General features: G+C 54.0%; 57 protein-coding genes and 1 pseudogene (1 of these 58 running past the window's edge). 18 read left to right on the top strand and 40 right to left on the bottom strand.

Annotated elements, in window-relative coordinates:
* Positions 1 to 39: 39 nt before the first annotated feature.
* From DY250_RS10760 to DY250_RS10750, 3 genes are all read right to left on the bottom strand, one after another.
* Entirely contained in the window at positions 40 to 1,608 is a 1,569-nt protein-coding gene (locus DY250_RS10760; RefSeq protein ID WP_115612285.1) for an SLC13 family permease, read from the bottom strand.
* 69 nt (positions 1,609 to 1,677) lie between these two features.
* Positions 1,678 to 2,313, bottom strand: coding sequence for a hypothetical protein (locus DY250_RS10755; RefSeq protein WP_115612284.1), 636 nt, complete (start codon positions 2,311 to 2,313; stop codon positions 1,678 to 1,680).
* A gap of 10 nt (positions 2,314 to 2,323) precedes the next feature.
* On the bottom strand, positions 2,324 to 2,794 hold the full coding sequence (locus DY250_RS10750; RefSeq protein WP_115612283.1) for a CYTH domain-containing protein: 471 nt from the start codon (positions 2,792 to 2,794) through the stop codon (positions 2,324 to 2,326).
* Positions 2,795 to 3,008: 214 nt separating this feature from the next.
* Here DY250_RS10750 and DY250_RS10745 point away from each other — a divergent pair, with 214 nt between their 5' ends.
* From DY250_RS10745 to parC, 3 genes and pseudogenes are all read left to right on the top strand, one after another.
* Positions 3,009 to 3,308 carry a type II toxin-antitoxin system RelB/DinJ family antitoxin gene (locus tag DY250_RS10745; protein WP_006986971.1) on the top strand — a complete coding sequence of 100 codons (300 nt, stop codon included), beginning with the start codon at positions 3,009 to 3,011 and terminating at the stop codon, positions 3,306 to 3,308.
* Positions 3,295 to 3,551 (top strand): annotated as a pseudogene (locus tag DY250_RS10740) (type II toxin-antitoxin system RelE/ParE family toxin). Before DY250_RS10745 ends, DY250_RS10740 begins: the two are co-directional and overlap by 14 nt.
* A gap of 26 nt (positions 3,552 to 3,577) precedes the next feature.
* Positions 3,578 to 5,839, top strand: a complete 2,262-nt coding sequence (gene parC / locus DY250_RS10735) for a DNA topoisomerase IV subunit A (protein WP_115612282.1) — start codon at positions 3,578 to 3,580, stop codon at positions 5,837 to 5,839.
* A gap of 151 nt (positions 5,840 to 5,990) precedes the next feature.
* On the opposite strand, the gene DY250_RS10730 is transcribed toward parC, so the two are convergent.
* The 6 genes from DY250_RS10730 to DY250_RS10705 form a co-directional block, all read right to left on the bottom strand.
* Positions 5,991 to 7,484, bottom strand: coding sequence for a tetratricopeptide repeat protein (locus tag DY250_RS10730; RefSeq protein ID WP_115612281.1), 1,494 nt, complete (start codon positions 7,482 to 7,484; stop codon positions 5,991 to 5,993).
* A gap of 224 nt (positions 7,485 to 7,708) precedes the next feature.
* Entirely contained in the window at positions 7,709 to 8,629 is a 921-nt protein-coding gene (secF, locus tag DY250_RS10725) for a protein translocase subunit SecF (RefSeq protein WP_115612280.1), read from the bottom strand.
* Positions 8,630 to 8,636: 7 nt separating this feature from the next.
* Entirely contained in the window at positions 8,637 to 10,496 is a 1,860-nt protein-coding gene (secD, locus tag DY250_RS10720; RefSeq protein WP_115612279.1) for a protein translocase subunit SecD, read from the bottom strand.
* 64 nt (positions 10,497 to 10,560) lie between these two features.
* The gene (yajC, locus tag DY250_RS10715) at positions 10,561 to 10,971 is read right to left on the bottom strand and encodes a preprotein translocase subunit YajC (protein WP_006986964.1); all 411 of its coding nucleotides are present in this window, start codon (positions 10,969 to 10,971) and stop codon (positions 10,561 to 10,563) included.
* Between the two features lie 46 nt (positions 10,972 to 11,017).
* Entirely contained in the window at positions 11,018 to 12,133 is a 1,116-nt protein-coding gene (tgt, locus tag DY250_RS10710) for a tRNA guanosine(34) transglycosylase Tgt (protein WP_115612278.1), read from the bottom strand.
* Between the two features lie 144 nt (positions 12,134 to 12,277).
* The gene (locus DY250_RS10705) at positions 12,278 to 13,255 is read right to left on the bottom strand and encodes a peptidoglycan-binding domain-containing protein (RefSeq protein ID WP_006986961.1); all 978 of its coding nucleotides are present in this window, start codon (positions 13,253 to 13,255) and stop codon (positions 12,278 to 12,280) included.
* A gap of 187 nt (positions 13,256 to 13,442) precedes the next feature.
* Here DY250_RS10705 and DY250_RS10700 point away from each other — a divergent pair, with 187 nt between their 5' ends.
* Complete coding sequence (locus tag DY250_RS10700) at positions 13,443 to 15,476, top strand: M3 family metallopeptidase (protein WP_115612277.1); 2,034 nt, start codon at positions 13,443 to 13,445, stop codon at positions 15,474 to 15,476.
* A 218-nt stretch (positions 15,477 to 15,694) separates the two neighbouring features.
* On the opposite strand, the gene sucD is transcribed toward DY250_RS10700, so the two are convergent.
* Together sucD and sucC are read right to left on the bottom strand one after the other, a co-directional pair.
* Positions 15,695 to 16,567, bottom strand: a complete 873-nt coding sequence (gene sucD, locus DY250_RS10695) for a succinate--CoA ligase subunit alpha (RefSeq protein WP_115612276.1) — start codon at positions 16,565 to 16,567, stop codon at positions 15,695 to 15,697.
* 9 nt (positions 16,568 to 16,576) lie between these two features.
* The gene (sucC, locus tag DY250_RS10690; RefSeq protein ID WP_115612275.1) at positions 16,577 to 17,737 is read right to left on the bottom strand and encodes an ADP-forming succinate--CoA ligase subunit beta; all 1,161 of its coding nucleotides are present in this window, start codon (positions 17,735 to 17,737) and stop codon (positions 16,577 to 16,579) included.
* A gap of 101 nt (positions 17,738 to 17,838) precedes the next feature.
* Between sucC and DY250_RS10685 the strand changes: the two genes are divergently transcribed.
* Positions 17,839 to 18,237: an acyl-CoA thioesterase gene (locus DY250_RS10685; RefSeq protein ID WP_245951110.1), complete on the top strand. Its 399-nt coding sequence runs from the start codon at positions 17,839 to 17,841 to the stop codon at positions 18,235 to 18,237.
* Positions 18,238 to 20,393: 2,156 nt separating this feature from the next.
* On the opposite strand, the gene DY250_RS10680 is transcribed toward DY250_RS10685, so the two are convergent.
* The 3 genes from DY250_RS10680 to DY250_RS10670 are packed head-to-tail and all read right to left on the bottom strand — an operon-like array spanning position 20,394 to position 21,702.
* On the bottom strand, positions 20,394 to 20,699 hold the full coding sequence (locus tag DY250_RS10680; RefSeq protein WP_147293514.1) for a hypothetical protein: 306 nt from the start codon (positions 20,697 to 20,699) through the stop codon (positions 20,394 to 20,396).
* Positions 20,696 to 21,382 carry a hypothetical protein gene (locus DY250_RS10675; RefSeq protein WP_115612272.1) on the bottom strand — a complete coding sequence of 229 codons (687 nt, stop codon included), beginning with the start codon at positions 21,380 to 21,382 and terminating at the stop codon, positions 20,696 to 20,698. The genes DY250_RS10680 and DY250_RS10675 overlap by 4 nt, the downstream gene beginning before the upstream one ends.
* A 17-nt stretch (positions 21,383 to 21,399) precedes the next feature.
* On the bottom strand, positions 21,400 to 21,702 hold the full coding sequence (locus tag DY250_RS10670; protein WP_115612271.1) for a helix-turn-helix domain-containing protein: 303 nt from the start codon (positions 21,700 to 21,702) through the stop codon (positions 21,400 to 21,402).
* Positions 21,703 to 22,207: 505 nt separating this feature from the next.
* Between DY250_RS10670 and DY250_RS10665 the strand changes: the two genes are divergently transcribed.
* A complete protein-coding gene (locus DY250_RS10665) occupies positions 22,208 to 22,570 on the top strand; it encodes a plasmid mobilization relaxosome protein MobC (RefSeq protein WP_115612270.1) in 363 nt (120 codons plus the stop codon).
* Positions 22,571 to 22,688: 118 nt separating this feature from the next.
* On the top strand, positions 22,689 to 24,956 hold the full coding sequence (locus DY250_RS10660; protein ID WP_115612269.1) for a hypothetical protein: 2,268 nt from the start codon (positions 22,689 to 22,691) through the stop codon (positions 24,954 to 24,956).
* Between the two features lie 109 nt (positions 24,957 to 25,065).
* On the opposite strand, the gene DY250_RS10655 is transcribed toward DY250_RS10660, so the two are convergent.
* From DY250_RS10655 to DY250_RS10570, 19 genes are all read right to left on the bottom strand, one after another.
* Positions 25,066 to 26,010, bottom strand: coding sequence for a Fic family protein (locus DY250_RS10655; RefSeq protein ID WP_172542339.1), 945 nt, complete (start codon positions 26,008 to 26,010; stop codon positions 25,066 to 25,068).
* The gene (locus tag DY250_RS10650; protein WP_006984762.1) at positions 26,010 to 26,318 is read right to left on the bottom strand and encodes an antitoxin VbhA family protein; all 309 of its coding nucleotides are present in this window, start codon (positions 26,316 to 26,318) and stop codon (positions 26,010 to 26,012) included. Before DY250_RS10650 ends, DY250_RS10655 begins: the two co-directional genes overlap by 1 nt.
* Before the next feature lie 119 nt (positions 26,319 to 26,437).
* A complete protein-coding gene (locus DY250_RS10645; protein WP_115612267.1) occupies positions 26,438 to 27,337 on the bottom strand; it encodes a MuF-C-terminal domain-containing protein in 900 nt (299 codons plus the stop codon).
* 72 nt (positions 27,338 to 27,409) lie between these two features.
* The gene (locus DY250_RS10640; RefSeq protein WP_115612266.1) at positions 27,410 to 28,495 is read right to left on the bottom strand and encodes an LPD7 domain-containing protein; all 1,086 of its coding nucleotides are present in this window, start codon (positions 28,493 to 28,495) and stop codon (positions 27,410 to 27,412) included.
* 11 nt (positions 28,496 to 28,506) lie between these two features.
* Positions 28,507 to 30,405 (bottom strand): type IV secretory system conjugative DNA transfer family protein, encoded by a 1,899-nt coding sequence (locus DY250_RS10635; RefSeq protein ID WP_115612265.1) that lies wholly within the window; start codon positions 30,403 to 30,405, stop codon positions 28,507 to 28,509.
* Positions 30,398 to 31,429, bottom strand: a complete 1,032-nt coding sequence (virB11, locus tag DY250_RS10630; protein ID WP_006984766.1) for a P-type DNA transfer ATPase VirB11 — start codon at positions 31,427 to 31,429, stop codon at positions 30,398 to 30,400. Before virB11 ends, DY250_RS10635 begins: the two co-directional genes overlap by 8 nt.
* 9 nt (positions 31,430 to 31,438) lie before the next feature.
* Positions 31,439 to 32,494, bottom strand: a complete 1,056-nt coding sequence (virB10, locus tag DY250_RS10625; RefSeq protein WP_115612264.1) for a type IV secretion system protein VirB10 — start codon at positions 32,492 to 32,494, stop codon at positions 31,439 to 31,441.
* On the bottom strand, positions 32,491 to 32,946 hold the full coding sequence (locus tag DY250_RS10620; RefSeq protein ID WP_147293513.1) for a hypothetical protein: 456 nt from the start codon (positions 32,944 to 32,946) through the stop codon (positions 32,491 to 32,493). Before DY250_RS10620 ends, virB10 begins: the two co-directional genes overlap by 4 nt.
* Complete coding sequence (locus tag DY250_RS10615; RefSeq protein WP_115612262.1) at positions 32,946 to 35,369, bottom strand: zincin-like metallopeptidase domain-containing protein; 2,424 nt, start codon at positions 35,367 to 35,369, stop codon at positions 32,946 to 32,948. Before DY250_RS10615 ends, DY250_RS10620 begins: the two co-directional genes overlap by 1 nt.
* Positions 35,329 to 36,252 (bottom strand): TrbG/VirB9 family P-type conjugative transfer protein, encoded by a 924-nt coding sequence (locus tag DY250_RS10610; protein WP_115612261.1) that lies wholly within the window; start codon positions 36,250 to 36,252, stop codon positions 35,329 to 35,331. The genes DY250_RS10615 and DY250_RS10610 overlap by 41 nt, the downstream gene beginning before the upstream one ends.
* Positions 36,249 to 36,989 (bottom strand): VirB8 family type IV secretion system protein, encoded by a 741-nt coding sequence (locus DY250_RS10605; protein ID WP_115612260.1) that lies wholly within the window; start codon positions 36,987 to 36,989, stop codon positions 36,249 to 36,251. The genes DY250_RS10610 and DY250_RS10605 overlap by 4 nt, the downstream gene beginning before the upstream one ends.
* Complete coding sequence (locus DY250_RS14070; protein WP_172542337.1) at positions 36,986 to 37,153, bottom strand: hypothetical protein; 168 nt, start codon at positions 37,151 to 37,153, stop codon at positions 36,986 to 36,988. Before DY250_RS14070 ends, DY250_RS10605 begins: the two co-directional genes overlap by 4 nt.
* A gap of 114 nt (positions 37,154 to 37,267) precedes the next feature.
* Positions 37,268 to 38,212, bottom strand: a complete 945-nt coding sequence (locus DY250_RS10600) for a type IV secretion system protein (protein WP_115612259.1) — start codon at positions 38,210 to 38,212, stop codon at positions 37,268 to 37,270.
* 9 nt (positions 38,213 to 38,221) lie between these two features.
* On the bottom strand, positions 38,222 to 39,001 hold the full coding sequence (locus DY250_RS10595; RefSeq protein WP_115612258.1) for a type IV secretion system protein: 780 nt from the start codon (positions 38,999 to 39,001) through the stop codon (positions 38,222 to 38,224).
* Complete coding sequence (locus tag DY250_RS10590) at positions 38,958 to 41,372, bottom strand: VirB4 family type IV secretion/conjugal transfer ATPase (protein ID WP_115612257.1); 2,415 nt, start codon at positions 41,370 to 41,372, stop codon at positions 38,958 to 38,960. Before DY250_RS10590 ends, DY250_RS10595 begins: the two co-directional genes overlap by 44 nt.
* Positions 41,373 to 41,375: 3 nt before the next feature.
* Positions 41,376 to 41,711, bottom strand: a complete 336-nt coding sequence (locus tag DY250_RS10585) for a VirB3 family type IV secretion system protein (RefSeq protein ID WP_115612256.1) — start codon at positions 41,709 to 41,711, stop codon at positions 41,376 to 41,378.
* Positions 41,708 to 42,022 carry a TrbC/VirB2 family protein gene (locus DY250_RS10580; protein ID WP_115612255.1) on the bottom strand — a complete coding sequence of 105 codons (315 nt, stop codon included), beginning with the start codon at positions 42,020 to 42,022 and terminating at the stop codon, positions 41,708 to 41,710. Before DY250_RS10580 ends, DY250_RS10585 begins: the two co-directional genes overlap by 4 nt.
* Positions 42,023 to 42,060: 38 nt before the next feature.
* Entirely contained in the window at positions 42,061 to 42,642 is a 582-nt protein-coding gene (locus tag DY250_RS10575) for a lytic transglycosylase domain-containing protein (protein ID WP_115612254.1), read from the bottom strand.
* Positions 42,635 to 42,886 (bottom strand): transcriptional regulator, encoded by a 252-nt coding sequence (locus DY250_RS10570; RefSeq protein ID WP_006984780.1) that lies wholly within the window; start codon positions 42,884 to 42,886, stop codon positions 42,635 to 42,637. Before DY250_RS10570 ends, DY250_RS10575 begins: the two co-directional genes overlap by 8 nt.
* A 118-nt stretch (positions 42,887 to 43,004) precedes the next feature.
* On the opposite strand from DY250_RS10570, the gene DY250_RS10565 reads away from it, so the two are divergent.
* The gene (locus tag DY250_RS10565; protein ID WP_006984781.1) at positions 43,005 to 43,649 is read left to right on the top strand and encodes a S24 family peptidase; all 645 of its coding nucleotides are present in this window, start codon (positions 43,005 to 43,007) and stop codon (positions 43,647 to 43,649) included.
* A gap of 202 nt (positions 43,650 to 43,851) precedes the next feature.
* Here DY250_RS10565 and DY250_RS10560 read toward each other — a convergent pair whose 3' ends face one another.
* The 3 genes from DY250_RS10560 to DY250_RS10550 all read right to left on the bottom strand — a co-directional run bounded on the left by DY250_RS10560 (position 43,852) and on the right by DY250_RS10550 (position 45,721).
* On the bottom strand, positions 43,852 to 44,430 hold the full coding sequence (locus DY250_RS10560) for a hypothetical protein (RefSeq protein ID WP_115612253.1): 579 nt from the start codon (positions 44,428 to 44,430) through the stop codon (positions 43,852 to 43,854).
* Between the two features lie 94 nt (positions 44,431 to 44,524).
* Positions 44,525 to 44,941, bottom strand: a complete 417-nt coding sequence (locus DY250_RS10555; RefSeq protein ID WP_115612252.1) for a hypothetical protein — start codon at positions 44,939 to 44,941, stop codon at positions 44,525 to 44,527.
* 150 nt (positions 44,942 to 45,091) lie between these two features.
* Positions 45,092 to 45,721 carry a hypothetical protein gene (locus DY250_RS10550; RefSeq protein WP_147293512.1) on the bottom strand — a complete coding sequence of 210 codons (630 nt, stop codon included), beginning with the start codon at positions 45,719 to 45,721 and terminating at the stop codon, positions 45,092 to 45,094.
* A 185-nt stretch (positions 45,722 to 45,906) separates the two neighbouring features.
* Here DY250_RS10550 and DY250_RS10545 point away from each other — a divergent pair, with 185 nt between their 5' ends.
* From DY250_RS10545 to DY250_RS10535, 3 genes are read left to right on the top strand one after another with little or no spacing between them, the layout of a single operon-like run.
* On the top strand, positions 45,907 to 46,176 hold the full coding sequence (locus DY250_RS10545; protein ID WP_006984786.1) for a helix-turn-helix transcriptional regulator: 270 nt from the start codon (positions 45,907 to 45,909) through the stop codon (positions 46,174 to 46,176).
* 5 nt (positions 46,177 to 46,181) lie between these two features.
* Positions 46,182 to 46,412 (top strand): hypothetical protein, encoded by a 231-nt coding sequence (locus tag DY250_RS13795; protein WP_006984787.1) that lies wholly within the window; start codon positions 46,182 to 46,184, stop codon positions 46,410 to 46,412.
* Between the two features lie 46 nt (positions 46,413 to 46,458).
* A complete protein-coding gene (locus DY250_RS10535) occupies positions 46,459 to 46,971 on the top strand; it encodes a single-stranded DNA-binding protein (protein WP_115612249.1) in 513 nt (170 codons plus the stop codon).
* A gap of 13 nt (positions 46,972 to 46,984) precedes the next feature.
* Here the strand turns inward: DY250_RS10535 and DY250_RS10530 are convergent, their stop codons facing one another.
* Positions 46,985 to 47,296: an addiction module antidote protein gene (locus tag DY250_RS10530; RefSeq protein WP_115612248.1), complete on the bottom strand. Its 312-nt coding sequence runs from the start codon at positions 47,294 to 47,296 to the stop codon at positions 46,985 to 46,987.
* Positions 47,297 to 47,299: 3 nt separating this feature from the next.
* Positions 47,300 to 47,599, bottom strand: a complete 300-nt coding sequence (locus DY250_RS10525) for a type II toxin-antitoxin system RelE/ParE family toxin (protein WP_115612247.1) — start codon at positions 47,597 to 47,599, stop codon at positions 47,300 to 47,302.
* A 312-nt stretch (positions 47,600 to 47,911) separates the two neighbouring features.
* On the opposite strand from DY250_RS10525, the gene DY250_RS10520 reads away from it, so the two are divergent.
* The 6 genes from DY250_RS10520 to DY250_RS13790 all read left to right on the top strand — a co-directional run bounded on the left by DY250_RS10520 (position 47,912) and on the right by DY250_RS13790 (position 51,855).
* Positions 47,912 to 48,628 carry a hypothetical protein gene (locus DY250_RS10520; protein ID WP_147293511.1) on the top strand — a complete coding sequence of 239 codons (717 nt, stop codon included), beginning with the start codon at positions 47,912 to 47,914 and terminating at the stop codon, positions 48,626 to 48,628.
* On the top strand, positions 48,625 to 48,891 hold the full coding sequence (locus tag DY250_RS10515) for a hypothetical protein (RefSeq protein WP_115612245.1): 267 nt from the start codon (positions 48,625 to 48,627) through the stop codon (positions 48,889 to 48,891). Before DY250_RS10520 ends, DY250_RS10515 begins: the two co-directional genes overlap by 4 nt.
* 11 nt (positions 48,892 to 48,902) lie before the next feature.
* Positions 48,903 to 49,256: a hypothetical protein gene (locus DY250_RS10510; RefSeq protein WP_115612244.1), complete on the top strand. Its 354-nt coding sequence runs from the start codon at positions 48,903 to 48,905 to the stop codon at positions 49,254 to 49,256.
* A gap of 257 nt (positions 49,257 to 49,513) precedes the next feature.
* A complete protein-coding gene (locus DY250_RS14065; protein WP_172542335.1) occupies positions 49,514 to 49,867 on the top strand; it encodes a hypothetical protein in 354 nt (117 codons plus the stop codon).
* 2 nt (positions 49,868 to 49,869) lie between these two features.
* Entirely contained in the window at positions 49,870 to 51,606 is a 1,737-nt protein-coding gene (locus DY250_RS10505) for a DUF927 domain-containing protein (protein WP_172542333.1), read from the top strand.
* A 27-nt stretch (positions 51,607 to 51,633) separates the two neighbouring features.
* On the top strand, positions 51,634 to 51,855 hold the full coding sequence (locus DY250_RS13790; RefSeq protein ID WP_147293510.1) for a hypothetical protein: 222 nt from the start codon (positions 51,634 to 51,636) through the stop codon (positions 51,853 to 51,855).
* A 286-nt stretch (positions 51,856 to 52,141) separates the two neighbouring features.
* Here the strand turns inward: DY250_RS13790 and DY250_RS10500 are convergent, their stop codons facing one another.
* Positions 52,142 to 53,359: a tyrosine-type recombinase/integrase gene (locus tag DY250_RS10500; protein WP_115612242.1), complete on the bottom strand. Its 1,218-nt coding sequence runs from the start codon at positions 53,357 to 53,359 to the stop codon at positions 52,142 to 52,144.
* Between the two features lie 438 nt (positions 53,360 to 53,797).
* On the bottom strand, positions 53,798 to 54,760 hold the full coding sequence (rluD, locus tag DY250_RS10495) for a 23S rRNA pseudouridine(1911/1915/1917) synthase RluD (RefSeq protein WP_115612241.1): 963 nt from the start codon (positions 54,758 to 54,760) through the stop codon (positions 53,798 to 53,800).
* Positions 54,761 to 54,810: 50 nt separating this feature from the next.
* Here rluD and DY250_RS10490 point away from each other — a divergent pair, with 50 nt between their 5' ends.
* Positions 54,811 to 55,263 carry the 5' portion of an outer membrane protein assembly factor BamD gene (locus DY250_RS10490; protein WP_115612832.1) on the top strand. Its footprint extends 369 nt past the window's final position, so 453 of the gene's 822 nt are visible here — the first part of the coding sequence; its start codon is at positions 54,811 to 54,813; the stop codon falls past the right edge of the window.

Below are 55,263 nucleotides of genomic sequence, written 5' to 3'. Positions count from 1 at the left end.
TGTCCCTGTTTCCCCCCCCTCTGTAAAAGGGGGGATGCTTTACCACAAGCGGCTGTTAAAGCCCATGAGCGGCATGACGTAGTGCGTCCACAGGATGAGGATAATCCAGATAAGGATGAGCTGGATGATGCCGTATTTGAAGGAATCGCCGGTGGAGTACTGGTCGGTGAGGTAGCTGATGTTGGCAGGTTTGGAGTTGAAGTAGAGCACATAAACCTGGTTGATCATGAAGCCCATCGGCAGGCAGAAGCCGACCAGATCCCAGTGGTAGCGCTGGGCGATGGCGATGATGATCGGGAAGAGGATGATGGTGCGCGCGGTTTTGCTTTCGCTGATGAGGGTGGTGAAGCCGAAGACGGCGCTGAGGACGGCGAAGACCAGCACTTTGCCCGCACCCTGCGGGTCGATGTTCCAGTGGTCGAAGGCGCGGTGCACATAGAGGCCGACAATGTCGGTCTGATCCATCATGCCGCCCAGCACGTAAGCACCGAAGCTGAACATCATCATGTGCCAGGGGATGTCAGCGTCGTTCCATTTCATCACGCCGATGGCGGGCAGGTTGGAGAACGACGGCATGAGCACGGCGCAGGCACCGGCAAGCGCGACGACTTCGGCTTTGATGCCCGTCCATTTGCCGGTGCACCACAAGGCCAGCACGACAAGGAAGACGGCGCCGGCCTTGATTTCTTTCACCTGAATCTTGCCGAGTTTGTCGTATTCCGCGCGCAGCCGCGCCATGCCGCCGGCGAGTTTCGGGCGGCTGTCTTCTTCTTTTATCGGGAAGATGAAGCGCGTACCCGTCCACCAGGCGACCAGGCATTGCACCACGGCGAGCGGGAAAAGGGCGAGGAACCAGTCCTGATAGGTGACGAGCGCGCCCGCTTTTTCCAGCATGGCGACGGCGAGGAGATTGGCGGCGGAGCCGGTGAGGAAGGCGCTGGCGGAGACGTTATTGGCGAGCAGGTTGAGCAGCACCATGTTGCGCCCGACGTGGTTGCGTGAAGTGCCGCCGGTCGCGCCGTAAATGGCGGAAATCACCATGAAGAGCGGCAGCAGCAGCGCGGTTTTCGCCGAAGTGGCGCTGATAAAGGCGCCAAAAATCAGGTTCAGCGCGACGAAGCAGAGGAAGAGCATGGTCAGCCGTTCCCTGGTGCGCAGCACGAGGATGAGCGAAATCCGCTTGGCGAGCCCCGTTGTCACCAGGGCGCTGGCGAGGATAAAGCTGGCAATATTCAGGATCATCACCGGTTCGCCGAGCATGGCGAAGGCGGGGCGCATCTTCATCACCCCGGTGAGGACGACAACGACGATGACCAGCAAGGAAGTGAGGTAATTGGGGATGGCCTCGGTCAGCCAGAGGACGAGCGAAGCGAGGAAAATGCCCATCGCACTGTAACAATGGGCGGGCGGCACCTTCGTCTGCGTTTCAAACAGCTCAATGGTGCCGCACCAGCGCAACTGGAACATCAGGAAGAGCAGCACGGCGAGCGGCACGCCGATCAGTTTCAGGCGCTGCATGATTGACCCGGCTTTGATTTCCTTGAATTTCTCCAACGAATAATTACGCATATCGAGCGGGTCGAATGCGGTTTTGTCTATATCGGCCATTATCAACTCCTTAATATATCCACGATTGCCGTAGGGCGGGCTTCAGCCCGCCATCAAATGAATAAATGGCTAGGCCATACCGACGACCTGCTTTCCGGCTTTCAGATAATTGATATTGTCGAGTTGGGCAATGCCCAGTTTTTCAGCAGCGGCTTTAATCCCCGCATAATCCTCGCTTTCACAGCAGGCGGTTTCCATCAGGGCGCCGTTGAACCATACCTGCGCATATTCGCAGATGATGCCGTCCACACTGAAACCATAACGCATCTTTTCTACCGATACCGTGCATAAATCAGGATGCGCTTTGGCCATCGCGACAAATTCCGCCAATTCATATTGCGCCTTATCGAGGGAAATATCGACTTGCAGGAAACCGAGAATGGTCTGCAAATCTGCCTGGCTCACCGGGAACTGGAATTTGCCGCGCGGCTGGAAGATTTCAAAGCCTTCCGGCGTTTCGCCGACCTTCAGCTTGATATCGAGCAGGCTGTCGCGCACCTTGACGTTGGCGGCATCCGTTTTTGCCGAGAGAAAATAAATCTCGGCGGGCATACGGCGGGCGGCATACAGCGTCGCTTTCGCATCCCACATATGCTGCTGTACCCCCTGGATAATATCCTTGCCAAATACGCGGAATTCGGCGCGCGGCGTAATTTTGGCGGCATCAGCGGCAGAAGTGGCGACATTCTTGGCATACGTATTCATGGTGGCCTCTCTATTTATCCCAGGTTGTATAAGGATTCTTTACCAGATTGGAATTGAAATAACGCGGATCGGATGAAATCTCTTCACCCACCCAGGCGGGTTTCTCAAATGCCTGCGATTCGCTGGCAAGTTCCACTTCGGCGACAATCAGACCGGCATTGACACCGAAAAATTCATCAATCTCCCAAGTCAAGCCGGCAAAAGGAATCTTATAGCGCGCCTTTTCAATAATCGGTTTCTCGGCGAGATGCTCCAGCATTTGCACACAATCGGCATGCGGGATTTCATATTCATATTCCTGACGGGTAACGCCGACGGTCGGGCCTTTCACCGTGAGATAGGCCTTGTCGTCAATCGTGCGGATGCGCACCGTCCGCTCCTTGGCGCTGTTGAGATAGCCCTGACGGTAATGGGTCCCCTTGGCGAGCTGCCGCCAGTCGTCGCCGATTACCAAAAACTTGCGTTCAATTTCTTTGGCCATGATGAGCTCCTGTTTATGGATTCAGACGTGAGTTTGCCACACCAATTCACAAAATAACAGATTATATCTGAGTGTAATGTATGTGAGTTGTGTTTATATGTTGAATTGCGTGGTTATGCCGCTTGCGGGGAATACTGGATAAGAAATCCGCAGAACGGCAAAGCAGCCGCAAACGCTATACAATGCCCAGTAAACAGCACTACAGGAGACTTACATGACCACATCCAACTTTAACATCCGTCTTGATGACGACCTGAAAGCGCGCGCCTTCGCCGTTATTGAACGCTTTGGCCTGACCCCAACGCAGGCGATGCGCATGTTCCTCACACAAATCGCCGAGACCGACAGCGTGCCGTTATCGCTGGATTATGCACGGCAAAGCAGTGCGCACACGCTAAGTCGCAACGGCGAAGTGATGCTGCGCGAATCCATCCGGGATATGGAAAATGGTGCCGTCAGCCATTTTGACAGCGTGGAAGCATTGGCCAAGGCATTTGCCCATGCGAAAGATTAAAACTAGCCGCCGTTTGACAAAGATCTGCAAAAATTCGGCCTGAGCGCGCCCCTGATTGACGTCTTGGGGCATCTGCTGCATGGCAGCAGGTTGCCCGAAAAATACCGTGATCACGCTCTTACGGGGAACTGGCAAGATTACCGCGACTGCCACATCAAGCCCGACCAGGTGCTGATCTACCGCATCCACGGCGACACCATAGAATTGCACCGCATGGGTACCCACGCCGAACTCTTCGGCTAAATAACGCATCCTGAAACGCACACACCATGACCCTCACGACCCACGAAGAACAACAACCCCTGGCCGGCTTCGTCGAAAAAGCCTACCTCGACTACGCCATGTACGTCATCCTCGACCGCGCCCTGCCGCACATCAGCGACGGTCTCAAGCCCGTGCAGCGCCGCATCATCTACGCCATGAGCGAGCTCGGCCTCTCGCACCAGTCCAAACACAAAAAATCCGCGCGCACCGTCGGCGACGTCATCGGCAAATACCACCCGCACGGCGACAGCGCCTGCTACGAAGCGATGGTGCTGATGGCGCAAGACTTCGCCTACCGCTACCCGCTGGTGGACGGGCAGGGTAACTGGGGCAGTGCGGACGACCCCAAATCCTTCGCCGCCATGCGCTACACCGAAAGCCGCCTGACCGGCTACGCCAAAACCCTGCTTGCCGAACTTGAACAGGGCACCGTCGCCTGGATCGCCAACTTCGACGGCACCCTGCAAGAACCTGCGCGCCTGCCCGCGCGCCTGCCGAACATCCTCCTGAACGGCGGCAGCGGTATCGCCGTCGGCATGGCGACCAACCTCCTGCCGCACAACCTGCGCGAAGTCGTCTCCGCCTGCCGCGCCCTCCTTGCCGACCCGCTGCTCACCGACGACGAAATCATGCAGCATATCCCCGCACCGGACTTCCCGACCGGCGGCGAACTCGTCTCCCCGCGCGAAGAAATCGCCGCCCTCTACCGCACGGGGCGCGGTACCATCCGCCTGCGCGCCACCTGGCATCTCGAAGACGGCAACATCGTCATCGACCAACTGCCCTACCAGGTTTCCGGCAGCAAAATCCAGGAACAAATCGCCAAACAAATGCAGGCGAAAAAACTCGCCTGGCTGGACGACCTGCGTGACGAATCCGACCACGAAAACCCCGTGTGCCTCGTCCTTATCCCGCGCTCCAACCGCGTCGATAACGAACGCCTCATGCAGCACCTCTTTGCCACCACCGATCTCGAAAAACGCTACAGCGCGCAAATGAATATGATCGGCCTCGATGGCCGCCCGCAAGTCAAAAACCTGCGGCAAATCCTCAGTGAATGGCTGATATACCGTGAAGACACCGTGCGCCGCCGCCTGAACCACCGCCTCATCGCCGTTAACGACCGCCTGCACATCCTCGCGGGGCTCCTCATCGCCTACCTCAACCTCGACGAAATCATCCGCATCATCCGCAGCGAAGACGAACCGCGCCCCGTACTCATGCGCACCTTCAACCTCAGCGAAGCCCAAGCCGAAGCCATATTGAACACCCGCCTGCGCCACCTCGCCTGCCTCGAAGAACAACAAATCCGCGCCGAAGAACAGGCTCTCGCCGCCGAAAAACAGCGACTCGACGAACTCCTGCGCAGCCGCGCCAACCTGCTCGCCCTCATCAGCGACGAACTCGCCGCCGATGCCGAGACCTACGGCGACGCCCGCCGCACCGTCATCTGCGAACGCGAAGCGGCGGTGGCGCTGGATGAAACCGAACTCACCCCCAGTGAAGCCGTCACCCTCATCCTCTCCAAAATGGGCTGGATACGCGGCGGCAAAGGCCACAACATCGATGGCGCGACCCTCACCTACAAAAGCGGCGACGCCTACCTCACCCAAATCGCCGGACGCAGCAACCAGCAAGCCTGCCTGCTCGCCGATGATGGCCGCTGCTACACCCTCGCCCTGCACGGCCTGCCGTCGGCACGCGGCAACGGCGAACCGCTGACCAGCCGCCTCAGCATTGACGCCAGCGCACACATCATCGCCGCCGCCATCATCGACGACGACCGCTGCTACCTCGTGGCGGCCGACAACGGCTACGGCTTCATCACGCGCGGGCGCGACCTCACCAGCAAAACCAAAACCGGCAAAAGCCTCATCAACCCCGGCGGGGGCCGCGCCATCACCCTGCAAGCCCTGCCGGACGGCGAGGTGGACATCCTCGCCATCACGAACGAAGGCAGAATCGCCCTCATCGATGCCGCCGAAATCCCCGAACTCGGCAAAGGCAAAGGCAGCCAGACCATCGCCATCGCCAAAAAAACCTACGACCAAAACGGTGTGCGCCTCAGCCATATCTGCGCCTACGCGCGCGGACGCGACATCACCCTGTACAGCGGCAAACAGAAAATGACCATCCGCGCCAGCGAACGCGACACCTACCACACCCCGCGCGGCCATAAAGGCAACCACCTGCCGAAAGGCTACCGCCATGTTGAGCGCATTGAAGTGCAGGATGAAGACAGCGTCGCGCCGGCAAATCCGGCATAACAACAGCAGCCGTCAAGCGGGATAAATGCCGGATTCCCGTCTGGCGGCGGAATTCACCTGCCGCGTCGGAAAGAGCGACAGGAAATCCAGCATTTTCGCCGTTTGGCGAAGCCAGTAACTACGCCGCCTGGCGGCTTGGGGAACAAGCCCGTTATTGTCGCAGGTGTTCTTGTGCGGGACGAAAGCCGTTGACGGCAGAGGCGTGCATCAGGTTGAGGTAGCGCGCCATGCTCAGCGGCACGCCCCAGCCGTTTTTGTACATCAGCGCCATATTGTATTGCGCCCGCGCCCGGCCTTGAGCGGCGGCTTTTTCCAGCCAGATGGCACCATTCTTATAGTCTTTTTTGCCATCGAGTTCCCCTAGAGCGTAGATTTCCCCCAGCGCTTCCTGCGCCCTTGCTTCGCCTGCTTCGGCGGCCAGGCGGTAGTAGTAGCAGGCTTTTTGCAGGTTTTGCGCCACACCTTTGCCGTAGTGGTAGTACCAGCCGACCCAGTAATGCGAGACCGGCGCGCCGGCTTTTTTGTACCAGCTGATGGCCTGCGCCGGGTCTTTGGGCACGATTTCGCCTTTGCGGAAGAGGTTGCCGAGGTTGTTTTTCGCAGCGGTGTCGCCGAGTTTTTCGGCTTGTCGGTAGTAATACAGGGCTTTTTCGCCGTCAATGGCAACGCCACGTCCCAATTCGTAAGTCAGGCCGAGATTGGTCAAGGCTCCCGCATAGCCTGCTGACGCCGCTCGCTGGTTCCAGTGCAAGGCGGTTTCATAGTCTTGGGTGACGCCAAGCCCGTAGGTGTAAAACTGTGCCAGTTCTTTCATGGCACGGGCGCTGCCCATTTCAGCTGCTTTGCGGTAAAAGTCAGCGGCGGCAGCGTAGTTTTTTGCATTTCTGTGGCGGTCGCCTTGCTGACGCAGTATGTCAATTTTTCGTATGAGTGCTTCCTGCTCTGCTTTTGTCTGCCGTTTTTGTGCGGCGGCTGCCCGCTTTTCAGCAGCAAGGCGTTCTTTTTCGGCACGTTTTGCCGCTTCGCGTGCGGTCTTTTCGGCTTGGCGCGCGGCTTTGGCAACGGTAGCGGCACTTTCTTTCGCTGCTTGTGCGGCTTCCCGCTCCTGTTTTTGCATAGCGGCACGCGCTGCTTGTGCCGCTTCGTCGGCACGTGCCTGTTCGCGGCGTTCTTTGCGCACGGCAGCGCGTTCTGCCCGTACTGCGGCTTCTGCAGCGGCGGCTTCCGCTGCCCGTGTTTTGGCTTCAATTTCGGCGGCGTAGTAGGCGTGGTAATGCCAGCTGATGACGGCAGCGGCGTGTTGCAGGCAGGCAGCGGCGTCATTGGCGTCTTCGTGGTAGTCGTGCGCGGCGCGGTTGCCCTGCCGGCGCAGGGCGTGCAGGTGGTCGGCGATGTCGTCGGGGAGGATGAGTTCGCGGTATTGCAGGAGGGCGAGCAGGTCGCGCTGTTTGTCGCTGCCGTCGGCGTCAATATGGTGGTGCTGTGCGGTGTTTTGCAGGATGGCTTCGCCAAGCTGGCGCAGTTTGATGAGGACGGTGTTGGGGTCGTCCGGGTAGTAGGCGAGTGCGCTTTGTGCCAGTCTGGCGAGGTGCGGGGCGTCGTGGCAGGCGTCGAGCAGGGTGAAGGCGGCGGTAATATCGGGCATGGTTTCTCAGGTAGGTATGGATTTACAGCTTCAAATAGGAAGAATACAAGGCGATGCGACGAAGACCGTACAACTAGTACGGCGAGTCACGCCAACACTGTATCGTTTCTATTTGAAGCCATTATATGGTTGTCCTGCAGTGCCAGCGGGTGAGCCGTAGGTCTTTGCACTATATGTAAAAAACCGCTGCACGGGGCAGCGGTTTTTTTGTGGGTCTGCGCGGGTTACGGCAAGTCGTCGATGGGGCGCTTGGAACGCGGCATCAGGTCTTCGTGGCGCACGCCCATTTTGTACACGATGGCGCTCGCGACGAAGATGGAGGAGTAGGTGCCGAAGATGATGCCGATCATCATCGCGGTCGAGAAGCCGGAGAGGATGGTGCCGCCGAAGAGGAAGAGGGCGATCACCGAGAGCAGCGTGGTCATGCTGGTGACCATGGTGCGTGCGAGCGTCTGGTTGATGGAGGTATCGACGATATCTTTCGGGGTGATGGCGGGCAGTTTGCGGAAATTCTCGCGGATGCGGTCATACACCACCACGGTGTCGTTCACCGAGTAGCCGAGGATGGCGAGTAGCGCCGCCAGCACGTTCAGGTCAAACGACCACTGCATCAGCGAGAAGATACCGGCGGTGATGATAACGTCGTGCAGCTGTGCCAGCACCGCGCCGAGGGCGAATTTCCACTCAAAGCGCAGGCCGAGGTAGATGATCATGCCGACGCAGGCGAGGCCGATGGCAAGCAGGCCCTTGCTGACGAGTTCTTCTTTGTATTGGCCGCCGACTTTGGACTGGCCGGTGATTTTGGCGTCCTGGTTGTCCGCCTGGATGGCTTTGACCATCTGGCTCATGGTGTCGTCAATGTTGCTGCCTTCTTTTTCGGCGAAGCGAATCTGGATGTCGCGCGAGGAGCCGTATTGCACCACGCCGGCATCGTTCACGACGTTCGCGGCGACACTGCGGATGTGGCTTACGTCCGCCGTTTGCGGGTATTGCACTTCTATGGTTGCGCCGCCGGTGAATTCGAGGCCGAAGTTGAAGCCGCGTGTGGCAATGAGGGCGATGGCGGAGATGGTGAGGATGAGCGAGAACCACAAGCCGTGCCGGGCGTAGTTCATGAAGGGGATGTAGGGGAGTTTGATTTGCATGGCAGCCTCAGAGGTTGATGCGGGGGTTGTCTTTGCGCAGGGTGGTGAATTCGACCAGCGCGCGGGTGACGTACACGGCAGTGAACATGGTGGTCAGGATGCCGATGGAGAGGGTGACGGCAAAGCCTTTAATCGGCCCCGCGCCGAAGCTGAAGAGGAGGATGGCAACGATGAGGGTGGTGATGTTGGCATCCACGACAGTCGGCAGGGCGTTTTCAAAGCCGAGGCGCACGGCGGTGCGGGCATCGACGTTGTGGCGCAGTTCTTCGCGGATGCGTTCGTAGATAAGAACGTTGGCATCCACCGCCATGCCGAGGGTGAGGACGATACCGGCGATGCCCGGCAGGGTCAGGGTCGCACCGACCAGTGACAGGGCGGCCACCAGCAGGACGAGGTTGACGAGCAGGGCGAGGGTGGCGTCGAGGCCGAGTTTTCGGTAGTAGGCGAGCATGAAAACGACGATGAGGGAGAAACCGATGAGCGAGGCGTTCACGCCCTGGTCGATGTTCTTTTTCCCGGCATTCGGGCCGATGGTGCGTTCTTCGATGATGTACACCGGGGCGACGAGCGAGCCGGCGCGCAGGGTGGCGGCGAGTTTTTTTGCCCGCGAGATAGGTTCGACGCCGGTAATCTGGAAGCGTTCGGCGAAGAGGCCCTGGATGGTGGCGGAGTTGACCACGGTTTCGCGTTTTTCGACGGTGGTCACCGGGTTGCCGCTGGCGTCGTTTTTGGTGACGGGGACGTATTCGACGTACATGGTCGCCATCGGTTTGCCGAGGTTTTCGCGGGTGATTTCCGACATTTGCGCCCCGCCCTGGGAATCAAGGACGACGCTGACGGCGATGCCGCTCTGGTTGGCGGTATCGACGGCGGCATCCACGATGTGTTCACCGCTCATCACCACTTTGCGCTTGAGCAGTATCGGCGTGCCGTCTTCGAAGTAGGCGAGTTTGCTGCCAAAGGGCGCACGTTTCATCTGTACCGCCTGGGCGATGTCGCTCTGGGTATCGACGATATAGAATTCGAGGGTGGCGGTGGAGCCAAGCATTTCTTTGGCTTTGGCGACGTCCTGGATGCCGGGGAGCTGGATGAGGAGGCGGTCATCGCCCACGACCTGGATGGAGGGTTCGGCAACGCCGAGGCTGTTGACGCGGCTGGCCATGCGCATGCGGTTCTGGTCGGCGGCGCGGCGTTTCATTTCGCTGATGCCTTGTTCGGTGTATTGCATGCGCACGCGGTACTGGCCGTTTTCTTCGAACTGGATTTGTTCGAGGCCGATGGGCAGCAGGCGGTAGAGGGCATCCAATGCCTGTTCGCGGTCATTCTCGCTGGTGAAATTGAGGATAACGCCACCGTTTGCCGCCGCTTCCGCGCCCTGCATCGGGATGTCGTTTTTCGCGGTGGTCGTGGTCGCGAGGTCAATGAGTTCGGCAGATTTGCGGGTAAAGAGTTCGTTACTATCGACTTGCAGCAGGAAGGAGATGCCGCCGCGCAGGTCAAGGCCGAGGTTGACCGGGGCGAGGCCGAGGTTTTGCAGCCAGGCAGGGGTGTTCGCCATCAGGTTGACCGAGACGCTGTTGTCCGGGTATTGGGCCGCGAGCAGGTCGCGTGCCTGGATTTGCACGTCGGTTTGCAGGTAGAAGAGGTTGAGGTTTTGCCCGTCCTGTTTCCAGCGCACGGGGGCGAGGTTGGCGTCATTGAGCTGTTTGGTGATATCGCCTGCTGCTGTCGCCGCTGCTTCCGGGGTGGGGAATTGCATTTGCACGGTTGGGCTTTTGCCGTACCAGTTCGGCAGGGCGATAAGCAGACCGAAGAAGATAACGACGATGATGAGCAGGTATTTCCATGTGGGGTAATGCTTGGACATGGCGGTTTTCCGGGTTACTGGTAAGTGAAAAGGCTGCCGGAGGCAGCCTTCGGGGGGGCGGTGTTTATTCTTTTTCTTTGTCGTCTTTAGGTTCGTCCGCTTTGTCGTCTTTTTCGTTTTTGTCGTCGTTGGCGGCGCTGTTGCTGCCGAGGCTGGCTTTGAGCGAACCTTTCGGCAGGATTTGCACGACGACGCCGCGCTGGATGCGCACGACAGTATTTTTGGCGATTTCGAGGTCAATGGCGAAGTTGTCAAGGTTGATGACGCGCCCCATCAGGCCGCCGTTGGTCATAACTTCGTCGCCTTTTTTCAGGCTGCCGATGAGCAGTTGGTGTTCTTTCATTTTTTTCTGCTGCGGGCGGATCATGAAGAACCACATCGCGCCGAACAGCACGACCAGCATGATGATGGATAAGCCACCACCGGGTTGGGCGGCAGGAGCGGCTTGGGCGTAGGCGTCTTGGATGAATAGCATGGTTTGTCCTTAGATTTGTGTTATGGAAGGGGTGAAGCGGTGCGCATTATAGCGTACTTGCCCCGGCGCGCCGCATGGCGTAGAAGTCGGCGGCGAAGCTCGCGAACCGCCCCGCTTCGATGGCCGCGCGCATGTCGTGCATGAGGCGGATGTAGTAGCGCAGGTTGTGGATGGTGTTGAGCCGCGCGCCGAGCATTTCGTTGCATTTGTCGAGGTGGTGCAGGTACGCCCGGCTGTAATGGCGGCAAGTGTAGCAATCACAACCTTCTTCGATGGGGCGCAGGTCGCGTTTGTGGACGCTGTTGCGCAGTTTCAGGGTGCCAAAGCGGGTGAAAAGGTAGGCGTTGCGGGCGTTACGCGTCGGCATGACGCAGTCGAACATGTCGATGCCGCGTCGCACGCCTTCCACGATGTCTTCCGGTTTGCCGACGCCCATCAGGTAGCGCGGTTTGTGCGCGGGCAGGTGCGGCAGGGTGTGGTCGAGGGTGTCGTTGCGCGCTTCCAGCGGTTCGCCGACCGCCAGCCCGCCGACGGCATAGCCGGGCAGGTCGAGCGCGACCAGGCCTTCCGCCGATTCGCGGCGCAGGTCAGGATAAATGCCGCCCTGGACGATGCCGAAAAGGTGGTTGGGGTTGCCTTCATGTGCGGCTTTGCTGCGCGCCGCCCAGCGCAGCGACAAGCGCATGGATTTGGCGGCTTCTTCGTGTGTCGCCGGGTAGGGGGTGCATTCGTCGAGCTGCATGACGATGTTGGAATTGAGCGCGCGCTGCACCTGCATGGAGCGCTCCGGGCTGAGGAAGACTTCGCTGCCGTCCACCGGCGAGCGGAAACGTGCGCCTTCTTCGGTCAGCTTGCGGATTTTCGCCAGACTGAAAACCTGGAAGCCGCCGGAATCGGTGAGGATGGGTTTGTCCCAATGCATGAACTGGTGCAGGCCGCCGTGTGCGGCGACGATGTCTGCGCCGGGGCGCAACATGAGGTGGAAGGTGTTGCCGAGGATGATTTCCGCGCCGATGGCATGCAGCTCTTCCGGCGCGAGGCCTTTCACGGTACCAAGGGTGCCGACCGGCATGAAGACCGGCGTTTGCACGACTTGACCGCCGGGGAAGGTGATGTAACCGCGACGTGCGTCGCCGTCTTGAGTGATGAGTGTGTAATGCATGGTTGTGGTGTTGGTTGGCGGAAAGCCTGTGGTTGTCTCGCTTGGGGTATGGGGAAGTCAGGTTTTATCCCGCTTGGCACATCGTCAGGCTGATAAAAAAGGAAGGCTTGCGCCTTCCTTTTTGCATCGCGGGTGAGCGGCGGTTTATTGCTCAATGCCCATGGATTGCAGGGTTTCGCGGGTCACGCCGCCAACGCCGAGGTTGTGTTTGCGTTGGTAGGCTTCCAGCGCTTTCATGGTGCCAGGGCCGAGGGCGCCGTCAACGGAGACGCGGTAACCTTCTTTTTTCAGCGCGGCCTGGACGGCTTCGATGGTTTTGCTGTTCACGGTGTCGTTACACAGCACGCTTTCCCAGCGGACTTGCGCGTCGGAAATTTTTTCGTATTTGGTGACTTCTGCGTATTCAGCCGGGATTTCTTTCTCGATTTGCTGTGCTTCTTTCACCAGTTTCTTGACTTTGACGGTCTCGTATTCGGCGGGAACTTCCACTTCACGCGTGGTTTCTTCGCTGACCAGTTTTTGTTTCTTGATGGTCTTGAATTTGGCTTCAACTTGGGTCGGGTTGATGCGGGCTTCTTCCTGCACGACCTGCTTGGTGATGTTCGCCATTTCTGCCGGGACTTCCACCATACGCAGTGCTTCGCCGGTGGAGGAGAAGGTACGCGCCGGGCCTTCGCTACGGGCGGTCATGTAAGCCGGCTTGGCGACGACTTCTTCTTTGACTTCGTTATATTGCGGCGGGATGACTTCCTGATTGGTCATCGCCGGTTCGATTTCGATCTGTTCTTCGACGGTTTCAAAGACAGCCGGGACGATTTCCAGTTTCTTGCTGGCCGGTTTGATGACGACTTGTTCTTCCGTCATTTCATATTCGGCCGGGACGATTTCATAGGTCTTGGACGCGTCTTTAATGACAACCTGCTCGGTGCGCGGCTCGAATTTGGCCGGGATAACCACCAACGCCTGACATTCGCCAGCTTTGACTTGCGGGACGGTCAGCGTCATGCCTTCGGAAGCGGCAGGGGCGGCAGCTTCGCCTTGGGCCTCGGTGTTTTCTTGTGCTTGCGCCAGGGCGGCGATGGCGACCGAAGTCAGCAGCACGGAAAGCTTACGTTTCATCATTCAAAGTCTCCTAATAGATGAAGATTCGGGAATTGACATTTTGAACACGATAACCGTCCAAAAATCGCCACATACTTTAACGCAAGCTACCGTCGGGCGGCAATGAAAACACCGCAAATGTTAAAGTCCTTCTCACCGCCTGCGGCGTATACTTCGCCCTCTTTAACGATTATCCACAGGAAACCCCATGACCGATTTCAGTCAAAACCCGCTCTATCACCCGCCTGCCGCGCCCGATTTCGCCCGCATCAAACCCGGACACATTGATGCCATCTTCGCCATCATTAAAGAAAACCGCGCCGAAACGGAACGCCTCGCGACACTGACCGCGCCAACCTGGGATACCTTGATGCAGCCGCTGGAACGCATGGCGAACCGCCTCAGCAAAGCCGTTTCGCCTATCAGCCACCTGCACGGCGTGCAGAGTAGCGACGAATGGCGCGCCGCCTACGAAAAAATCCTGCCCGAACTGGCCGCCTATGGCACCGATCTCGCCCAGCACAACGGCCTCTACCAAGCGGTGCGCGCGCTGCAAGCGGGCGATAAATACCCGCGTCTCAGCGCTGCGCAGCAGAAAGTCGTTGACGACAGCCTCGAATCCTTCGAGCGTCACGGCGTCGCCCTGCCGGATGACGCCAAAGCCGAATTCCGCGCCAACAGCCAGCGTCTCACTGAACTTGCCAGCCGCTTTTCCAACAACGTGCTGGACGCCACCAACGCCTGGCGCCTGCCGCTGGCTGACGACGCCCGCCTCAGCGGACTGCCGGAGGCCATCAAACCCCTGCTGGCCGATCTCGCCCGCCAGCGCGACATGGACGGCTACTGCCTGACACTCGATGCGCCCGTCGTCATCCCCGTCCTCACCTACGCCGATGACCGCGAGCTGCGCGAAACCGTATATCGCGCCTACAACGCCCGCGCCAGCGAACTTGCCGACGACGGCCAGTACGACAACGCCGCCATCATCGAAGAGACCATGCGCCTGCGCGCGCGCCAGGCGGAAATCCTCGGCTACGCCGACTACGCCGCGCTATCCGTTGCCGACAAAATGGCGAAACAGCCGCAAGCCGTCTTCGCTTTCCTCGACGATCTCGTCGGCAAAAGCAAAGCAGCGGGCGAAGCGGAAATGGCGGCGCTGCGCGACTACGCCGCCCGTGAACTTTCGCTTGCCGACCTCGCCCCGTGGGACGTGGCCTACGCCGCCGAAAAACTGCGCCAGGCGCAATACGCCCTCTCGCAAGAAGACCTGCGCCCCTACTTCCCCATCAGCACCGTCATCGACGGCCTCTTTGCCATCAGCCAGCGCCTCTTCGGCGTCCATTTCCGCACCAACCACAGCCTCAGCACCTGGCATAAAGACGTGCTTGCCTACGACGTGTTGAACGCCGATGGTAGCCTGCGCGCCCAGTTCTACCTCGACCCCTACGCCCGCGCCAAAAAACGCGGCGGCGCATGGATGGATGGCGCCGTCTCCCGCTTCCGCGACAACGGTGCATTACAACTGCCCGTCGCCTACCTCGTCTGCAACTTCACACCGCCCGTGGGCGACAGCGAAGCCTGCCTCACCCATCAAGAAGTCACCACCCTTTTCCACGAATTTGGGCACGGCCTGCACCACATGCTCACCGACGTGGACATCTATTCCATCTCCGGCATCAACGGTGTCGAATGGGATGCCGTCGAACAGCCCAGTCAGTTCATGGAAAACTACTGCTACGACCGCGAAGCGCTGGCCGGCATGACGCGGCACAAAGACAGCGGCGCACCGCTGCCTGACGAGCTCTACAACAAACTGATCGCCGCAAAAAACTTCCAGTCAGCGATGGCGATGCTGCGCCAGCTCGAATTTGCCCTGTTCGACTTCCGCTACCACAGCGGCACAGCATGGCGCGACAAAACGCTGGACGTACACGCCGCCGTGCGTGCTGCCGTCGCCGTTACCCCCGCCTATGCGGCAAACCGCTTCCCGATGCAATTCAGCCACATCTTCGCGGGCGGCTACGCAGCGGGCTATTACAGCTACAAATGGGCGGAAGTCCTCTCGGCGGACAGTTTCGCGGCGTTTGAAGAAGAAGGCGTCTTCAACGCGGCGACCGGTGCCCGCTTCCGCGACGAAATCCTTGCGACCGGCGGCAGCCGCCCCAGCATGGCGAGCTTCATCGCCTTCCGTGGCCGCGAACCGCGCGTGGATGCGCTGCTGCAACAGAGCGGCATCCGCTGATGACGTTGCTGCTGCCCATAAAAAACGCTTCCCACGGGAAGTGTTTTTTTGAATTGATCTTCGTACACGACGAAACACCCTTCTTGGCCGCTTGCCGGGCCCAGTAACCACGCCGCTTGAAGAGCTTGTGTTTATACCGAACGTCCATAAGCGGCAGCTTAACGGCAAAAAAAAAAGCCCGCCAGTACGGGCTTTTTTTTTGCGGAGAGGTGGGACGTTCAGGCGTTCATCAGTTTTTTCAGGGTGCTGCCGATATCAGCCGGGGAGCGGACGGTGGCGACACCTGCCGCTTCCAGGGCGCGGAATTTGTCGGCGGCAGTGCCTTTGCCACCGGCGATGATGGCACCGGCGTGGCCCATGCGTTTGCCGGGCGGAGCGGTGACGCCCGCGATGTAGGCAACCACGGGTTTCGTCACGTTTCCCTTGATGTAGTCCGCCGCTTCTTCTTCGGCGCTGCCGCCGATTTCGCCGACCATGACGATGCCTTTGGTCTGCGGGTCGGCCTGGAAGGCAGCAAGCACGTCCACGAAGCTGGTGCCGTTGATGGGGTCGCCGCCGATGCCAACGCAGGTGGACTGGCCGAGGCCGATGCCGGTAGTTTGGTGCACGGCTTCATAGGTCAGCGTGCCGGAACGCGAGACGATGCCGACGACGCCCGCCTGGTGGATGTGGCCGGGCATGATGCCCATTTTGCATTCGCCGGGGGTGATGACGCCGGGGCAGTTCGGGCCGATGAGGCGCACGTTGGTGCCGCTGATGGCCGCTTTCACTTTCATCATGTCCAGCACGGGGATGCCTTCGGTGATGCAGGCGATGACTTCGATGCCGGCATCCACCGCTTCGAGGATGGAATCAGCGGCAAAGGGGGGCGGCACGAAGATCATGCTTGCATTCGCGCCGGTGGCCTGCACGGCTTCATGGCAGTTGTTGAAGACAGGGCGGTCGAGGTGGGTTTGCCCGCCTTTGCCGGGGGTGACGCCGCCGACGAGGTTGGTGCCGTAGGCGATGGCCTGTTCGCTGTGGAAGGTACCTTGTGAGCCGGTGTAGCCCTGGCAGATGATTTTGGTGTTTTTGTTAATGTAGATGCTCATGGGGATTCCTTATTTGGCTACGGCAACGGCTTTTTGCGCGGCGTCGGTGAGATCCTCCGCCGAGGTGATGGCGAGACCGCTTTCGTCGAGCATTTTCCGGCCCAGTTCGACGTTGGTGCCTTGCAAGCGGGCGACGACCGGCACTTTCAGGTCGATTTCTTTGGCGGCGTTGATGATGCCTTCGGCGATGAGGTCGCATCTGACGATGCCGCCGAAGATGTTGACCAGGATGGACTTGACTTGCGGCGCGGTGAGGATGAGTTTGAAGGCTTCTTTGACGCGCTCTGCAGTTGCGCCACCGCCCACGTCAAGGAAGTTCGCCGGCTCGCCGCCGTGCAGTTTGATGATGTCCATTGTCGCCATGGCCAGCCCCGCTCCGTTGACCATGCAGCCGATGTTGCCGTCGAGGGCGACGTAGTTGAGTTCGAGTTCTTGTGCTTTGTTTTCGCGCTCGTCTTCTTGCGTCGGGTCGCGCATTTCGGCGAGGTCTTTGTGGCGGTAGAGGGCGTTGTCGTCGGTGCCGATTTTGGCGTCGAGCGCGAGCAGTTTGCCGTCGCCGGTGATGATGAGCGGGTTGATTTCGACCATGCTCAGGTCTTTTTCGATGAAGAGTGTGTAGAGGCCTTGCAGCAGGGTGGCGAGCTGGCCGACTTGTTTTTTGTCGAGTCCCATGGCGAAGCCGAGGCGGCGACCGATGTAGGGGAAATAACCGGCGGCGGGGTCAACCCCGATACTGTGGATTTTTTCCGGGCTTTTTTCGGCGACTTCTTCGATGTCCATGCCGCCTTCGGCGCTGGCGATGATGGATACGCGTTTGCTGGCGCGATCAACCACGACGGAGAGGTAAAGTTCTTTGACGATGTTGAGGCCTTCTTCGATGAGGACTTTATGAATAGGTAGGCCGACATCGCCGGTTTGTTTCGTTTTCAGGGTGCTGCCAATCATCTGGCTGGCGTACTGCCGTACTTCATCGAGGCTTTTGGCGACTTTAACACCGCCTGCTTTGCCGCGTCCGCCGGCATGTACTTGGGCTTTGACGACCCAAACGTTGCCACCCAGGGCTTCGGCAGCAGCGACGGCTTCATCCGGGCTATGCGCGAGCTGGCCGCGCGGGGTATCCACGCCATAGGCGCGAAAGAGCGTTTTGGCTTGGTATTCGTGTAGATTCATGGGGAGTTTCCTTAATGGTTTAGCGGATAATGCTGCGGCAATGTTAGCAAAGTTCAGCGTTATTTTCGCTGATGGTATGTGTTTTTCTGTGGGGTGTTGTGATGAATGTGTGGGTTCATGTGTGGCAGGGTGAGGTGCGCTGGGGCGACATGGATGCTTATGGGCACGTCAACCATACGGTGTTCTTCCGTTATCTGGAATCGGCGCGGGTGGCATGCCTTGCGGCGGTGTGCGGTGAGGCACCGCTGCCGATGCTGGTGGTCGCTAATATTGGTTGCAAATTCCTCGCGGAAATTGTCTTTCCAGCGACGGTGGAGGTGCGCTCGTTGCTCAAGAATGTGCGCGGCGGTTCGCTGGAGATTGAGGCGGAGATTTGGAGCGGCGGGCGATGCTGCGCAACATCACGGGTTCTCTTGGTGTGCGTGGATGCCGTGCGCCGCAAACCGACTCGCTTCCCGCCGGATTTCGCCACGCGGTTGGCCGCTGCGCAGGATATGTAGTAACGCGGTCGGCTGGATAGGCGGGAAGTCAGTGTTTATCCCGCTTGGCGGAGTCAGTGTTTATCCCGCTTGGCGGAGTCAGTGTTTATCTCGCTTGGGGAAAGATACTTTTGTAAAAATATTATCTTGTTTCAATAGATTATGGTTTTTAAATATCACAATGATTCCCCAAACATTCCCCATGTTCTTATACCAAAGGAATATATACAAAAACGAAGAAAATCATGTAGTTGATGTAGTTTGTAGTTGAATATTTATAACATATTGAATATAAGCATGTTTCTGATGGATTATAAAAAAATAGATGTAGTTGAACATGTAGTTTACGTAGTTTATTTGAAAAACAATAGGTTACAAACAACTGATTCGATGGCCGATGTCAGCAGCGGTATTGATGCCGAGAGATCAGGTGATGGATGCTGGTGTTGGCTCTACTTCTCTGTTCTCTGCGTGTGGGCGTCCCGGCGTAGAACCTCGGCGCTCTGTGTCGGCATTTGGGCTGGCCGGTGCTGATAGTCGGTGTCGGTGGACGTAATCGATGGTGGAAAGTCAGGTGATTGGTGACGACGGCTCTACTTCCCTGATTTCTGCGTGTGGTGTCCCGGCGTAGAACCCTGGTGCAGAACCTCGGCGTAGAACCTCGGCGCTCTGTGTCGGCATTTGGGCTGGCCGGTGCTGATGGTCGGTGTTGGTGGCCGGTGTTGGTGGCCGGTGTTGGTGGCCGGTGTCGGTGGCCGGTGTCGGTGGACGTAATCGATGGCGGAAAGTCAGGTGATTGGTGACGACGGCTCTACTTCCCTGATTTCTGCGTGTGGTGTCCCGGCGTAGAACCCTGGTGCAGAACCCTGGTGCAGAACCTCGGCGTAGAACCTCGGCGTAGAACCTCGGCGTAGAACCTCGGCGTAGAACCTCGGCGTAGAACCTCGGCGTAGAACCCCGGCGTAGAACCCCGGCGTAGAACCCCGGCGTAGAACCCCGGCGTAGAACCCCGGTGCAGAACCCCGGTGCAGAACCCCGGCGCAGAACCCCGGCGCAGAACCCCGGCGCAGAACCTCGGCGCTCTGTGTCGGCATTTGAGCTGGCCGGTGCTGATGGTCGGTGTTGGTGGCCGGTGTTGGTGGCCGGTGTCGGTGGCCGGTGTCGGTGGCCGGTGTCGGTGGCCGGTGTCGGTGGCCGGTGTCGGTGGCCGGTGTCGGTGGACGTAATCGATGGCGGAAAGTCAGGTGATTGGTGACGACGGCTCTACTTCCCTGATTTCTGCGTGTGGTGTCCCGGGGTAGAACCCTGGTGCAGAACCCTGGTGCAGAACCCCGGCGCAGAACCTCGGCGCTCTGTGTCGGCATTTGAGCTGGCCGGTGCTGATGGCCGGTGCTGATGGTCGGTGTTGGTGGCCGGTGTTGGTGGCCGGTGTTGGTGGCCGGTGTCGGTGGCCGGTGTCGATGGCCGGTGTCGATGGCCGGTGTCGATGGCCGGTGTCGATGGCCGGTGTCGATGGCCGGTGTCGATGGCCGGTGTCGGTGGGCGTAATCGATGGCGGAAAGTCAGGTGATTGGTGACGACGGCTCTACTTCCCTGATTTCTGCGTGTGGCGTCCCGGCGTAGAACCCCGGCGTAGAACCCCGGCGTAGAACCCCGGCGTAGAACCCCGGCGTAGAACCCCGGCGTAGAACCCCGGCGTAGAACCCCGGCGTAGAACCCCGGCGTAGAACCCCGGCGTAGAACCCCGGCGTAGAACCCCGGCGTAGAACCCCGGCGCAGAACCTCGGCGCTCTGTGTCGGCATTTGAGCTGGCCGGTGCTGATGGTCGGTGTTGGTGGCCGGTGTCGGTGGCCGGTGTCGGTGGCCGGTGTCGGTGGACGTAATCGATGGCGGAAAGTCAGGTGATTGGTGACGACGGCTCTACTTCCCTGATTTCTGCGTGTGGTGTCCCGGCGTAGAACCCTGGTGCAGAACCTCGGCGTTGAACCTCGGCACTCCGTGTCGGTGTTTGGGCGGTCAAGATTTGTTATCAATGCTGGCAGTGTGGTTAGGATTGACAACTTGCGGCATCAATAGCAATAAGTCATGTAATGATCATCTTCTTCTCAGCACAAATTGAGGAAGGGGCAATGTAGATTTCACATTACCCCTTGAATTAAATGAATCGACGTATCAATTCAATTATTTATCAAACGTCGCCACCAGGAACGTTTTTGCATTTTAGAATGTCGTTCTTGTGCCTTTCTCAACTCCTGCTCAAAAGCATTCATAGCTGCATTACCTACAAGTGATGGGATTTCTCTTTGGATCTGCAACATTACTCTCTGAAAATCATTAGCCGTTTGTAGCATCGCGTTAAACTCTATTCTCACTTCTGCAAGATCTTTCCGCATTAATTTAAGTTCCTCGCGGCAGTCGATAATCTCACTGTAAACATCCAGTAAAATCATTCGAGGATCTGTTTTAGCATATTCAGAAGTCATGACATGATGCGTTCAAAGATTTCGGTCAGGCGTTGATCTAATGACGCTAACTTACGTTGGCGAACGTGTTTCATCGCGTACTCTCTGGCCTTTTCTTGTTCCCCGGCAGCTTTTGCCTCTTGCATTTTGGCCTTGTAGTCCGTTGTGCTGATCATATCTTCCAAAGATTGTCCATTTGTATATAAGTCATGGCGAAATATTAGGTTCTCAGTATTAACAGGAATATTAAGCTTTCGTGCCGCCAGTATAACTTGCTCAAATACTTCCTTTGGATCTATATTATCATTGACCTGATTAAATACTATCCTAATCTGTTCTGGCTGAACACCCATTATCAGAATGTCCTGCATCGTTTTTATACTATCTGCTTGCTGTTTTTTCTCGCCTGTTACGGGAATAACGAATAGGTCAATGCTCTCTATAATCTCACTTTCTTTCTCAGTGCTATGGATAAAAGATTCAAGATTTGATGATCCTATGTCAAGTATTATATTTTCGTTAAGCAGCATCTCTGTATAAATGTCGTCTCCTTTATCCCCTCTTATGACTAGGGTTTCCTTGCCATCACTGTTAACTGATTCTACAGTTATGATCTGATGGTCCGGCATACGATATTTCAGCAAATCGCGGGACAGCGTTGTTTTCCCAACATTACCGCTATAATTTAAGACTGCAATTCTCATAGGTTACTCCGATTAAGTTAATCATCTTTAGAAGGGGGTTGTAGAGCTGCAAGATTATCACTCACAAGATTGGTTACTTCTTGCCTGCGTCTTTCTCGATCTGCATTGGTCTTTCCAGAGGGATTTATATGTAATCCTGCTGATTGCTTCACTGAGGCCAGTTCTAGTTTAGGTGTAATATCGGATAGGTATCGATATAGCGTCCGAACACTGATACCGCATTGTTTAGCTACTCTAACTTTTGGCACACCAAGTTCAAGTAATCCGCGTATTTCATCTATTTGCTTTTCTGATACGGGCGTTTTTAATCTCGCTATCATAGGTACGCATTACTCCAATTGAATATTTGCAGAAGTCATGGGATGTGCAGTTTTCATTCTTAAGCACGATCTTCCGCAGTGATTGGCACGATTTCCTGCCATTTGGCACGAATTTCTGCCATTTGGCACGATTTTCTAATGTGCTTGGCAATGTTTTGTGTCATTTGGCACAGTTTCCTGCCATTTTGCATGATTTTCCAGTTTATTAGGCACGAATTCCTGCCATTTGACACGTTTTCCTGCCCCCCTGACATGACGACCTGCCAAGTTGGCAGAGTTCTATGCCACATCCATCCTGATTTTAGAGGTGAAAAGCAGAAAAAGCAAGTTTTTCTTACTTTACTTTGACCATTTGTAAAGATATAGTTGTTTTTAGACAGGCACGACGGCGATGTTTACAAACTGACGTTTGCACATCGCGCGTGCCAAAGGGGGAACCCCTTTGAAACCCCGGCAGGCTGCCGCCTGCCAACAGCGGCTGACGCCCGCAAGTACAGGAGAACCGATGCCAAGCACAGATAACCTATCTCGCCCCTTCGCCGTGCGCTTACCAAGCGAGAAGGCAGCGGAATATGAACGGCTTTCTCACGATTCCGGAGAAAGTATGTCGGTTGTTTTGCGCAAGGTACTGACTGAGGCAAGCCCTGTTTTTTATTCGCGTGTGCCTATGTCTGTGCGGGAAGATCGTATTAAGGCTTTACATTACCTCTCGAAGAGCAGCAACAATATCAATCAGGTTGCCAAACATCTGAACATTCTGAGTCTGCAAGGCCGTCTGAGTTATGAAGAATGTGCCCATTATTTGCGAGTGTTGGACACGATTGCAGCGGGCTTTACTCGTGCACTGAGGATTTTTGATGTTAATTAGGATTAGTGGTGGTTCCTCCGGTATTGGTGAATATCTGGCGGAAGGGAAAAAATCAGGTAGATACTATAGTCGAGATGAACTAGATCAACGCTTTCTATTAAGCGGAGATCTGCAACACATGAACGCTATACTTGATTGCTTTGATCTAAAGAATGAACATGAAAAGTACATGCACATTACCCTATCCTTCAAGGAGAAAGTGATTGCAGAGGATGTTTTACAGGCTATTGATCAAGAGTTTAGGCAATTCATCTTTGCTGCCTGTGCTGAAGGCGAGTTTTACTATTACAGTGAAGGGCATCTCCCCAAAATACAATCTTTACCGGATGTGTTTGGTAGCGAGCATGAACGCTTCCCTCACATTCATGTGGTTATTCCTGAATTTAATCTGATTACGGGGAAACGAGAAAATCCCTTAGGAAAAATTGAACATATTACCCATTATATCAATGCTTTTCAGGAAACTATAAATCAGAAGTATAATTTAGAAAGTCCAAAAGATAATGTGCGTCCTATATCAGGAGGTAGGGAAGCAATATTAAACCGATACCGTATTTCCCCTGAAATGTCTGCCAGTATGGTTAAGGAGAAGATTGCAAGTATTATCCAGGCTGATATGAGTATAGATTCTGTGGAGAAACTGGCAGACATGTTGAGTGAGTTCGGCGAGGTTAAGGTGCGCGATTCAAGTCACTTCAGCGAAAAATACATTAATTTCCGGTTTTCAGGTGATAAAAAGGCTGTCAATCTGAAAGATTCCATGTTTCTGAACGCTTACTTAGCTGGTCGTGATCCATCAATGGGGAAGAGCAAGGAAAGGGACAACTATCCGCAACTGGTAGAAGAATGGATTAAACGCAGGGCTTTTGAAGTTCGCTTTATTGATCGTGCCAGTGTAAAAAAGCGGGAAACCTACCGGCAAATGACGGAAGAAGAACAGCTTGCTTATCTGGCAGATTTGTTTGCTGCAAAGGTAAAGCAGACTGAATCAATCACTACGGAGGAGATGCTTCCGTCGGTTCCGAATGATGAAAGGCTGCCTCAGTGGCGGTACTCCGCTCATTTTGATGACACAAGACATATTGACGATATTCCGCATTTTGATGACTTGCCTCATATAGATGATTTGGAATATATCGACAACCAGCCGTTTTATATCCCGGACGAAATACAAGGTGAGTACATTGAACAGCGACCAGAACATTTTGAGAGAAGTACCCGACACAATCTGCATGACGTGCGCCCACGCCCTGGTGATGGAAATAGAGGCGGAAGGGAAACTGTTGAGCCGCATTCATTGCCTGCGCATGCACTCGCTGACCTGGACGGAAACCCGTCATTCAAGTTTGAGGACGTGTACCGGCTACGAGATGGGGGTGCCATCAGCCTCTTCGAGCAATACACCCCCGCCGCCGGAGATGTGAACTGGACGGAGAGGATGCGGCAGATTGATTTGCACCTGCTTCTGGATTACCTCGCCTATCACTACCGCATCCAGCGGGATGATTTCACGATTGAGCAATCCCCGTCCGGCGTCGAGCGCATCGGGATTGCCGGACGACGATATTCCCCCTCTGACTTAATGCGGAAATATCTGAACCTGCGCTGGCCGGAAATCAGAAAGGTGCTGGATACGGTCTGGGAAGAACAACAAAAGCAAAGCGTCATCCGCACCCGTGATGTCACCTCGAGAATGCTGTGGCATCGCTGGTGGCAGCATGAAATGCAGTTGCCCGGTATCCGGGCGGCCTATGCACGTTATCGCACAGCGCGCAGCGAGATTTGGCGACGTCTGCATTTTACGAGTGATGGGCAACAATCTCTTGCGCAAAACAGAGCAAGGCGACGCGTGCTGCAACAACAACGGCGAGCAGAGTTACAGCGACTACAAGAAACGTGGCAACGGGATGAACATTACTACCGCCAGCCGCAGCGTGAGCGTTACCGGGAATGGCTGTTCCAGGAAGCGGAGCAGGGCGATGTGCTTGCACTTGATGAACTGTACCGTGTCACGCGATATAGCCGCCCTGATGGTCACTTGCAACTGTACGCAACACATAAACAGCAGCAAAGTCCGTTCGCACCGTTTGATCTGGGTATGAAAGTGCATATTAAGCGGAATGGGGAAATTGAGTATCGGGATGACGAGGAAAAAACAATCATCATTGATGCGAAGTATTCCATCAAGGTAATCCGGCGCGACAGTGAAAATATCGCCAAGGCTTTACGGTTGGCGCAGCAGCGATTTGGCGTAAACGCTTTTGAGATCCGCAATGCGCGTCCAGAAGACCAACAAGCCATTCAGGCAGCGGTAAACAAGGTTCATACAGAAGCTAAATTGGTTCAACACGAATACAAGGGGCGTTCGACTATAGAACGCGGTTGATAGATATTTTTATAACGTAAGAGATTTGGATAATGAAAAAACAACTTTGAATTTTGTTGCAATAGGTATGGCTCTTTAGAGGTCATAGAAACATTTTAACTATTTAAAACTAGCGTTCGATACCTTTATTCTTGCCTTTATCCTTGGTCTGAATTGTCGGTCCTCTTTCCAGAAATTTTTGCATATTTTTACGCAGCATATCGGTAAAGCTGTCTATCTGCTCAGGAGATGACTTTTCAAGCGCTTGAATCAGTCTGTTTTTCTCAGCAACTTTTTCTATATCAGGTAACTTCACATTGTCCATGTAACAATCATGCAAGAACTCGGCAAATTCTATTTTGTTTGCTAATTTATCTATTTCCAGTGGTTTTGCAATATTGGCAAAAATGCTGTGAAGTGTGATGCCAGGATAAGCCTGCTTTAGATCGTTTAGATCTTTTTGTAGCCCAATGTAAGCATTTCCTTCATAAGGATGGAAAACATCTTTTAAGTCATCTGGTCTTCGTGCAAGATTTAATTCGCATAGTGATTTGTCTCTGGCAACGTACATGACTTCATAATCAAGGTTGGCAAAGTCAAACACTATGCCGGATGCCCTTGCCATCTCCTGAACAAATGCACGGTTGACCCTGCTGTTTCCATCGCCGAAGCCGTGCAGGTAATCAATTTCCGCATAGACGGTTGTCAGCCGTTCAATTTTTTGTGCAAGGGTTAGGTCAACCATATTTTCCGGTAACGCTGCCTTGATGGCTGTCTCCGCATTATGAAAATCCCCACTTTGTAGTGGGGAATACAAGGTTAAATGTGGACGATCGAGACGGGAAACCAGACGCAATTTATGCCAATCATTAGCAGCGGGGCGGACTTTATAATAATCCTTCATCAAGACTCGAACAGAATCCGGTAAATCAGGAGTGGGATCAAATGTCGAGTCATGCAAGAATTTTAAGCTGAAAAAATTAAACCTTTGCTTCTTCCTAAGGTGTAAGCTCGCATCACGCAGACGTTTAATACTAATCCGATTAAAAATTATCTGCGAATCATCTTCATGCATTACAAATCCTTCCATGATAAGCCAGCGTCTTTAAGGTGCTGTATTTTCTCATTAATACGTTTGGTCTCAGATGGTATTTTTCCACATAGTATTAATTCTTCTTGTTCAGGAGTTAGTTCCCCACGAATACGCTCAAGAGAAACGACCTTGCCAAAATCATCAGGCTCTTGACCTTCCAGGGCAAAGCTGGCAACCAGTTGATGATATAACTCACGTCCTTCTGCTATTTCCTCATCGCTATAATGCATAACCTTGGGGCGGTTAAATTCTTCCGGTAGAGTTTGCTGTGATGATAAAGTTTTGTTCATGGGATACCTCTGGATAAACAAGGATAATATTATACACTAACTTTATCCTTGTATTAAAATTATTTGTCAGCACCTATCTTAAAAATTATTATTAAACATAAAAATTAAGGATAATCCAATTATCTTTCTATACTACCACTTCTATTCTTTCCTATGTTTTTGGTCTTTGTTTTCTCTTGTGCCTTTCTTAATTCAGAACGAAGCATCCCTATAAATCTTTCAATCTGTTCCAGCGGTGTTGTCTTGATTACTGCATCAAGTCGTTTCTTTTCAGCTTCTTTCCTTTCCGCTGTCAAACGTGTAGTGTCCAAATATCGACCATGTAGTGATTTCGCCAGTTGTATCTTTTCCGTGCGCGGATCTTGTTCTTGTTGCGGTAGGGAAACTTCGACGTGTTGGGTTCTTTTGCGATACCCTTCCAGTTTCTTTTCTGTTAGAATTGTTCCAAGCCCCAAGGCTTTCTGTTTCCCACGTCCCGTGCCGTTGATGCGGGCGTCTGGTCTGAAAGCTGGATCTTCGAGGACATGGCGCAATCGCCGCGCATACTTCCCCAAGATCTGCGGGGCTTCTTTTGTATCTGCGTACAGCAAGAGGCGGTCTTCCAGCCAGCGTCCAAACGGGCTTTTTTCTGACGAATAGGCATTGAGCAACAGGTGTCTATTCCCTTGATTATCGAGTTCTTCGGCAATGATAAGGCGAACAGTGTTATCACCTATTTTTTCGGGTGCTATGAATACGAGACGGTCTGGATTTGTATCTGATACAAACACCATAGCAGGGTTTTCCAGCCATTGCGGTATTTTCTTCCAGATCTCTGCTGTCATTTCCGGATGGTTGTCATAACTTTTTCTGACCTTCACCTCGGCCAGGATTACCGGCTGATCACCATATCCCAGCATATCAAGCACATCGGCGCGAACCAGTACGGTGACACCACTATGGAATCTGGGTTCCTCCCCGGCAAATAGTTCATCAATCCTTGCTTCATAGCGGGCTTGCACGTCAGCGTTGATTGCCATCTTATCTTCCTCTTCTCAATAGAAATCCCCGCACAGGGCGGGGATGATTTTGTGGTAAGTTGCCGCTGAGATTTACCGGCCACCGATTTCCTGCTGCGGCTGTCTGTGGGGTGTTGGCTGTCGACTGGGCTGTTGTTGCGCGGCTGCTTGCTGGCGGTCTTTGACCATGCTTTGTTCCATTTGCGCCGCTTTGGTGATGTCCGTGCGGATGGTCGGTAACTTGCTTTTGACGGTCTTTACTTTGTCGGCCAGGGTTTTAACATCAACGGGTTTACCATCGGCCGCGGCTTGCGCAATGCCTTTGGTAAGGATGTTTTCCAGGACGGTGATTTGCTTGTCGTCCAGATCCAGCACCCGTCCGGCCTCAATCACCACTTCTTTCATGGCACTTTCTACGATTTGTGCTTGGGTGGGTTCGGCTTCTGCCGTCTTTTTTGGTCGTCCTCTGGTCTTCTTCGCCGTTGCCGTTGATGCTTCTTGGGCGGGCATATCGGCCGTTTTTTCTGCCGCCCGTTCCTCAGCCTTTTCTGCATTTTTTCCTTGTACCTGCGGTTCCGCCACCTTTCCTTCCTGATTTTTGGCGGCATCGGCTTGTGGCCGGATATCCAGGCCTTCCTGTTTCTGCCGTTCCAGCGCCCCGGCCAGCCGCTGTCTGTCAGCGCGGGTCGGCTCGTAGCCGGTGGTCTCCAGTCCGCGTAGCTGTGCCAAGTACCAAATTTCCGCTTTAGCTTCGGCATCGCGCCCCTTGATATGAATGGACTTCCAGCCCTTGTCCTGTGCGAGATCGAGTGCGGCCGCATAGTTTCGATCAGTATTGTCAAAGGTGATTTTGTGCTTGCGCACATTGATTTTGGTGTGATCCTCTTTGTGTTCAAAGACGAATTCACTGCGGAAGTCGTGCCATCTTTTGACGTTCTTGTATTCCCCTTGCATGTTGAAACGGTCGAAGCGGTAGAAGTCTTCCACTTGCAACGTGCCTGATTTTTTCGGCTGTTCTTCCTGCGTTTCCCGTTCTTCTATCGCCTCCGTTTGCCGGTTTGAAGATGATGCTGGAGATGGGGCAGGGGCGGCTTGTGGTGCGTGCGAAGTGACTTGCTCTTCTTCGCGCAGTTCTTGCTGCCGTTCCTGATTGAGTTCTATGGTTGTGGTGGATACCATGATGTGTCCTCCTATTGGGTAAATTCATGGACGATGAAATCAGCGAGCGGACCAAGCAGACGGTTCTTCATCTCGATGGTGGCGTCCTGATACTGAGCCGTGTCGCCGCTGATACGGGTGATTTCCTGCCGCAAGTGTTCTATGCCGCCGGTGCGTTCGGCAATGGTCTTGGCGTAGAGTTGGCCGCTTTGCTGCTGCGCCCGAATAAAAACAGGGTCTTCCAGAAAGTTGTTCTTTTCCGCCTTAATCGGATATTTGCAATGGCGGTAAGTCGCGAGAACAATTTTGTCGTCCATTTCCATGATTTCTTGCGGTAGCATCAGGTCACGCGAGTTTTGCGTTTCCGTGCGTGAGATGCCCCTATTGCCGCCGCCACGCGAGCGCTGGGTGTCGCTTTTGACGGTAATCTTGCCAAGCCGTTTGGCATACTCTTCCGCGTCAGCAATGTCGTCAGGTTTGTACATGATTTTCAGCGCCATGTTGCTGAGGATGTTGCGTGTGCCGTGCTCGCCATAGAGCGAGGGTTCGCGCAACTGTGACGGCGACTGCACGATCATCAGCAAGCGCAGGCCGTAGCCCGCCATGTAGGCAATTGCCTTGGCCAGGGCGTCAATGCGGCCGGGTGCGGTGGCTTCGTCCATCAGTAGCAGGCATTCGTATTTCAGGTTGCGATCCTGGCTTGGTAACACTTCAGTGTTGGCGTTTATCAACTGAGTGTAGAAGAGGTTGATGATCTTGCTGGCCTTGGCCAAATCAGGTGGCTGCACGCCAAGGTAAATGCTCATTTTCTTGCGCCGCACGTCGCGCAGATCGAAGTCGTCGGCGGAGGTCGCTTCTGCCACGGTTTGCGACATCCACGGGGTAAGGTTGGCGGTGACGGTCGCCAGAATGCTGCCAAAAGTTTTGTCCCCGGCGGAAATCCCGGCGCTGATCGCTTTGCGCGCTTCTTCGCTGACGAAACGGTCTTTAATCAGGGAAGCGAAGTATGGAATAGCCTCCTCACCAGTACCCCGCGCGAGGTCAAGAATGGCCTTGATGGTCGTGGTGTACGTGATACCTTCGGCCTGATAAGCGGCTTCTTTATCGAGCGAATAGAGGGCGAGGCCAACGAAGAAGCCGCGTGCGGCATCCGTAAAGAAGTTGTCCCCGGTATGGCTGTCGGGGATCAGGCAGACGGCAATAGCATTGATGTCGTTGATGCGCAGCTTGGGATCACGATTGATGTAGCTGCACGGATTCCAGCGTGCAGTCCGGCCTTCAGCCGAAAATGGGTCAAAGAGATGCACTTCGTGACCGTTATCGGCGCGCACAGCCCCGGTCTGTTCAAAGAGTTCCTGCTTGGGGTCGAGGGCAACGATACTGTCGGAGTAAGAGAGCGCGACTGGCACGACAACACCGACGCCTTTGCCGGATCGGGTCGGAGCAGCGAGGAAGGCAAAAAATGCACCAAGAATGCCCAGATACTGATTGCCGATGCGGGCGAAGATGATGCGTTTGCCCGCCCACAGTCCGCCTTTTCTGACATCCTGCGACGGCACAAGCAATTTGGCTTTTTTGATTTCGCGGAGGGTGGCGAAGCGGGCATTGCCGTACAAATTAGGCTGGCGGCGGCCGAAAATGATGTAGAGGATGGTGCCGATGACCAGCGCGTGTCCGCCAACGGCCATCATCCACGCCCCCTTGATCTGCTTCGGATAGGTGGCAGCGTAGTGGCTCATGTAATGGAAGATGTCGAACGGCTGACTGCGCACTTGGTCGGTCAGATGGAAACCTTGGGTGAAGGCCTGGCGCAGGTTGAAGCCCTGGAAGCTGAAAATCAGGCGGAAGGCAAAGCTGGCCGCCCAAATGATGCTGAATGCCAGCACGGCCAGAATGACGATACCGAGCAGTATTTTGAGGCATTTAGTCATGACGGAGCATCCTGATTCTGCGTTCCGGCTGGAAGTCGATGCCGGTGATGAAGCGTTTGCCGTGGATGTTGCTGAAATGGATGGAAACGTCGATGGTCATGAAAATCAGGCGGCGGATGACATCATGACTAAGGCCGCTGCCTTCCGGCGAGGCGTTAATCATCAGCGCGATCTGTTCATAGGCCATCAGCGCGGAATCGGCGTGACAGGAAGTGATGGAACCAGAATGACCGTTGCCGCAGGCGCGGATGAAGTAATAGGCTTCATCCCCCCTGACTTCCGCCAGGATAATGCGGTCGGGCTTCATGCGCAGACAGGCTTCCAGACAGCTTTTCGCGGTCACGGTGGTATCGGTGCCGAGATTCTTCGGATAGAGCAGGTGCACCTTGTTGGGGTGGTCGATGAAGATTTCCCGTGCGTCCTCGATGGTAATGATGCGTTCTTCATGCGAAATCAGACTGAGCAGGGTCTTCATGAAGGTCGTTTTTCCGCTACCGGTCGCGCCGGAGACAACGATGTTCTTGCGGTAATCGATGGCCGCCGTGAGAAATTCCCGATATTTCTTTTCGTGTAGCAGCCGCAGCATGTCCTTGTCGGCCGCGCTGATTTCGTCGCTGGCCGGGACGATTTGTTCGAACAGCCCCTGCCGGTCGTACTCGTCCATGCTGTACACGGTCTTGGACGGAATGCGCACGGTGAGACTGCACTGTTCAGCCGCCGGTTGGCGCACCAGTTGCGCCCGTTCACCGTCCGGCATGGTCAGTGACAGCATCGGGTAGTGCTCGTCAAATTTCTGGCTTTGGCCAACGTTATTGATCAGCAGTTTGCCCAAGCCTTCAATCAGCTCGTTGGAATTGCGGTGCTCAACGGTTTGCCGCTTCCACACGGAATTTTCTTCGTAGTAAATGACGCCCGGTTCGTTGATGACAATTTCTGTCACGCCGGGCTGCTCCATGAAGGGGCGGATGCCGAGTTGTTCGTAGGTATTGTGAATTTGTCTGACCAGCTTGTCGGTGATTTCCATATGGCGGCCTCAGCGGATGTTGTAGATGGAAGAGAGATCCACATCGTCAGCGACGTAGATATTGATTTTCTCGCCCTCGCGGATATAGACGATCGGCGGCAGGTTGATTTGTTTCTCCAGGATTTTTGCCGCCATATCCTTGCCGGTATCGGCGGTTTGCGAACCGACAATAACGTTGGCGGATTTGCTGCGATCCCCGGCGATGCGCAGGGCGTCATCGATTAGTGACACAAGAATTGCGCTGCCGATACGCGTGCCCCAGCGGTTATCCACTTTGCCGCTGATACCGGAAGCACCGAGGCGGCCGGTCGAGGGAGAATCTAGCTGGATCACTACGTCGTAAGGGGTAATCAGCCGGTCCCAGACCACGCCGAGGCGGCGATCACCGTTTTTCAGGCCGGTGTTGTACGCTCCGGTGACTTTGGTGCCTTTTTCAATCAGGAGAACGCGGGCATTGCTGGAATACACGTCTTGGGAAATGATGCAGGAGGCGAAACCTTCCTGTTCGGAGATGATATTGGTTTCCAGGACACAGGGAATCTTCGTCCCCTTGATCAGGGTGTAGTCGACGTCGCGCAGCAGTTTCGCCTGCCGGGTCGGCGGTGGCGGTTCTTCCGGTTTCTGCCGTTGCTGGTAACTGCCGACACCGGAAGCCAGGCGGCGTTCGTTCAGTGTCGGCCCGGTATTTTCCGGTTGTGCGTTTGGTGCCGCCTGGGCGATGGCAGGAGGTTCGGTGGCGGGCTGCGCTTCCGGCAACGGCGGTGGTGCTTCCGGAGCTTCTTCCGGTTCCGGCAATATCGGCAAATCAAGTTTGCCGATATTGTCCGGTGCAGCGACCAGGGTTTTTGCCGTCTTGTCCTTTTCCCTGCTGCCGAAACCCAGCGAGCCTTTGATGTACAGGAACAAGCCCACGATAACAGCGGCCACGATGACCAGCCCGGCCAGCACAAGGAGCATAATTTTCAGTGGCGAGATGCGGATACCTCCGCCGTTCAAGCCATTGTCATCGTCGCTGCCGCTGCCATTTCCAGCACCATTGCCGCCGACCCTGCCTACCGTACTCATGCGCCATCACCCCGCTCTTTTGCGTCAAGAACAGCAAGGCGCACGTCCAACGCTTGCGCATCATGCACATCCAGCCCGTGCAGGCGGCGGATCATGTCGGCTTCGCGGCGGCCGATGCGCCGCCCGTTCTCGCGGGCCCGGCGCAGGGATTGCAGGGTTTTGTCTTCGTTGTAGATGTTATAGCCGTATTCCATCATCGCCATTTCTTCCTGATCGACGTAATCGCCCATCCAGACATCGCCGGGGTCTTCGTCCGGCCTGAATTCCGGCAGTTTGCTGACCAGGGCTTCTTCTTCCGCTTCAAGCGGCAGGCCGTCCACGATTTTGTCGCCCAGGTAATCCACCACCCGCTGCCGCTCCTGCGGCGTGAGTTGTTCGGTGTGATCCAAGGCGTAACGGATCATCGCTTCGACCTCGCGGTTGCTTGCGGTCGGATTGAGGTTCTTTTTCATCATCGGGTGTATTCCTTTTGTCGTGTTGGGGTGTGTCGCGGGGACAGAGCGCTCAAAAAGGCGTCTTCCTTCTCGATACTGGCCTTTCCTGCCAGAGATGACAGCTTTTTTTCGTCCAGATGGAACCCCGCTGCTTGCGCAGAGCGGCGGATTAGCGCCATATCAAGCGCTTCCCCGCCTCGAGTCTGCTCGTACAGTTTGCGACCGGCCTCTCGCCCGGACAATCCTTGCAGGTCAATGACAGGGGCTTCGTGTGGCTGCCGGGCTGCTTCTTTTGCTGCCATGCTTTGCCGCACAAATTCCTCCGTCGCTGCCTTGATGCCATAGGCCTGCGCATAATCATTCCAGTCCATGCCGCGTGCCGCTTGCGCGTCCACCGGCGGCGTCAGCACGACCACACCGGGGTATCTATCCTCTACCTGTCGCGCAGCCTCGATCCCCGCGTTTTTCAGGCCCTTGTGCTCGTTGTGGATGTCGTTGTCGGCCGCGATGTACATCCGCGCAGTGGGGTACTTGTCATGCAGCTTGTCGGCAACGTAGGGCAGGTTGTTGGAATCAACGGCGGCCACCACCAGCATACGGTGGCCGGGCGCGGCCTGGGTCACCATCTGCCACACGGTTTCGGCGGTGGCGACGCCTTCGGCAATGAAGACCCGCTCAGGATTTTTACGGTCGCCGATGGGGTAGAAAGATCCCTGTTTCGGCGCTTGTGACATCATCCGCTTGTCGCCGTTGGGGGTGATGGTTTGCAGCGAGGTGATACGCTGCCCGTCCACCAGTGGCACAACAATGGTGCCGTCTGCCAGCCGCTTCATGCCGCTGTGGGACTGGATGCCTTTTTTGTTCAGGTAGGGTTCATCACCCCGCGCGTCCGGCAGTTGCGCGTAGGTGCGTTGTGCCAATGCGGATCGCTGCTCGCGGATGTGAGCCTCGATTTGCCGGGCGATGTCGGCAGTCTGCTGCTGCGTCGCTAGCGATACGCGCTGCACTTCGGGGGTCAGTTTGACGTGACTGCGGTTTGACCAGTTGATGCGTTCGGCGCTGGCGTAATTGATGGCGTAGGCACCAGTAGTGCCATCAGCGTTGTGGAAGATGCGGTATTCGCCGTCCTTGTCGCGACTGCTGCGCTCTTGCAGCGGCACACGGTGGCGCTTGCCTTCGCTGAGGTCAGCGTGCTGCATATCCAGTCCAATCAGGCTGGCGGCCGCGCGGAAGTCTTCCAGGGTCGCGCCCCCCGCCGTTTGGCTCAAATCCGGCACGAAGCGACGCAGTTGCGGCTGTTCTTCGAGATTCGGCGCAAACCAGGCTTTGTAGCGGTTGTCCCACACTGCGCCGAGTGCGACGGCTTCCTGCCGCTCGCGATAGGGCACGGCCAAAAAGGTTTTCTCAACGATGCCCAGCGCCTGCCGGGCTTCCTTTTGACTGATTTGTGCAAACATGACTTCCCGGAAGAAGTCGGACACTGGTGATGTTTGCGGTGTAGCTACTACCTCCGGCAGCGGCTCCGGTGTCTTGCTGCTTTGCTGCTCAATGATCTGCTCACGACTCTTGCCGGTCAGGAAACTTTGCACCGCCCCGGCATCCTTGAAGGCTTGCAGCATGGCCATTTCCAGTTCGGAGCCGGTCTTCGCCGCCCAGTGTTGCAGATAGGCTTCGGACTGGTTCGGCTCGAACGGCAGTCCCGTAGTCAGGGAAGTCAGGTAGGAAGAGAGTTCCGCGACCAGCTCTTCTTGCGCATATTCGGGGCTACCAAAACGGTTGGCCAACGGGCGGTTCAGACGGCTTTCATGTCCCGTCCAGTGTGCCAATTCGTGCAGGGCGGTGGCGTAATAGGCGGCTTCTGTATGGAAATCGCCCTTGTCCGGCAGGTAGATGGTGTCGTTGTTGATGCGGTAGGCAGGTTCGCCGCGCACGATTTTCGGATTGTGACGGGCGAGGATGTCGGCGAAGGCTTGCAAGTCAGGTTCGGTCTCGCGCTGCTTCACCTGAATGCGTGGCAAATCCGTCTGCTCGATGTTGAAGACGTGGTAATAACGCAGGGTGCGGCGGCTGTCTTTCTCGCCGTCAGGATTGATGGTTTCGTCTTCTTTGAAAAAAAGGATGCCGGTGCCTTTTTCATCCTTCCTGACTTTCCCGCCCATGTCGGTAATCTGCTTGAATGTCGCCCAGCGTGGGTCTTCGTAACCGGCAGCTTGGGCAATCAGGGCAAGGCGGATAATGTTGCGGCCGCTGTACATGCGGCCGCTGAGGGCGTTATGGGGCGCGACCAGTTGCTGCGCCTGCCATGATTTTTGCCACGGCGCGGTATTGTTCTTGATCGCCGTGATGACATCACGGATGAATTCTTCGTTGAAGCGTGCCTCACCGGTCAGCCGCTTTTCTTCATTCCCCGGCGCTTTCGTTTTCGTTGTTGCTCTGGGCATTGTTGTACACCTCCATCAGTTGTTCAATCTGCCGTTGTTGCGTGTCCGTCGCGTTGGTGGCTTGTGGCGGACGGCGGAAGATAGACGGTGCGTTTTCATCCACGGTACGCACTGTGCCTTTGACCGTCGTCTTGCTGTCGTTCTCGGCGCGGCCGCTCTTGTCGTTGCGGCGGATTTCCACCGCTTGATCGCCAAGGCGCAGGATCAGGTGGTTGTACACGCCATGTACGACCAAAACGCCGTTCTTTTCAGTGTGCTGGTTGACCAGGTTTGCCTTGTGCTCGCTGTCGAGTTCGTAGGCAACACCGCGTTTGGTGCCCTGATGGAAAGTCATGAAGGTGATCTTGCCGTTGTCCCAGACGCGGGTAGGTACAATGTCGTAAGCGTTGGCAGTGGCGCGATAGTCGTAATTGGTGTAGAGGTAGGTATCGGAGGTGGCGATCTCGCGGTTGCGCAGGACTTTCTTGTCATCGCGCGCCTGCTTGTTCTGCATGGCTTTGGCGTCGTGGTAACGCATCCGCATGGAATAAATCGCTCCAGCCTTATTCGGATGTCCTTCCCAGTTGTTGTTGCCGACGGTGACGGTGAAGAGGTAGGAACGTTTGTCGGTGTGGACTATCAGATTGGTCTGCGGCTGCGCGTCTTTGCTCTTGAAGACAAGGATGTGGTCTTTGACAACCTGCGCTTCCCAGGCGGCCTCAAAGCCGAAGGTGTGATATTCGATGATTTCATCCGGTTCAAAGATGATTTCCGAAGCAATCCCGGCGGCGGTCACAATGTTGGGAATCTTGTCCTGACCGTAGTCAACATAGGTAATCGGGCGGGCGTAAGCAGTGATCGCAACGGCGAGAAGCGGCAGCAGGGCAGTATGCGGTTTCATCATTGCGCCCCCTCCTTGGTTGTGGATTCCAGCACAGGCGGCTGGGCGACTTGATCAGGATCGAAGCGATAGGAAGTGACTTGGAAACCGAAGGGATTGATGTTACGGGCAGCTTCCTGCATGGCCAGATCGGTGTCGTAACCAAAAGTCATGGTGACGGTGCCGGTGGTCTTATCAAGAATGCGGCTGCCCTCGCGCACCAGCTTCTCAATCCGTGCCGTCATGGTGACGCCGTTGTCGCCGTCTTTGAACGGGGTCGGTGTACTCTGCGGCGAAAGGGAAATCACGTTGACTTCCAGCGTGCGCTTTGTCCCCATACGCTGCTCGATATTGTTCGGCGGCTGGAATTTGACGCGGTACTCGGCAAAGACACTGTCCGTAGAGAACAATTCCACCTTGCTGTACGCGTCACGGATGCTGTAATGCTGGTAGCTGTCGTGCAGGATGATGTACTGCTGCGCGAAGAATTTGTTGAGGGCTTCAGAGCCGGTGATGGCGCGGAGGTTGCCCGTTTCAAATTCGGCCAGCGAGGTAACCTCCGTCGGATAGCCGGTGTTTTTATCAACAATCAGGACTTTTACATCGGTAGTTTTCAACGGCAGCATGAAATAAATAGCACCAGACAAGCCCAGCGTCACCAGTAATGACAAGGCAGCGACCGTCCAGGCAACCCGCATGGATTTAATATTCTGCTCGTCTAGGCGCTCTTCAAATTTCTTCATCGTGGCAAACTCGCTCATGGCTTGGTAACCCCCTCAATCAGGCGCTGCGCTTCCGTCTTGCCGAAATGTTCCGGATTGACCGGATACCATTTCCCTTCTGGAAACACATCGGATTCATATTCCTTGACACTGGAACAGCCGCAGAGTTGCAGGCTTAACATCATGAATAGCAGGCATTTCATCTTCTTTTCTCCGATAGGGTTGTTTGTTTTCGATTTCCCTGATTATTATTCTGCTGACCTTCTTGCGGCTGTTTTCCTATTTTCCTTCCTCTTCCTTTAAATTTATGGAATTGGTCATAAATTGATGAATTGGCCCCCCGGTAACATTGCTAGTGCCAACCAATTACTAGCTAAATCACCCACTTTATCCATGATTTTTCCAAAGAACAGGCAAGCAAATAAGCATTTAAATGTTGCTCCCCATGTTAATGGATTTTCTGCATTAACATAAAACATGTCTTTAAATACATTAAGTAGAAATCCCCAAACCAGCATAACAGTAACAAAAGTAAACAAATATCCAATCGTACTTGAAAGCCATGAGGAGAACCAACTTCTAGTTTTCTCAAATGCAGCAAAAAAAACAAAAAGAGGCCCCATCGTGAGAGAGGCAAAAGCAAAAATTTTACTCGTCATTACCGTAAAGAAGGTAACAACAGCTAAATAACTTGCACCTGCCGCAATAATAAATAATTTAGTTATGGTGCTAATATAGTCTGCAACGACACTGAATGGATAATTGACTACATGCCAAATTCCTTTAGCTTTCTTTACCAGCCAGTTCCATCCCTTAACCCAGATTGAAGCATCGGGATCCTCCTCTTCTTCTTCGCCTCCTGTACCGGAAACGGTCAACCCTTCAACCGCCCGATCCAATACCTCACCGGCTTTGGTAAATACGCTTTCATCATCCGTACCACTAAGCTCTTTCCCTAGATTTGTGGTGGTTTCAATAAGCAGATCGGCAACAACTTCTTGATAATAACTTGGAGCAGTTGCCACACCTACAACAATGATCATCTTTATAAACAAATCCTTAAAAATAGGGATAAAAGAACCGGCTTCCAAGCCGGCCAAGATTAGATAGGAGCGATATAGAGCCCAAATGCTAAACCAACCGGCAGCCAGAATACTGATGCCACCCGTAATAACATTAATATTGGTAAAGAACATACGGAGGGAACTTAGTATGTTTGTTTCCAGAGAATGGAATACCCCTATAATCACTCCTTCTTCCATATTAACCTCTTACTTTCCTAATAGGCCGCTATAATCATTACCTCCTTTGGCATCAGAGGAAGCTGCACGGCGTTCTTTATTAAATTGTCTGATTTCTTCAGAACCAGATTTTGCCAATGATCTTTGTGCAAACATTTGTTGCCGGGTATTATTCAAATCACGGAAGGTTTGCGTCTGCTGTTGCAGGATGGCAATGCTGTTTGCTTCCAAAGAAATAGAGGCCTGCAGTTCGGCAATACTCTTCATGTCTTCAGTCTGTTTGATTTTTTCTGCCAGCTCCTCGATCTTTTTCAGCTTGTTTTCATATTGCTTATCCAGTTTGTCAATGTAATTCAGCATACTGACGTTGCTTAATACGCTGCTCTCGCACAGGGACTTGGTTACGTCGTCATCGCTGTCGCAGTTGATACCTTTGGCTCCTTTGCCAAGATAAGTAGCGCTTTTTTCCGCCAGTGAGCCGGTGTTGCCTTTCAGTAGGTCGCCAAAGGTGGTTTGCAGTTCTTCGTCCAGGCCGCCGAGTTTCATGACTTCACCAAAACCTTTGTCGCCGGTCATGGCTTTCACCTGCTTCTTCAACTCCACCAACTGATTTCTGGCTTCTTCCAGTTGTTTTGCCATCTCCGCCAGTTCTTTGACGGAATTCATGATGGATTGGGAAATGGCCGCGCCATCGATCACCGGAATGCCGCCCGCTTGTGCTGGTTGCAGGGCAATGGCGGCCAGTGTGGCAGCCAGTATCAGCCGCTTAGGCAGCGTTTTCATCGTCATCGTCGTCTTCTTCGCTTTCATAGAGGTTTTTCCCCACTTGGTTAATGGTTTGGTAGTAGTGTTCCAGCCAGTGCTCGCCGTGTTGCTCCATCAGCTTCTCTGAATGGCGGCTGCGCGCTTCGGAACCGGAAAGGACATCCACAGCGGCGATGCCGTGCATATCCAGCTTGCAGTGCGTCGTTTCGCTCTGGTACTTGACCAGGAACTCGCGACTGTTCACTCGCAGGTTCTTGATAATCTGGTATTCCTCTTCTTGCAGACCCAGGCTCGTCACATAGTCTTTGCGTTTGGCCTTCGGGTTGGGCAGGAAGATTTGGGTGGCGATTTGCTCGATGAAGCTATCCGGCACATATTTGAAGAAGTCAGAGGGTGCCTGTGTCGCATAGATGATGACGCCGTTCTGTTTGCGGATCGTGCGTTGTTTCTTGTCGATGTAGCTCACGAAATCGGGATCCTGGAACGGCCTCCAGGCTTCGTCGAAGTCAATCAGGACGGGCTTGCCGTCCAGGATCAGTTCAATGCGGTGGAAGAGGTACATCAGGATCGGGTTGCGGATTTCCTTGTTGTCGAGGAATTCGGTGTAATCGATACCGACGATATGCCCATCCATGCTGAAATTGTCTTCCGGGTTGTTGAATACCCACCTGTATTGACCATGCGTCCAGGCACGCAGTCTTTCCTTGACGCTGTTCTCACCGCCGATGAGATAGTTGGCAAAGGTCTCGATGTCGCGCAGATCCGGCTTGTTGGCCATGACTTGCTTGATAGCCACCTCAATCTGGTTCTTCTCCTCTGCTGTGGTCGTCTGCCCATCGTTGTTGAGGATGGACATGATCAGTTCGTGCAGGAAAGTGCGGTTTTTTTCGGTGTTTTCGAGATGGAAGGGGTTGAAGCCGGTGGGTTCCCCCATCCTGATTTTCGAGTAGCGGCCACCCATCGCGCGGACAAAGACCGATGAACCTTCATCACGTTCGAGGATGATCAGTTTCGGGCGGGGGTTGTAGCGTTGCGACTGGGCAAGGATGAAGCTCATCAGCACGGTTTTCCCCGCGCCGGTGCGGCCGGAGATGATGGCGTTTCCGGCCACCAGCTTGTCTTCGTCGTTGCTGCGTTTGTCGGTGTCGTGCAGGTTGAAATAGAAAACTTCGTCCGTGACGGTGCGGAACATCGCCAGCGCGCAGCCCCAAGGGTTGCCGTACTGCTTGCCCCGGTTTTGAACATGGTAGGGCATCATGTGCACAGCGTTGGTGGATGACACTTTGGCCGCGCGCGGGTGCAGGCGTGGATTGCCGGGCAGTTGCGCGAAATAGCTGTGAATTTTGGCGAGGCGGTTGACGGAAGCAGTAAAGCCGCAGTTGGAGAGCACGGGGATGGCCTCGGCAATGCGGTGGCGCAGAGTTTCGATGTCATCGGCCAGAAGCATCACCGACCAGGCGAAATCCCCAAAAACGAAACGGTCATCATGGACGCCTTGCAGGGCCTGTTCGAGGGCGGCAATGTCGCTGTCACTGGCATCATCGCCGGTGCCTTCCACACGGCGGCGTTCCCGCTTCAGCCAGCCGGCCGCCTCTGCCTTGTCGATGGGCATGAAGGCCTGGCTGACAATCATTTTCCACGGCAATTCAAAGAAGGGTTGCAGGATTCCCGCTTGGGTACTTTCGGGATATTCACTGATGGTGAGAACGGCGGCATATTCCCGCTTGCCGTCGTTCTCGATGCAGATGATTTCGTTGTTGCCGACTGAAAGCGTAGCCGTCGGTAGGTAATCCGAGATTTGCGCATTCATCACCGGCACGTCCTGCTCTTTCTGGTTGATCAGCAGGCCAAGGAAAGTCAGGATTTGTGAGAACAACACGCCGTTTTCCTTGCGGAAGGTGGACAGCACGCTAATTTGGTAATCGGTGAAATAATCCAGCACCAGGCGCTTCATCTTGCCCAATTCTTCTTCGGCTTGGCGCTCAAACACCCTGATTTGCTTGCGTGTGCTACTGTACAGCGACAGACCGCCGAGCTTGCGGATTGGGCGGTAGAGGACGGAAATAAAATATTCTGTCTTGATGACAGCGCTGCCCGCATAAATTTTCTTGCTGAGGTATTCGTCGTTCAGGTGGGCGGCGAAGGAACCGGGTTCAAAATCATCATCCAGTTCCGGGGTGTATTCGTGGCGGATGCAGTGCGAGTGGATGTAAAGGTTGTAGCGGTTCGGAGCGCGCATCTGCGTGAGCAGCCCGTTGATTTGGTGGATGCGATTGTCAATGTCGTCCTGATCCTTGCCGAGGTAGGTTGCCCCCTCGAGGCGGAAGCACATCATGTATGTCCCGCCTTTGACCTTGATGATGTCCGGCGTGATGTGCGTGGAGTAGGGAACGAGTTGATCCATGCTGTACAACATTGCTCAGTCCTTGTGCCGGATGGGCTTCGGCGGCAGAAAATAGGTGTTGTCAACCTTGTTCGGCAGCAGCCAGAGCTGCTCCCGCCGTTGCAGTCCCGCCATGCGCAGATACTGGTCATCCCGCTTGGTCAGCTCGCGCATGACAATCAGCGCGGGGATGGGAATCAACAGCAGGACGTAGGCGAGGCGGTCGAAAAAAAGGGAAAGGAACATGCTGGCGGAAACGATCGGCACCGTCGCCACGACGAACGCCATCAGCGGTACACCAAGCAGCATGGGTGGACGGGTTGCCCCGCGCGAGAGCGGGGCTGTAGTCCTTTCAATATCTGTATCTGTCATGCGCCAAAAATCAGGTTGATGACTTCGGTTACAGAGAGGAAGACGGCAGCGCCGACAAACCAGTTCATCAGGTCTGAAAAGCGTTTACGGCCAGACATGATTTCGAGGGCACCCCAAAAGCCGACGACGCCGGCAATAACACGGCCAAGCAGTTTCAGGCCGTTGACAATCTGCTCGCCGACGGAAACCGCCTTTTGCGCCCATGCCTGTGCGTGGGCGGGTTCGGCCAATACGAGCAGGACAAGAGCACTGAGCGCGAGGAGGCGCAGGTGTTTGGCGGTAATAGGGTGGGTGGTATTGGTTACTTGCATATATCCCCTTGATATATCAGTTGATGATGAACGCCCGGCTATTTGTGGGCTAAACTTGATGACAATCGACGTGCTAACAGACTTTGCTTCTTGGCGATGGTTTTACTGCCTCCTTGCCCGCTTTTCTTGGCTGGTATTGTTCTGGGAAAAATTTGAATCGGTGTGTTGGCGTCGGTGCGCGCCGAGGCGACATTGATAACGGTGCCGTTGTTGAAATGGCGCTGCACCTTAGCAACATAGCCATGTGAAAAGCCGGTACGGGGATTGCCGCTGTAATAACAGGAGTAGGCGCGATCCCAGGCGGCATGCTGTGCATAACAGGCGGCAAGGATGCGGCTGCCTGCGTTGAGGTTGGCACAGCGATCAAAGAGGTTGGCATCCGTCAGGCCGTAGGCAGCGAAGTTGACCTTATTGACTTGGGCGATACCTACGGAATAGTTGATTCCCCGGCTGCGCAATTCCTGCACCAGCGCCAAGGCTTCTGTGGCGTTGCGAGGCTGGCGGTTCAGGTAGTGTCCGACCACGCCGACAGCAAACGGGTTCCCCGCCGATTCAACGGCAACAACTGCCTGCATATGGGCAGGTTCAACGGCAACGGGGCATCCGAGAAACTCAAACATCGCTACTGTCCGCCTTCAAATCCGATTCCAGCATGGCCTTGATCACTTCATCGTTTGGGTAGATATCGGGACGCATCTCAGATGGCGTTACTGCCCCGTCTGTTATCTGAAAAATGCCGAGTACCCGTTCTGCCGGGATGCGGAGCTTGCACCAGCCATAAACCGCTTGAGTTGTCACACCGAAAGCATCGGCGATCATCTGTACAGAACCATTCTTCTGACGAAGATAAGTTTTCAGGTCCATTCGTCTCTCTAAAACAAAGAATTTCTTTGCTTTAAGGGTAAATTAGTAATGAATAAAAAGCAAAACTTTTTTTACCCTTTCATAAAATGCGGGTTTTTCTATCGGAGCAAAATCCGCAATGGAGTCAAAGTTTTCAACACATCTGAAAAAGGCCTACGCCCGACGCGGCGAGGATACCGGACGCGGTTTTCCTCTCTTCCTCTCGCAACGCTTTGGCGTAACAACGCAAGCTGCGCGTGAATGGCTGAAAGACAAGAATTACCCGCGCATTGAGATACTGATCGCGATGGCAGCAGACCTCGGCATCACTGTGGATCAGTTGTTGACAGGGGAAGGGGGGCAGGTCAGGGTTGGATTGTTGCCGCTACTGGCCAGTTTGAGTGATGCGGCAAAAATGGATACAAAACAGACACCTGATGCCCAGGGTATTGCAGTTGAGGCATGGATCCCTTCTCTGCGTCCGCAAGAAAGTAAGGTTCGCATGAAAACGCCTCGTGTTGCTGTAAAGCAGACAGGGGACACCATGATAGCGACGGGAATATCTTTCCCGGAGGGAATGCTGCTGGTTTTCGATATCACCCGACGGCATCCGGACAGTGGGGATTTTGTCGCAGCGACATTGGGGGATGGCAGCGCCACATTCAGGCGTTTTATTCAAGAAGGCGGTATGGAATATTTGATGCCTATTAACCGGGCATACGAGAACTACCGTGGGGAATTCAAGGTATTCGGCACATTGGATTATGCCGTGCTGGACTTTTAGTCAAATGTGCATGATTGGCAGGTAGTCCACCCGTCTTTGTCGTCAACAGCAAGGTGGGTTTATCATTTCACCCGCTGCCGTGGGGAAGCAAAAGTAAACAAACCCCCGGCTTTCAACGGGGGAAACTGAAAAGGGCTATTTGGGCGTATAGTTAGCATTTGGGGAAAGTCAAGATAATGCTGCGCTACCCCAAACTTGGTTTTCAGATTTTGGGCTTTTCTGTTTTAGTTTTGTCCATCGCTTTCCGTATAGCGTTGAAATAACGTGCATCATCAAGAGCCAAATGAAGAATACCAACAGTGTAGTCATAATATAAGTTTAATTCTGCATCTTTACCATTACGGCAAATATCCCAGCTATCGGTACTGGTGCACCAACGTATACTCCCAATAGAATCAGAACTTGGGACACCATATTTCTGCACAGCAGAATCTTTCAGCATTTTTACATTTTCTTCAGTATAGGGTAAGCCATATTCGATTCTGTCAGCTACCAGAACGTCCATCTTGTCATGCCATGCATCCGGAATAAAATGGACTTTGACTTTGTGATTGCCTTTTTTCCATTGGATTTCTCTGTCTTTTTTTCCCTCTTCTTTCGTGACGTCACCGTCACTCATCTCCAAAGAGGTTTTGATCGCGGCTTTGATTTCTTGTTCGGTCATCCCAAGTTTCATACCGGCGATGTCAAATTGGGCGACATCGTAGGTGGGCGTTTTCTTTTCGGCGAAAACAGGGGAGAAGGTCAGAGTCAATGCTGCGGCAAGCAGGACTTTTTTCATGGGGGTTTCCTTGTGTTATAAAAAATCAGGTGGGGGGCAGCGTAGTAGTTTCAGGAGCTAGGGACAAGAATATAACGAACCATTGTCTAAATCCTTACATAGATGGGCTGGGAAGATACCAGTAATAATAACCAAGCCCGATGCAAATCCAGGTAATCAGGGGGATGACAATAAAAAAGATAGTGGGGAAATAGATATAGTAATAAGGAAAGTCTATGTCAAAAAACCATAGGAACGGGAAAGCGACAAGCCAAAGCGCTGTGACAAAAAGGAAAATCAGGGTAAGAAATACGAAATACCAGCCAAAGAAAGCATTGAAACCATGCGCCTTCCAGGGCTTCATATAAGCCGCCCAGCCGGTTTTTATGCCTTCCACGATGGCGATAAAGTCGTCCAATAATCCAAATGTTTCTAGAATGGCAATGGTGGATATACCAATGGCGAATGCACAAGCAATAGTTATCGCGAAGCCATCAAGATAATTTAGACCATACCATCTTTCTTCTCTCATTTTCATCTTCCTGAAAATATTGGAATTTCCATAGTAAACAGGTGTTTCTTCTTTGACAAGTATCCCTTATATTCGTATCCCATCACCTTGTTTACAAAAGAAAAGCCGGAAATCAATCCGGCTTTTTCGTCCCTGCGGCGTGGCGCGGCATTACTCAATGTGGGATCCGATTTCTTTGCTTCCCTGGAAGATTGTGGTCTTGTGGACAATGCTGCACCCGGGAATCCACTCTTTATCTTCACGACACGAAAATCCACGTTCAAAACGAACATTGCCGTTATTGTCCACGATACGCCGCAAGCTCTGTTCGCGAAAGGTGAATTCACCATCCGCAGTGGCTTGACCATTATCACCAACAGCGCAGGACGAGAAGGGCGGTAGAGGAGCTTTGCCTTTGCGTAAGCGCTTACGGTAAGCCTTGCGGGCGCTTTCGCAGCCTGAAGGAAAACCGGCTGGCAAACATAGCCAAATCTGACAATCGGCTGACACATTGCCATCATTTTTGACTTGCGGAATCTGAGATTGCTCACTTTTGTCTTCTTTGGCTGCCGTTTTTCCTTTATCCGCAAGTTTTGCTTCTGCTGCCCGAGTTGCGGTTTTGAGCTTGGTATCCAGGCATTCATGCACCTGCTGATACTTGTCTCCCCCTTTGGCGCGGCAGTCATCAACGGTTGCTGCTGTCGGCTTGTTTATGGTCGCGGCAAAAGCCGTATCAGGTGCAACGACGCCGACCAGTGCCAGTGCGGCCAATGCAGTCATAAAAGGACTTTTTTTATACATGGGAACTCCATTGTGCGGTTTGAGATATTGCCTGTATCCACATGATTTCTAATGACTAAATCAGGGATGACGAGAAATATAATACAGAAAAACCTTGTTATAAACAAAGAAGTTCTTTACTTAAAAGGTTTCTTATCGCATCATCACAAAGTAAATCTTTATGAACGGAGGTCATCCGGGTGAAAATGCTGAAAATTGAGGACTTGATGGATAGGCTGCACTTCGGCAGGACAACGATCTACCGCCTGATCAGCAACGGCTTTTTCCCGCGTGGTCATGGCGATGGGCGTTACCGTCGCTGGTCAGAAGCAGAGATCGACGCATACACAATCCTGTTGTGGGATGTTCCGCATGAGTTGCCAAATGGTATTCACGCAGAAACGGTTGAGAGGTTAAGGGAAATGGCGACTGCGGCAAAAACCGTAGTCAATTCAACCCAACCCAACATGGAGTAAAGCTCATGGAAAATAAACATGAACAATCACTGGATCTTGCACTGGCCATCTCGGAAGCTCTCGATATCGCATTGGATCACCCTGACAGGAGGCTTGATCCAGTCATGTCCGGAGTGCTGTTGGCCTACATCAAGGAGAGGCTGCTCAATCAAGATGAAGAGATCGATCGCTTGCGCGGCAAGATTAGACGCTGTCACGCCAAGCGTAAACAACGTGGATCGGTAAATCATAAGTAATGGAGGTCTGCAGCCTGCTTCGGTGGGCTGCCTTTGCGGAGGACAAATGAAAAGTTTGAACAGGGTTGAATTGATTGGCCACTTGGGCGGCGATCCCAATATGCGTTATTCCCAGAAAGGTGATGCAGTCGCTTCGTTTTCCATTGCCACATCGGATTCTTGGACGGATCAGCAAACCGGGCAAAAGCGTGAAAAAACCGAGTGGCACCGTTTGGTGGCATTCGGCAAGATGGCGGAAATCATCGGTCAGTATTGCAGGTCCGGCCACCGCCTGTGGATTGAGGGAAAACTGGAAACCAGCAAGTACACAGATCCGGAAGGCATAACGCGTTACAGCACACAAATCATCGTTAATGACCTGATTTTCCTGAACAGTGCGGACAAAAATCAGGGGAATGGGCAGCAACAACGTCCTGCAATTCAGTCACGCCCGCCACAGCCGCCGCAGAACAATGATTATGGCGATGCCTACGCCGCAGCATCCGGCGGCACGATGCGAGATAGTGGCGGGACAAATCAGCAGGACTGCGGGGATTTTGACGATGACATTCCCTTCTGATCCTGCGCTGCAATCAAACAATCTCCAAACGAAACCCCAATGCCTTGATTACCCGAAACAAGGTATCTGCGCTGGGATTACCGTCGGCAGAAAGTGCTTTATACAGATTCTGTCGCGTCAGGCCGGTTTTTTCGGCCACATCGGTCATCTTTTTGGCACGCGCCACGTCCCCCAAGGCTTTTTGCAGACCTTTCAGGCCGTTTTCTTCATAGGAAATCTGCAAATGCAGGCGGTAATGTGCTTCGTCTTTCAGCAATTCCGCCACGTCATAGGGCGTGATTTCGCAGTCTTCTTTTGTAATGACGATTTCGTTTTCTTCGTACATCATTTACTCCTGTTCCAACCGGTTAAGTATCATTTTTACAGCCTTGATGTCGCGAGTTTGGCTGCCTTTATCGCCACCCAGCAGCAACAGCAGAAGTTCTTGCTGCCGGATGGTGTAATAGAGGCGGTAGCCTTTGCCAAAAGTCAGACGCAACTCGCCGAAATCGCCGAACCATTTGTGATCACCGAAATTTCCCTTTCTAACCCGGTCAAGACGGGCGTCAATACGGGAAATTACCTGCCCAGGCTGTTTTTCAAGCCACTTCAGGAAGATTCTGGTTTTTACAAGGCGGTAAGTCTTCATGGCTTTATTGTCTTTTGTAAAAGACACTTCGTCAAGTATTTTTGTCGCTTACACTTGACATTTTTTGCGTTTGAGCGGTATAGTCCACTCATCGCGACACACAAAGCCGCGATCGGGATTGGAACCCCGTCAGTACAGAAGCGCACCGGCGCTGACAAGCGCTATTTTTGTGTCCCTTTTCAATGGCAGTGTGCGTGGGAGAACCTTCGGGTTCGCCGTTTCTTCTGTAGCGGTAGTTCCAATCCCATGTACGCTGTCGCCCTCGATTGGAACCGAGACGACAGTCATCCGCTTTTACAGAAGGAGACTGCCATGTCTGCATCTACTACGGTGGTGCTCGAATGCACCAATTCCGCCGAATTCTACCGCGCCATCGATTGCGTCAAAGCTCTGAATGAAGTGCTTGGCATCGTGGCCGATCATCCCAGCCGCCAGCCTTCCCCCGACACTCTTTGCATCCTGCACACCCTGCTGGACGATTTTTTGGCCAAAATCCTTGATGGTGTCGAGGAAATTGAAGTCGTGGATCACGGCGACGAAGAAAATCCCCTGCGCAGTTTCATCCTCGATGACGGCGAGGACGCAGAAACCTGTGAACTGCTGGATATTGACGACATCAAGGACATCCTGATCGATGCTGCCAAGCGCCACGCCGCCGATTTGTCGCTGACCAGTGACTGCACTTACAGCAAGGGTTTGACCGCTCATGAATTTGTCCTGGGCGACACCCGCCGCCCGATCCGCATTGACCTGAACCTCAACAGCCACGACCCGCACGGTGCCGTTGATATTGCCCTACTGACAGGTGCCGCGCATATCTCCCTCACCCTCTTCCGTCGGGCGGAAAATCCGGCCAAGTACCTAAAAGACTGGCTGACGGCTGCTCTGCGCCTCATTGCCAAACATGAACCGGATGCCTGGGCGGACACGCAAGACCGGTCATGTAAGGGGGCACTCGCCAGCCTGTACCGCGCCGAAGAAGCTGAATCACCCTCTGTTGTGCTGGATAGCACGGGAGATGTCGCATGAAGAAGCTGTATGAAGTCATGGGTGATACCGCCCAAGAGCGGAAACAGCCCGATGAAAAACAATTGCGGTTATTTGCCGTCGCCAACCTAACTGACTATTACCACATCCTGCCAAGTGAGAAGTCCGTAACGGTAACGCTTTCACGGGATGAAATGGCCGCTATTTTGCAGGCTTATGATTATGGCATTAACGCCTGTGATGATGAAGGTAAGCGCTATTTAGATTGCGTTATCACTAAAATTAAACAGTCTATCCATCCATAGGAGAAGGCGTAATGAACCCGCAAATACAGATTGAGGGAAATGCAATGAAGGAATATCACCGTATCTCCATCCCTTTTGAACATGAGGTTGTGATTTATCTTAATGATGCTCACAACGCCAAACCATATTATTGGGTGATAAAAGCAGAAGAAATGGTTTTGCTGGATAGTCGGCACTTCAATTTACACTACGAGGAAATCTTCCTGGCAGTTGGTGACGCGTTAGACTTTGTGCGGTCACAAAGCTATGGCAGATGCAATACTGATTATCCACCGGATATTCATGTCGCATTTATAGATTACTGCAATGATCTTCAAGAGTTGAAATCACTGTTTCCTCCTGTTATCGCTGGAAAAACTAACTAAGGGGTAGTATGTATGTTATCAGAAACAGAAAGTGTTGGTAAAGCATTACTTTTAGCAATTACGATAGGATTCGGTCAAATGGCTCTAATTTTATTTCTCTACATGATGAGTATTCTGTATAAAAAAGATTGCTCCGACTCGAAAAACCAACTGAATTCAGAAGATAATCTAACATCTGAAGATAAACCTAGCATAAGAAATAAACTAAATTCATATCGTGGAAGATCCAACATAGAGCGCATTAGGTAGGAAATTATATGGCTAACTTTTTTTTCAATTTATCAATAATATTTATGATAGCGTGTTCCATTATGGTGCTTGAATATTATTTTAGACATGATTGGAGTACAAAAGGCCCCGAGAGGAGCATGTTCCATTTCTATCTTATATCAACATTTTTGTCTATGGGCGTAGCTTATGTACTTAGTTTTTTCGTTGTCGTCCCCAAAACTGAAGCACAGCTCTGGCAGGAATATAAAACGGCGAATGGGTGCCAAGTGATTTCTATCGATGACAGCAGTTTTTTCCGCTCGGCCAAGGTTACCTACCGATGTGCGACGGGCAAAACCTTCGTCAAACGGGAATCCCATCCCATGCGATCCGACAACTGACGATGTTCATGCAAGGCGCGGCAGACCCCAAACAGCCGTACACCTACGCTGACTTTGACTACAACGGCATCTATCATGTGCCGGTCAAGGCAGACGGCAGTGTCTATCTCGCGCCTATCCGTTTGTCGGATATTTTTGAAGTCATAGGACGAGGGACAGATGATGAAGGCACGCACTATCACATCATCCGTTACGGCGATAACGAACATTGCATCATCCCGCGTGGCGATGTCGGCACAAGCGAAGGCTGGCGTTATCTGCGCAATGTCATCAATGTGCCCTCTGCCCGCCGCAAACTCGACTTGCTGACCGAGTATATCCAGACTGAAGCAATGAAACCGGAGGTCATGGCGGCAGAATGGCGGATAACCGACGTTGCCGGTTGGCATGACGACGCCTATATCCTGCCGAATGGCGACATCATCGGCGACAACGAACGCCTCTATTTCAGCGGCAAAATCGGCTACAACAAGCGTATTGGCTACAAAAGCGGCGGCAGCCTGGAAGAATGGCAGGAGCAGATTGGCCGCTACGCCGTTGGCAACAGCCGCATATGTCTGATGTTGGGGGCAGCCTTTGCCGCGCCGCTGCTGGGCCTCCTAAATCTCGATGGCGGCATTCTTCACATCTTTGGCCAATCAAGCAGCGGCAAGACAACCATTCAACGTATAGCGCAATCGGTGTGGGGACATGGCCGCGACACCGGCGAGAACTGGAACACCACCCCCTACGCTCTTTTGAACAATGCCGCCGCGCGTAACGACGGTCTGCTGGCGCTGGACGAAATGGGCGAGGACGCGACTGGCAAGGCGGTAGATCAAAGCATCTACACGCTGGCCAATGGCAAAGGCCGCGCACTGGGTGCCAAGGATGGGGGCAACCGCGCCGAGATCCGCTTTCGGACGCTGACGGTATCCACTGGCGAAACCACGCTGGAATCCCATCTGAGCAAGCACGGCAAAATCACGATGGCCGGCCACATGGTGCGTTGCTTGTCTATTCCGCACGGCCTCGACAACCATCACCAATTCCCTGACTTCCGCGCCTTCACACAGCACATGAACGGCGCGGTTTGCCACTATTACGGCAGCCCCGGCCGCGCTTTCGTTCGACACCTGCTGGCCGACAAGAATGTTCGCGACACCCTTGCCAGGCGCTTTGCCGGACGGCTTGAAGCCCTGCAACGCGATTATGTCGTTAATGACCAGATGGCACGGGCGGCGCGGATGTTTGCGGTGGCGATAGTCGCCCTGGAATTGGCCTGCGAATGGAATCTGACCGGATTTGCCGCCGCAGACGCAATGGACGGCATCAACCGCTGCTTTGCCGACTGGCTAGGCATGCAACCGCGCTCGGAATCCTACGAATCCATGCAAATCCTGCGCGCCGCCGGGGACTTCATGCAGACGCAAGACCCCTACTTCCTCAATCCGGAAAATCCCCCGCTCTACCCCTTTTCCAAACCTTTCCCCGGCTACGTCAGGCGCGGGACTTACGATACTGACGAAGATCTCTACTACGTCCTGCCGCAAGAATTCCGGGAAAAGATCGTGCAGGGTTTTGAAGAGAAGAAAGTCAAGGAAGAATTGTATAAGGCGGGATGGTTACTGCGCGACGAAACGAACGATCGCTGGACAACCCAACTCTACGGTAAGGATCCGGCCACCGGGCGGCGCAAGCGCCTGGGTTACTTTCTGGTTTTCCGGGGCATCTCGCCGCCCACGGACACCGAGACCTGATCCCACCCTGCCAGAGCAGAAAAAATCATGCTACAAATGACATTGACAGCAGGGCAGCAACGGCACGAACGCAGTGCCTGTATCTGCCATTGGCGGATGACGCAGGGCTTGCACCTGTTTCAGGGGGAAACCGGGGTTATCCGCAGCGGCAAAACCGGTTTTTCCGGCGCACTGATCGACTACCGCCCTGAAGAGGGTCCGGCACGAGCAAAATTTGCACACCGCAACATGAACACACGCGAAAAATGATAATCAGAGACAAAAAAAGACACTTGGGGAACTGCTCATGAAATAAGCAGGGAACCCACTCAAAAAACTGCCAAAACCCCGCAGTGAAAAAAATCCAATAAAAACAGAAGCTGGTCAACTCAACCAACTACGCTCCAACTACGCCAAACTCAGGCGTTGAGTTGGAGTTTTTTATATTTATTTCAATATGTTATAAGGGATAAACTACAAACTCTGATGATTTTGCAGTTTTTCCACCTGTATACTCGCAGAAAGCTATATTTAAAAAACTAATATACAAACGTTACTATTTTTTCGATGCATTGGAACCTCTTTCTTCCCGGCCATACCGTTCTTTCAGGCCATCAAGAAAATCCGCCCATTCCTGCATCATCTTCCGCCGCTGCGGCAAATACTTGGCGTGGTTGTAGGCGGCCGCCGTATCGTTGCGTTCCAGGTGGGCAAGCTGGGTTTCGATCCATTCGCTGGCATAGCCCGCTTCATGCAGGGCGGTCGAGGCTGTCCCGCGAAAACCATGCGGCGTAATGACTGCGCCGTCGTACCCCAAGCGCCGCAGGTAAAGATTTAGAGTATTGGCACCAATGATTCCTTCATCCCGCACCGGGCTTGGAAACAAATAACCATCGGAGCCAATCAAGGCCATCCGTTCACGCAGCATGACGACAACCTGCCTGGGGAGCGGCACCAGGTGAGGCGACCGCATCTTGCATACCTCGACCGGCACCCGCCAAAGGGCATCATCGAGGTCAATATCCCGTCCATGCATGTGCCGCAGCTCGTGTTTCCGGACAAAGAGATAGGGCAGCATTCTGAGCGCCGTCACAACCGACAGTGATGTTCCGCCATTCCCCCGCTCAATATCGGCCAGGAGACGCCCCAGGAGGCGTTTATCCTCAATATGCGGGTGATGGCGTATCCTCTTCACCTTGACCAGCCGTCTGCTCGCCTGGGATGGGTCATAAGTCAGGCCATAACGCACCACACCATCCGTATAGACCTTTGATACTACCCCCCTGACTTTTTTAGCCAATGCTTCATGCCCGGCATCATGCAGCGGCAACACAATGTCCCTGATTTCTTGCGGCGTGATCTTGTCAAGGGGGCGATTGACCAATGCTTTGAGGTGCCTTTCGTAGGTTTGGCGGCGGAAGTACAGCGTGGTCGCTGTCAGCTTGCCGGTATCAATAGCAAAGAGCGTCTCAAACGCCTCGCCAAAAGTGATCGATGCCCCTGCAACCTCTTTCGACTTCGCAAACGGATCGATTCCTTCTTCCAGACTGGCCTGAGCATCTGCCGCCTGTTGCCTTGCCTTTGCCAACGTAACGCCGGGATACGCCCCCAATGGACGTTCCTGCCGTTTGCCCTCAAACGTATAGCGCAGATACCAGCGCTTGGATTTCTTTGCCACCCGCAAATACAGACCATTTTGGTCAGTCAACTTGTAGGGCTTGTCCTCCTTCTTCGCCTGTTTGATTTTCATATCCGTCAACATGGTGTTCTCCATCAAATGTTTCCAGGCATCATACGAAATTCCCCAGAAAATTCCCCAATAAATCAGGGATGATAAGGAACACTGAGAAACGGATACGGATAAAAATGCTGTTAAATCAATGCCTATCGAAAGCAGCCGGAACGGTCAGAAACACTTACGAACATCGTTGTTTATCCCGCTTGGCGAAGTCAGTGTTTATAGTCAATGCTCTTAATCCTTCATACAAATCTTCCCTGAATATTGCGCAAATGCGGAAAGATTGGCGTAAATGTTGTATGAAAAAATAAGCTGATTAGCTATATCTCGCTTGACGGAGCCAGTGTTTACGCCGCTTGGTGGGGGCAGTGTTTGCGCCGCTTGGTGGGGGCAGTGTTTGCGCCGCTTGGCGGGGTCAGTGTTTATCCCGCTTGGTGGAGTCAGTGTTTATCCTGCTTGGCGGACGGAGATTGGTTAGTTCGCGGGATAAGTGATGCGCAAGGTATCCAGCAATTTGGCCATATCCGCAGGGAGCGGGCTGGTGTAGGTGTGCTCGCTATCGTCCGCCGGGTGGTACAGGGTGAGGGCGGCCGCGTGCAGGGCTTGGCGCGGGAAGTTGATTAGGGCTTGGCGGATGTCAGCCGGGATGCCTTTGCCGGGTGGGTTGGCGAGGCCGTAGAGCGGGTCGCCGACCAGCGGGTTGTGTTGCGCGGCGAGGTGGACGCGGATTTGGTGGGTGCGGCCGGTTTCAAGGTTGACGCGCAGCAGGGTGGCGATGTCGCCGTAGCGTTCTTCGATGCGGTAATGGGTTACGGCATCTTTGCCGTCCTCACGGATGGTCATTTTCAGGCGGTCGCGCGGGTGGCGCCCCAGCGGCTGGTCGATGGTGCCGCCGGCGGTGATGTAGCGATAACAGAGGGCGAGGTAAGTGCGCCCCATGCTGCGTTCTTGCAGCTGACGCACGAGGTGGGCGTGGGCGCGCAGGTTGCGGGCGATAACGAGCAGGCCGCTGGTGTCTTTGTCGAGGCGGTGCACAATGCCGCCACGCGGCAGTTGCGCCGTTTCGGGAAAGTGGTGCAGCAGGGCGTTCAGCAGGGTGCCGTCGGGATTGCCCGCCGCCGGATGGACGACCAGTCCGGCCGGTTTGTCGATAATGATGATGTCGGCGTCGGCATGAATGATGTTGAGCGGAATATCCTGCGAAGAGGCGGCAGTTTCGGTATCCACGGCGATTTGCGCGCGGACGTTGTCGCCTGGATAGACGTGGTCTTTGGCGCGGGCGGGATTACCGTTTATCTGCACAAGCCCGGCCTTGATGCTCGTCTGCCAGCGGCTGCGCGAATAATCAGGAGCGATATGGGCAAGGAACTGGTCAAGTCGCCAGCCACGGATGTCTTCGTCAGCGGTACAGTTGAGCGTGTAGGGTTCTGTTGTCATGGTGTTTATAATGCGGTTTTTTCAAAATCTTGGAGCGAACAATGCCGCGTATGCAGAAAATTCTTCTCAGTTTGGGTCTCTTGGGCGGCTTGTCAGCCTGCTCGTCATGGGAGCAGGACGAAACGCTAAATTGGAGTGCCGAAAAACTCTATCAAACCGCCAAGGCTGAAATGAAAGATGGCGCTTACAGCAGCGCCAGCAAACATTATACCAAGCTGCTTGCCCGCTACCCGTTCGGGCAAATCGCGCAACAGGCGACGCTAGATTTGGCTTATTCCTATTATCGCGACGGTGAGACCGAAAAAGCGCAGGCGGAGATCGAGAACTTCATACGTACCTATCCGCAGCATCCTTATATTGATTATGCCTACTATATGCGCGGCGTCTTCGCTTACGAAAAGGACGTGAGTATTTTTGACCGTCTGAATCCTATCAACCTTGCGCAAACCGATCCGCAGCCGCTCAAACAGGCGTTTAACTATTTCGACGAATTGGTGCGCCGC

This window comes from Cardiobacterium valvarum (assembly GCF_900460955.1).
Lineage (GTDB): Bacteria > Pseudomonadota > Gammaproteobacteria > Cardiobacteriales > Cardiobacteriaceae > Cardiobacterium > Cardiobacterium valvarum.
Note: the sequence above shows the minus strand (reverse complement) of the source record. Positions and strands in the feature narration are given on the sequence as shown.

What these genes read in the sequence shown, in the direction of transcription:
- DY250_RS10760 (WP_115612285.1), bottom strand. Translation starts at nt 1,608, where the DNA reads ATGGCCGATATAGACAAAACCGCATTCGACCCGCTCGATATGCGTAAT.
- DY250_RS10755 (WP_115612284.1), bottom strand. Translation starts at nt 2,313, where the DNA reads ATGAATACGTATGCCAAGAATGTCGCCACTTCTGCCGCTGATGCCGCC.
- DY250_RS10750 (WP_115612283.1), bottom strand. Translation starts at nt 2,794, where the DNA reads ATGGCCAAAGAAATTGAACGCAAGTTTTTGGTAATCGGCGACGACTGG.
- DY250_RS10745 (WP_006986971.1), top strand. Translation starts at nt 3,009, where the DNA reads ATGACCACATCCAACTTTAACATCCGTCTTGATGACGACCTGAAAGCG.
- parC (WP_115612282.1), top strand. Translation starts at nt 3,578, where the DNA reads ATGACCCTCACGACCCACGAAGAACAACAACCCCTGGCCGGCTTCGTC.
- DY250_RS10730 (WP_115612281.1), bottom strand. Translation starts at nt 7,484, where the DNA reads ATGCCCGATATTACCGCCGCCTTCACCCTGCTCGACGCCTGCCACGAC.
- secF (WP_115612280.1), bottom strand. Translation starts at nt 8,629, where the DNA reads ATGCAAATCAAACTCCCCTACATCCCCTTCATGAACTACGCCCGGCAC.
- secD (WP_115612279.1), bottom strand. Translation starts at nt 10,496, where the DNA reads ATGTCCAAGCATTACCCCACATGGAAATACCTGCTCATCATCGTCGTT.
- yajC (WP_006986964.1), bottom strand. Translation starts at nt 10,971, where the DNA reads ATGCTATTCATCCAAGACGCCTACGCCCAAGCCGCTCCTGCCGCCCAA.
- tgt (WP_115612278.1), bottom strand. Translation starts at nt 12,133, where the DNA reads ATGCATTACACACTCATCACTCAAGACGGCGACGCACGTCGCGGTTAC.
- DY250_RS10705 (WP_006986961.1), bottom strand. Translation starts at nt 13,255, where the DNA reads ATGATGAAACGTAAGCTTTCCGTGCTGCTGACTTCGGTCGCCATCGCC.
- DY250_RS10700 (WP_115612277.1), top strand. Translation starts at nt 13,443, where the DNA reads ATGACCGATTTCAGTCAAAACCCGCTCTATCACCCGCCTGCCGCGCCC.
- sucD (WP_115612276.1), bottom strand. Translation starts at nt 16,567, where the DNA reads ATGAGCATCTACATTAACAAAAACACCAAAATCATCTGCCAGGGCTAC.
- sucC (WP_115612275.1), bottom strand. Translation starts at nt 17,737, where the DNA reads ATGAATCTACACGAATACCAAGCCAAAACGCTCTTTCGCGCCTATGGC.
- DY250_RS10685 (WP_245951110.1), top strand. Translation starts at nt 17,839, where the DNA reads ATGAATGTGTGGGTTCATGTGTGGCAGGGTGAGGTGCGCTGGGGCGAC.
- DY250_RS10680 (WP_147293514.1), bottom strand. Translation starts at nt 20,699, where the DNA reads ATGACTTCTGAATATGCTAAAACAGATCCTCGAATGATTTTACTGGAT.
- DY250_RS10675 (WP_115612272.1), bottom strand. Translation starts at nt 21,382, where the DNA reads ATGAGAATTGCAGTCTTAAATTATAGCGGTAATGTTGGGAAAACAACG.
- DY250_RS10670 (WP_115612271.1), bottom strand. Translation starts at nt 21,702, where the DNA reads ATGATAGCGAGATTAAAAACGCCCGTATCAGAAAAGCAAATAGATGAA.
- DY250_RS10665 (WP_115612270.1), top strand. Translation starts at nt 22,208, where the DNA reads ATGCCAAGCACAGATAACCTATCTCGCCCCTTCGCCGTGCGCTTACCA.
- DY250_RS10660 (WP_115612269.1), top strand. Translation starts at nt 22,689, where the DNA reads ATGAACGCTATACTTGATTGCTTTGATCTAAAGAATGAACATGAAAAG.
- DY250_RS10655 (WP_172542339.1), bottom strand. Translation starts at nt 26,010, where the DNA reads ATGCATGAAGATGATTCGCAGATAATTTTTAATCGGATTAGTATTAAA.
- DY250_RS10650 (WP_006984762.1), bottom strand. Translation starts at nt 26,318, where the DNA reads ATGAACAAAACTTTATCATCACAGCAAACTCTACCGGAAGAATTTAAC.
- DY250_RS10645 (WP_115612267.1), bottom strand. Translation starts at nt 27,337, where the DNA reads ATGGCAATCAACGCTGACGTGCAAGCCCGCTATGAAGCAAGGATTGAT.
- DY250_RS10640 (WP_115612266.1), bottom strand. Translation starts at nt 28,495, where the DNA reads ATGGTATCCACCACAACCATAGAACTCAATCAGGAACGGCAGCAAGAA.
- DY250_RS10635 (WP_115612265.1), bottom strand. Translation starts at nt 30,405, where the DNA reads ATGACTAAATGCCTCAAAATACTGCTCGGTATCGTCATTCTGGCCGTG.
- virB11 (WP_006984766.1), bottom strand. Translation starts at nt 31,429, where the DNA reads ATGGAAATCACCGACAAGCTGGTCAGACAAATTCACAATACCTACGAA.
- virB10 (WP_115612264.1), bottom strand. Translation starts at nt 32,494, where the DNA reads ATGAGTACGGTAGGCAGGGTCGGCGGCAATGGTGCTGGAAATGGCAGC.
- DY250_RS10620 (WP_147293513.1), bottom strand. Translation starts at nt 32,946, where the DNA reads ATGAAAAAGAACCTCAATCCGACCGCAAGCAACCGCGAGGTCGAAGCG.
- DY250_RS10615 (WP_115612262.1), bottom strand. Translation starts at nt 35,369, where the DNA reads ATGCCCAGAGCAACAACGAAAACGAAAGCGCCGGGGAATGAAGAAAAG.
- DY250_RS10610 (WP_115612261.1), bottom strand. Translation starts at nt 36,252, where the DNA reads ATGATGAAACCGCATACTGCCCTGCTGCCGCTTCTCGCCGTTGCGATC.
- DY250_RS10605 (WP_115612260.1), bottom strand. Translation starts at nt 36,989, where the DNA reads ATGAGCGAGTTTGCCACGATGAAGAAATTTGAAGAGCGCCTAGACGAG.
- DY250_RS14070 (WP_172542337.1), bottom strand. Translation starts at nt 37,153, where the DNA reads ATGAAATGCCTGCTATTCATGATGTTAAGCCTGCAACTCTGCGGCTGT.
- DY250_RS10600 (WP_115612259.1), bottom strand. Translation starts at nt 38,212, where the DNA reads ATGGAAGAAGGAGTGATTATAGGGGTATTCCATTCTCTGGAAACAAAC.
- DY250_RS10595 (WP_115612258.1), bottom strand. Translation starts at nt 39,001, where the DNA reads ATGAAAGCGAAGAAGACGACGATGACGATGAAAACGCTGCCTAAGCGG.
- DY250_RS10590 (WP_115612257.1), bottom strand. Translation starts at nt 41,372, where the DNA reads ATGTTGTACAGCATGGATCAACTCGTTCCCTACTCCACGCACATCACG.
- DY250_RS10585 (WP_115612256.1), bottom strand. Translation starts at nt 41,711, where the DNA reads ATGACAGATACAGATATTGAAAGGACTACAGCCCCGCTCTCGCGCGGG.
- DY250_RS10580 (WP_115612255.1), bottom strand. Translation starts at nt 42,022, where the DNA reads ATGCAAGTAACCAATACCACCCACCCTATTACCGCCAAACACCTGCGC.
- DY250_RS10575 (WP_115612254.1), bottom strand. Translation starts at nt 42,642, where the DNA reads ATGTTTGAGTTTCTCGGATGCCCCGTTGCCGTTGAACCTGCCCATATG.
- DY250_RS10570 (WP_006984780.1), bottom strand. Translation starts at nt 42,886, where the DNA reads ATGGACCTGAAAACTTATCTTCGTCAGAAGAATGGTTCTGTACAGATG.
- DY250_RS10565 (WP_006984781.1), top strand. Translation starts at nt 43,005, where the DNA reads ATGGAGTCAAAGTTTTCAACACATCTGAAAAAGGCCTACGCCCGACGC.
- DY250_RS10560 (WP_115612253.1), bottom strand. Translation starts at nt 44,430, where the DNA reads ATGAAAAAAGTCCTGCTTGCCGCAGCATTGACTCTGACCTTCTCCCCT.
- DY250_RS10555 (WP_115612252.1), bottom strand. Translation starts at nt 44,941, where the DNA reads ATGAGAGAAGAAAGATGGTATGGTCTAAATTATCTTGATGGCTTCGCG.
- DY250_RS10550 (WP_147293512.1), bottom strand. Translation starts at nt 45,721, where the DNA reads ATGTATAAAAAAAGTCCTTTTATGACTGCATTGGCCGCACTGGCACTG.
- DY250_RS10545 (WP_006984786.1), top strand. Translation starts at nt 45,907, where the DNA reads ATGCTGAAAATTGAGGACTTGATGGATAGGCTGCACTTCGGCAGGACA.
- DY250_RS13795 (WP_006984787.1), top strand. Translation starts at nt 46,182, where the DNA reads ATGGAAAATAAACATGAACAATCACTGGATCTTGCACTGGCCATCTCG.
- DY250_RS10535 (WP_115612249.1), top strand. Translation starts at nt 46,459, where the DNA reads ATGAAAAGTTTGAACAGGGTTGAATTGATTGGCCACTTGGGCGGCGAT.
- DY250_RS10530 (WP_115612248.1), bottom strand. Translation starts at nt 47,296, where the DNA reads ATGTACGAAGAAAACGAAATCGTCATTACAAAAGAAGACTGCGAAATC.
- DY250_RS10525 (WP_115612247.1), bottom strand. Translation starts at nt 47,599, where the DNA reads ATGAAGACTTACCGCCTTGTAAAAACCAGAATCTTCCTGAAGTGGCTT.
- DY250_RS10520 (WP_147293511.1), top strand. Translation starts at nt 47,912, where the DNA reads ATGTCTGCATCTACTACGGTGGTGCTCGAATGCACCAATTCCGCCGAA.
- DY250_RS10515 (WP_115612245.1), top strand. Translation starts at nt 48,625, where the DNA reads ATGAAGAAGCTGTATGAAGTCATGGGTGATACCGCCCAAGAGCGGAAA.
- DY250_RS10510 (WP_115612244.1), top strand. Translation starts at nt 48,903, where the DNA reads ATGAACCCGCAAATACAGATTGAGGGAAATGCAATGAAGGAATATCAC.
- DY250_RS14065 (WP_172542335.1), top strand. Translation starts at nt 49,514, where the DNA reads ATGGCTAACTTTTTTTTCAATTTATCAATAATATTTATGATAGCGTGT.
- DY250_RS10505 (WP_172542333.1), top strand. Translation starts at nt 49,870, where the DNA reads ATGTTCATGCAAGGCGCGGCAGACCCCAAACAGCCGTACACCTACGCT.
- DY250_RS13790 (WP_147293510.1), top strand. Translation starts at nt 51,634, where the DNA reads ATGCTACAAATGACATTGACAGCAGGGCAGCAACGGCACGAACGCAGT.
- DY250_RS10500 (WP_115612242.1), bottom strand. Translation starts at nt 53,359, where the DNA reads ATGGAGAACACCATGTTGACGGATATGAAAATCAAACAGGCGAAGAAG.
- rluD (WP_115612241.1), bottom strand. Translation starts at nt 54,760, where the DNA reads ATGACAACAGAACCCTACACGCTCAACTGTACCGCTGACGAAGACATC.